We start from the raw sequence: 55,995 nt of genomic DNA, 5'->3' as shown, positions 1-55,995 counted from the left end.
AATCACTATCCCGCCCAAACGATTTTTCTTTTGTTACGGACAGTAACACCAATTGATCATTTTACATTAGCTTTTCACTGGTCGCGGGTAGCTTAGCTCGCCAGCCGTTGCAGTGGAGCAACAGAATGAATGGGTCACGGCGCTATGCTGTCACGTTTCTGGGGCTGAATACCAAGGCAATTTCAACTAGTTACTTGCCTGCGCCGGAGCAGGTAGAGACCTTCCCCTAGGGAAGGTCTTCACACAGCTTTGTGAACATAGAAGCGCCGTCCAGCGGTCGATCTTCACAGCCCGAATCCGCCTTCGAGGCCAGTCCGGCGTCGTCGGCGGCCAGAACGTGACCGTATGATTCGTGGTTGAAGCTGCCATGTCAGGAACGCCTACGTTTGACAAAGATGCGCTTCGGATCGAACCTGCCGGACGCATCCAGGTTTGAACCGGGGGGAAGTTCTTCATGCTTGCACGGACATTGTTTGTGGCGATGCTCGCGATGTTTGCCTGGCTGCCGCAAACATATGCCGGCAGCCAGACCGTTCCCGCAAACGCCGAGGGACAGATCGAGTTCAACACGCCGTCCGGCAATATTGGCTGCATCTACACGCCGAAGGGCGGCACCAGCACCTACGAGCCGCAGGATGGCGGACCGGAGCTGAGCTGTTCGCGCGTCGAGCCCAGCTACGTCACCGTCGTCCTCGGCCCGAAAGGCCAGGCGACGCTGATCAAGAATCCGGGCGAGCAAGGCTGCTGCGGCGACGTCGCCAAGCTGGCCTACGGCAACAGCTGGAGCAAGGGGCCGTTTTCCTGCCAGTCCTCCACCAAGGGATTGACCTGCACCGGCAAGCATGGCCATGGCTTTTTCGTCAGCAAGGCCAAGGTGACGGTGAAGTAGTCGAAAATAGTCCGGCTCAGTTCGCCGTCTCCAGTTCGCCGCGTGCCTTGGCCGCAGCCACCTGGCGCAGCGCATCGGCAAGCGTATCGGCGTCCTGGGCGCCCATCACCGCATATTTGCCTTCAAGCAGAAAGCACGGCACGCCCGATATGCCCATGCGCGAAGCAGTGGCGATTTCGGTGCGCACCGCCTCTACATCGGCGTCCGTCGACAGAAGCGTTTCGACGACGGAGGCATCCATGCCGGCCTCGCGGGCGGCTTCGATCAGCACGGCATGATCGCCGAGATTGGCGCCTTCTTCGAAATTCAGCTGGAACAGCCGGCGCACCAGCCGGTTCTGAACGGCCTCGCCGGCCGTCCCGGCCCAGCGAATGAGCCGGTGCGCATCCAGCGTATTGGGCGCGACCTTGATGGCGTCGAAGGCAAAGGAAATCCCCTCAGCCTCGCCCAACGGCTCGATCCGGGCATGGATCTCGCGGATGCGTTGCTCGCTGCCGAATTTCGCTACCATGTAGTCGCGGCGGTTCTTGCCTTCGGGCGGAATCGTCGGGTCGAGCTGGAAGGGCCGCCAACGTATGTGAACGTCGATGTCGACGGCGGCAATCGCCTTGTCGAGCCGTTTCTGGCCGATAAAGCACCAGGGGCACACGACGTCGGAGACCACATCGACGGTAATCGAGTTCTCGTCGTTCATCTTGATCTCCTGTTCTGAAGAGGTCACTTCGGTTTGCGCCACCAGGTCGGCAACTGATAACCGTATATGGGCGTCTTTTGCAGATGTTCCAGATAGTTCCAATAAGCGAGCCATTGCTGGTTGTTGTGCTGGGTCGGCACCATGTAATTGCCTGAGATCAGCAGCCGGTCGAGGACCCGGACAGCAGCGACATAGTCCTCCTTCGAGCGAGCTCTCAACATCGCCTCGATCGCCGCGTCCACTGCTGGGTCGGCGACACCCGCTAGGTTGAACGAGCCTTCGGCCTTGGCGGCAGCGGATCCCCAGCGCCCGGCTTGCTCGATACCGGGCGACAGCGAGTTGTTGAAACCGGTCGAGCCGACCAGCACCTCGAAATCGAAACGCTGCTTGCGCGACTGGATCTGATCGCCGTCGAGGCTGCGAATGCTGACATCGATGCCGAGCTTCTCAAGCGTGCGCTGATAGATAGCGGCAAGTCGCTCTTCGTCCTGCGAGGCGGTCAGGATCTCGAAACCGAACGGCTTTCCCTGGGGATCGAGCATCGCGCCGTCCTGCACCGTATAGCCCGCGCTCTTCAGCAGCTCGAATGCCGCCTTCAGCACCTTGCGGTCCTGGCCGGAGCCATCGGTAACGGGCGGCCTGTAGGTGCCGTCCATGACATCTGCGGGCACGCGGCCGGGGTAGGGGGCCAGCAGGGCCTTTTCCTTTTCGCTGGCCGGGTGGCCGAGCGCGGACAGCTCGGAATTCTGCCAAAAACTCATCGTGCGCGTGTATTTGCCGCCGAACAGATTCTTGTTGGCCCATTCGAAGTCGTAGAGCATGCCGAGCGCGCGCCGCACGATCGGATTGGAAAATTTCGGCAGCCGCGTGTTGAACAGGAAACCGTTGAACACCGGCGGAATGCCGGTATCGAAAGTTTCGGCGATGACCTCGCCCCTGTGGAAGGCCGGAAAGTCGAGATCGCGCTCGCGTTTGACCGGGTCGCTGTCGTCGTCGATGGCGCAGATGCCTTTCTTGAACGCTTCCTGCTTGGCGTTGGCGTTGAGGAAATACTCGATGGTGATCTGGTCGTAATTGTCGAAGCCGCGCTTGGACGGCACGTCCTTGCCCCAATAGTCCGGATTGCGCTTGAACACGATGCGCTGGCCGGGCACGACTTGCGCCACCGTGTAAGGCCCGCTGCCGATCACCGGCTTCAGCGTCGTCCTGTCGAAAGTGTCCTTGTTGAACGCGTGTTTCGGGATGATCGGCGTCAGCGCAATGATTAGGGGAAATTCGCGGTCCGCCTTTTCGTTGAAGGTGAAGCGCACACTGCGGTCGCCGGTCTTTTCGAGCTTGGCGATCGCTTTCATTCGCTGGCTGTAAGGTGGCCGACCCTTCTCGGTGAAGACATCATAGGTGAACAACACGTCTTCCGGCGTCACCGGCTCGCCGTCCGACCATTTGGCCCTGGGATCGAGGTGGAATTCGATGCTCTTGCGCTCGGGATCCATGTCGGCGGTATCGGCGAGCAGGCCGTAGAGACTGAAGGCCTCGTCGTAGTTGCGCTGCATCAACGGCTCGAAGACAAGATTGCCAAAAGCTTGATCCATCATGCCGCGCGCGGTGGTGCGCAGACTTCTCAGGATGAACGGATTGAGATTGTCGAAGCAGCCGACGACACAATAGGTAATGCTGCCGCCTTTCGGCGCGTCGGGATTGACGTAGTTGAAATGATCATAGTCGGCCGGCAGCGCCGGCTCGCCCTGCATGGCAAGCGCGTGCTTCGGTTCCGACAGGGCCGGCTGCAGGGAAAGGCCGACAAACAAGATTGTGGCGATCAGCCAAACGACAACGCGGCCCATGACCGTCTCCTTCCCGATTCGATGCGCAGCATACATGAGCCGGTCGTGCACCGGCCAATCCCTCAACCCAGTCCCTCGGCCAAGATTCGCGTGGCCCGGGCTGGATTCGGCGTCGCTTGCAGTGTAACACGCCGTCCGGAGTCATTCTGTTGCCTCATTTCGGCAACAGGTAGCTGGACCACACGGCATGAAAAAAGCCGGTCCCGGGATCATTTGAGAGGAATGCACGACATGACGAGCCTGAACAGCAACGCGTACCGCCTGTCGGTCATGGCCGCTGGCGTGGTCGGCATTCTGGGCGCCGGGATTCCCGCTGCTGTCGCGCAGCAGCAACAGCAGATTCCGCAAGGCTGGTTCAAGGCCTGCACCAAGCAGGAAGATGTCGACATTTGCAATGTCCAGAACATCACCACCGCCGGCAATGGTCAGCTCATCACCGGCGTCAGCCTGATCGAATTGAAGGGCAAGGTGAACCGCAAGGTGTTCCAGGTGACGGTTCCGACCGGCCGTTTGGTTCCTCCCGGCATCGGCCTCCAGATCGACGCCGGCAAGGCGCAGAAGCTCGAGTACGTGATCTGTTTCCCGGATCGCTGCGTGGCGGAAGTGCCGCTGACCGATCAGCTCGTCGCGTCCTTCAAGAAAGGTTCGAACCTGACGCTGACCTCGGTCAATTTCCAGAACCAGCCGAACCCGATCAAGATCGCGCTGACCGGCTTCAGCGGCGCCTTCGACGGCCCGCCGCTGCAGCAGTCGGACATCGAGGACCGACAGAAGAAGCTCCAGGAGTTCGTCGCCAAGAACAATCAGGATTTTGCCAAGAAGCTCAAGGAAGAACAGGAAAAGGCGAAGGCCGCCAACTGATCGACGGGTTTTCGAACAAAACAAAAAGCGGGGTTCATGCCCCGCTTTTTTATTGAATCGGCTGATTATCGGGTCCAGACTTGTCTCAAGCCTGTCCGAGCCCAGCCAGATCCCGACTAAGTCAATGTCTCAATTGGTGCTTCGGCTCGTAGCGCCCGTCGGGCTTCTTGTCGAACATTTCACCAATCTGCGGATGCCGGACCGGTTCGCCCGACCGGTCCTCGAGTAAATTCTGCTCGGACACATAGGCGATGTATTCCGTCTCCGAATTCTCGGCGAGCAGATGATAGAAGGGCTGGTCCTTGCGCGGCCGCACGTCAGCGGGGATCGCCTCGTACCATTCGTCGGTATTGGCGAATTGCGGATCGACGTCGAAAATGACGCCGCGGAACGGAAACAGCCGGTGGCGAACCACCTGTCCGATCGAGAATTTGGCTGTTTTCATCGCACTCACCACTTGAACTTCTTGAACGCCACGCATCCTGGAACACGCAAGGAAACGCTCCAGGATTTTAGATTCTTACACACCGGTCAGGCAAAGATCGGCCCAGGCCTTACGGTCGACATCGTCATTATTTGGCGCAGACGCCGCGTCAATTCAATCCCGATCAGCTTGATGCCGGGTTGAGCATCCCAAGATGCGGATCAAGGGCGGTGGCCAAGATCGCTATCGCTCAGCCGGTTTTCGCAATCCGCCAAAAAAAGTCGCAAAACCGCTGCCGGGTCGAAGACCCTCGCGCATGAAAAACGCCCGCAACGGCGCAAACCCCTCAAGCGCGCCAAGACCAGCGCTGCGCATCAGCTGGGCCGGCAGCATGTCGGAAAGCAACGACATGTTCAGTAGGTTGACCGCGCTGCTGCGCGCCAGAATGTCCGGCCGCCGCTTGAAATCATAGGCTGCAAGCGCCTGGGCGGCGCCCGGGTCCGAGCGGTTTCTGCTTGCGGTACCAATCAGGTCGTCAATGTCCCGGATGCCGAGATTAAGCCCTTGCGCGCCGATTGGGGGAAACACGTGGGCGGCTTCACCGACAAGTGCCACGCGGCGATGCGCAAACCGCCACGGGCTCACCGCTGAAAGTGGGTAGACCTGCCGGCCGGGCTCAACCGACACGCGGCCCAGCATCGATTGCATCCGCTGTTCGACCCGCGTCGAAAGCTCGGCCTCGTCGAGTGCTGCAAGATCCTTGGCGATTTCGGGTTCGAGCACCCAGACAAGGCTGGACCGGTTGCCGGGCAGGGGAACCTGTGTGAACGGACCGGTCTCGGTGTGGATTTCGGTCGAGGTGAATGCGTGGTCGCTGCGGTGACCGAAATTGAGCACCAGCGCCGCCTGCGGAAAGGATCGGACCGAGGTCCGGATGCCGGCTGCCTCGCGGGCCGGCGATTGACGGCCATCGGCGGCAACTGCCAACGATGCCTCGATCTCGCTACCGTCGGCGAGAACGGCATGGGCATGGTCGGCATCGAGGCGCCATGCCTCCACCATCGACTTTCGCCATTCGATGCCCGAATGCGCGACAGCCTCGGCTAGCGTGCGGTTGAGAACGCTGTTGGGCAAGTTCAGCCCGAATTGCTCTTCGTTGATCTCGCTGGCGCGAAAGGTCACTGTCGGGCTGCGGATCAGCCGGTTGGTTGCGTCAACGATACGCATCACCTTGAGCGGCGCTGCGTGCGGCCTGATTCCGTCGAAGATCCCTAGCCGTTCGAACATCTCTAGGGCAGGGTTCATCAAGGCTGTCGTCCGGCCGTCGGGGCCGGCTGCGTCGGGTCCGACGAGCGTCACGGGAAAGCCCGCCTTGGCAAAGCCAAGCGCCGCGATCAGCCCCGCAGGGCCGCTGCCGGCGACCAGTATCCGTGCTGTTTCCCGATGGTTCAAATTCGGCTTCCGGATTGCGAGGTGAGGCCTATCCGACCTGCTGGTCCATATAGGTCAGGTGATGCCGCTTGATCAACGCGGCGATTCGGCCCATTCGGTTGCCATGACCGGCCAACAAGACTATTTCAGCCACCTCGACGGTACCGGCCGCGCGATGGCGAGCGTTGCGCGCAACCCTCGACTGACCGTGAGCGTTGTTGCCGGCATGGGCATCGCCCTTGCCTGGCTCCTTCTCGGCGTAATGGCAGTTCGGGGGGCGGCAAGCCGGCTCCCGGGCGCCGATGTACCGGGCGACGCCGTGCTGGAATACCTGCCGCTACTGCCGTTGCCGGATTTCCTTGCGCGTTTCTTCGCCCTCTGCCTTGCGCCGGCGCCGCTTCGCGCAAGCCTAGGCGCGCAAGGCGGGGCACTCACCGCGATGTGGCTGTTGATGGTCATCGCGACCATGCTGCCCTCCGCGGCGCCGATGATCCGCACCTATTGCGAGATCGCGGATACCGCCCGGATCAAGAGGGAGCCGGCCGTCCATCCGCTGATCCTGGTCGCTGGATATTTGAGCGTCTGGCTTGTCGCCTCGGCAATGTTCGCTGCCCTGACGCTCGCAATCCATGCATTCGCCTCATCCGGGCAGATGCTCGATCCGCTGGTTGGAATTGCCGGGGCAGCCGCGCTGTCGATCGCTGGTCTCTATCAGTTCAGCCGGCTGAAGGAAGTCTGTCTGGACAAGTGCAGAAATCCGTTCTCGGTCCTGTTCGCCAACTGGAGCGCCAGGCCCATTCGTATTTTGCGGCTCGGCATGAAGCAGGGCCTGTGGTGCCTTGGATGCTGCTGGGCTCTAATGCTGGTAATGTTTGCCGTCGGTGTGATGAACGTGTTCTGGATGGCGATGATCGGCTTGTTCAGCCTGGTCGAAAAACGGACGGCAGGCAATCTGCCGACGCGGCTGGCCGGTGCGATACTGCTTGTCTGGGCAGCAGCGCTACTAGTAGTCTCGACATGAGGGGGACAATTCGATGACAGACCAAAACTGGGCAATGAAGGGAGAACTCGTCCTCTCCTGCAATTGCACGGTTTTTTGCCCTTGCGTTCTGTCGCTCGGCAACCATCCGCCTACGGAAGGCTATTGCCAAACCTGGGCGGGGTTCCGCATTGATGCCGGCCATTTCGGCGACGTCGACCTGTCCGGTCTCAATCTTGGGCTGATCATGGAAATCCCCGGCTATATGAGCCGCGGCAACTGGACGGCCGGCCTTTTCATCGACAAGCGCGCCTCGGTTTACGCTGTGAAGGGACTGACGAAGATATTCACCGGCAAGGCGGGTGGAACCACATCGCTGCTCTCCATCCTGGTCGGACAGTTCCTCGGCGTCGAGCAGGTGCCGATCACCTACGAGACGCGTGAGAAAACACGCATCTTCCAGATACCGAAGATCATCGATGGTGCGGTGACGCCGATCACCGGCAAGGATCGCGACAAGGATACAGTCATCAGCAATTCGGAATACTGGATTGCGCCGGAAATCATCGTCGCCAAATCCGACAAGAGCAAAATGCGGGCCTTTGGCCGCAACTGGAACTTTGCTGGCCGCTCGGCCGAAATCTGCAAGCTGGATTGGCGGGGCCCGTGAGCAAGAAGACGACGGCCAGGAAAATCGCCGACCGGATTCCGCGGCCGAAGAAGAAAGTCACCTGGCCGCAGGCGCGGGCGTTCTCGGTCCATCTCTTGACCGCGTCGGGCTCATTCCTGGCGTTTCTGTCGCTAGTGGCAGCAAGCGAGCAGCGCTGGACGGCGATGTTCTGGTGGCTGGGGCTGGCGCTTTTCGTCGACGGCATCGACGGGCCGATCGCCAGGAAGCTCGACGTCAAGGAAATCCTGCCGACATGGTCGGGCGAACTGCTCGACAACATCATCGACTACGTGACCTACGTGTTGATTCCGGCCTTCGCGCTCTATCAGCGCGGCTTCATGGGCGAGCGCCTGTCGTTCCTGTCTGCGGCGATAATCGTGGTGTCGAGCGCGATCTACTATGCCGATACCGGCATGAAGACGAAGGAGAATTTCTTCAAAGGCTTTCCGGTCGTCTGGAACATGGTGGTGTTCACGCTGTTCGTCATCGAACCAGGACAATGGGTTTCCTTCGCCGTGGTCGTGGTGGCCGGCATTCTCACCTTCGTGCCGATCAATTTCATCCATCCGGTGCGGGTGAAGCGGCTGCGGCGCGTTAATCTCGGCATGACGCTGCTTTGGTGCGCTTTCGGCGCGCTGGCGCTGGCGCAGGCCGCACTTGCCTCCTTCTACGACCAGATCGGCGTGCTGGGCGAGCAGGTCAGCGACTTCATCAAGATCGGGATCACGGTCACCGGGCTTTACCTCGCCTGCATCGGCGCTATCATGCAGTTCTTTCCAAATCTCGGCGCCAAGCCGGACAAGAAAGCCTGATCCCAAGAGAGTCTGAAAATGTCCAAAGCGATCCGCATCCATGCCCATGGCGGTCCGGAGGTCCTGACCTATGAGGATGCCGATCCCGGGCAGCCAGGCTCGGGACAGATCCTGGTCAAGCACAGCGCGATCGGTCTCAATTTCATCGACGTCTATTATCGCTCGGGCCTCTATCCGCCGCAGGGCGGATTTCCGCTGATCCCCGGCGGCGAGGCGGCCGGCGTGGTCTTGAAGGTCGGCTCGGATGTCGACTGGCTCAAACCCGGCGATCGCGTCGCCTATGCCGTGACCACCGGCGCCTATGCCGAGCAGCGCGTGATCGCTGCCGACCGCGTGGTGAAGGTGCCGGACGGCATCAGCGACGAACAGGCCGCGGCGATGATGCTAAAGGGCATGACGGCCGAATATCTGTTGCGCCGTACATTCAAGGTGAAAGCCGGCGACACGATCCTGTTTCATGCGGCGGCCGGCGGTGTCGGCCTGATCCTCGGCCAATGGGCCAAGCATCTCGGCGCGACGGTGATCGGCACCGCGAGCTCGACCGACAAGATCGAACTCGCCAAGGCGCATGGCTTCGACCACGTGATCAACTATCGCGAACAGGATTTCGTTGCCGGCGTCGCGGCTATCACCAGTGGCAAGAAATGCGACGTCGTCTATGATTCGGTCGGCAACGACACGTTTCCAGCCTCGCTCGATTGCCTGCGGCCGCTCGGCACGTTCGTCAGCTTCGGTCAATCGTCTGGGCCGATCCCGCCCTTCAGCATCTCGTTGCTGGCGCAGAAGGGCTCGCTGTTCGCAACGCGGCCGACGCTGTTCGTCTACAATGCCAGGCGCGAAGACCTCGAGGCTTCCGCCGCCGCATTGTTCGACGTGGTGCTCAGCGGCGCCGTCAAGATCAAGATTAACCAGCGTTACGCGCTCAGCGAGGCCGGCAAGGCGCATTCCGATCTCGAAGGGCGCAGGACCACCGGGACAACGATACTTATCCCTTGAGCGCCCGCAGTTTCGGCCCGCCGACGCCGCCGTTCTTGCGAACTGCTCTTTACCGCTTGAGTTTCCGCTGAAATTCTTGAAGCTCTTTCAAGTCGTGAGGCGCTTACCGTAGAGAGCAGGGCGCGCATACGATGCTTGCGGGAACACAGAACATGTCTGGCAAACCAGATGGAGGCACCGTGAGTGCAGATCAGGACGGCGCAAACCTGCTTGAGGTTCGCGGCCTCACAAAGATATTCGGCACGCTGACAGCCTGCGACCATGTCGATCTCAACATCGCCAAGGGCGAGATCCATGCATTGCTTGGCGAGAACGGCGCCGGCAAGTCGACGCTGGTGAAAATGCTTTTTGGATCGCTGGAACCGAATTCTGGCGAGATTTTCTGGAATGGCCAGGCGGTCAGGATCACCAGCCCAGGCACCGCAAAAAAGCTCGGCATCGGCATGGTTTTCCAGCATTTTTCCCTGTTCGAAGCGCTGACGGCGGCGGAGAACATCGCGCTGTCGCTGGATGACGGCTCGCCGATCAGCACGATCGCGGCCAAGGCGAGGGCGCTCTCCTACAGTTACGGCCTGCCTCTCGATCCGCTATCGCTGGTCGGTGATCTGTCGGTCGGCGAGCGCCAGCGTATCGAAATCATCCGCTGCCTTCTCCAGACGCCGCAACTAATCATCCTCGACGAGCCAACTTCGGTGCTGACGCCGCAGGAGGCCGATAAGTTGTTCGAGACGCTCGAACGGCTGCGTTCGGAAGGAAAGTCCATCCTCTACATTTCGCACCGGCTGGAAGAAGTCAAACGCATCTGCGACCGCGCCACCGTGCTGCGTCACGGCAAGGTGGTCGGCCATTGCAATCCGCGCCAGGAAACCGCGTCTTCGTTGGCGCGGATGATGGTCGGCAACGAGGTCCAGGCCGTGGTGCGGGCGCCGGCCGAGGGTATCGAGACCGCGCCGGTGCTGCTTCAAATCCGCGAACTCACCCGCAAGCCGGCGACCCCGTTCTCGATCCCGCTCAGGAACATCAATCTTGAAGTCCGGGCCGGCGAGGTGATCGGCATTGCCGGTGTGGCCGGCAACGGCCAGGGTGAATTCTTCGAATCCGTTTCCGGCGAGGTGCTGCAGGAGGATACCGGCTCGGTCCGCATCCGCGGCAAGGATGCCGGCGGCCTCGCCATCACCGGCAGGCGCCTGATGGGCGCTGCCTTCGTTCCGGAAGAGCGGCTCGGCCACGGCGCAGCACCGCGCATGAGGCTTTCGGAAAACCTGCTTCTGTCGCGCCACGCCACCGACGGCAAGATGTTTGTCGGCGCCGGTGGAATGGTCAAGAGCGATGCGATCTATACCGCTGCCCAGCGCATCATACAGGCAATGGACGTGCGCAAGAGCGCGCCGGATCCGGAGGCTGCGGCCCTTTCGGGCGGCAATCTGCAGAAATTCATCGTCGGCCGCGAACTCGATCGCCGGCCAAGCGTCTTGGTGGTCAATCAGCCGACCTGGGGGGTCGACGCGGGTGCGGCGGCCCACATCCGCCAGGCGCTGATCGAACTGGCGCGCAGCGGCTCGGCGGTGCTGGTGATCAGCCAGGACCTCGACGAGCTGTTCGAGATTTCCGATGCGATCACGGTCATGCACAATGGCGAACTGTCGAAGCCGCTGCCGATAGCTGAAGCGACATTCGAGAAAATCGGGCTGCTGATGGGCGGCGCCGAACCCGGTCATGCCGAACATACGCTGGAGACGGCTTGATGCGCCTCGAACTTGTAAAACGCCCGCAGCGCTCGATGCTGTTTTCGGCACTCTCGCCTTTCATCGCTTTCGTTTTGACGATCATAGCCGGTGCCATCATGTTCGCGCTGCTCGGCGTCAACCCGTTGACTGCGTTCCGCATCTACTTCATCGAACCGATCAGCCAGGTCTGGCAGTTGCATGAGCTGGCGATCAAGGCTGCCCCCCTGATCCTGATCGCGGTCGGACTGTCGGTCTGCTACAAAGCCAACATCTGGAACATCGGCGCCGAAGGCCAGTTCATCCTGGGCGGCATTGTCGGCTCGATCTTCCCTGTGCTGTTTCCGCAGTTCGAAGGCCCATTGGTGCTGCCGCTGATGCTTCTTTTCGGCATGGTCGGTGGGGCTGCCTATGCTGCAATCCCGGCACTGCTGAAGACGCGCTTCAACACCAACGAGATCCTGACCAGCCTGATGCTGGTCTATGTCGCCCAGCTCTTCCTCGATTGGCTCGTACGCGGGCCGTGGCGCGATCCGCAGGGCCACGGTTTCCCGCAAACCATCCAGTTCAACGACTCGGCCATACTGCCGGAACTCCTCCCGGAATCCGGCCGGGCAAACTGGGGATTTGTCTTCGCGTTGGTCGCGGCGATACTGATCTGGATCCTGATGAGCCGTATGCTGAAAGGCTTCGAGGTCCGCGTGCTCGGCTCAAGCCCGAGGGCAGGGCGCTTCGCCGGGTTTGGCCTTAACCGTATGGTCTTCTTTGCCTTCCTGCTGTCGGGCGCACTGGCCGGACTTGCCGGGATTTCGGAGGTCTCGGGAGCCATCGGACAATTGCAGCCGGTGATTTCGCCCGGCTACGGATTTACCGCTATCATCGTGGCATTCCTCGGCCGGCTCAATCCGCTCGGCATCGTCGCCGCAGGCCTTGTGCTGGCGCTGACTTATCTGGGCGGCGAGGCAGTGCAAAGCGCGCTCGGCATCTCCGACAAGGTGGCGCGCGTGTTCCAGGGCATGCTTTTGTTCTTCGTGCTCGGCTGCGACACGCTCATCCATTACCGCATTCGCCTGATCGGCTTTTCCGCGCCGAAGCTCGAGGCAGCGCCGAAGCTGGAGGGAGCCCGCTGATGGACGTCACTGTCAACATCCTCTTGACGATCGCGACGGCGGCGACGCCGCTGCTGATCGCGGCGATCGGCGAACTGGTGGTCGAACGTTCGGGTGTGCTCAATCTCGGCGTCGAAGGAATGATGATCATGGGTGCCGTCGGTGGTTTCGGCGCCGGCTATCTCACCGGCTCGCCTTGGATAGGGCTGTTGGCGGCAATCACCATGGGGGCAGTGTTCTCGCTTCTGTTCGCCGTCATGACGCTGTCGCTGGCCACCAATCAGGTGGCAACCGGCCTGTCGCTGACACTGCTCGGCCTCGGGCTTTCCGGCATGATGGGGACGAATTTTGTCGGCCAGCCTGGCGAGAGGCTGCCAAACCTCGACATTCCCGGCCTGACCGCAATCCCGGTCGTCGGCAGGCTGCTGTTCGGCCAGGATCCAATCTTCTACATCTCGATCGCGCTTACCGCTGCCGTGATGTGGTTCCTGTTCAAGACCCGCACCGGGCTCACGCTGCGCTCGATCGGCGACAGCCACGCATCCGCCCATGCGCTTGGTATCCATGTCATCCGCTACCGTTATCTCTCAGTGATTTTCGGCGGCGCTTGTGCCGGCCTCGCCGGCGGCCACCTATCGCTGGTCTACACGCCGCAATGGGTGGAGAACATGACCGCCGGCCGCGGCTGGATCGCGCTGGCTCTGGTCGTCTTCGCTTCCTGGCGGCCGTGGCGGGTGCTGGCCGGCGCCTATATTTTCGGCGCGATCTGGGTTGGCCAGCTTCACGTCCAAGCTATAAATCTGCAGGACTTCGTCGACGCGCCCTGGTTGCTCTACAAGTTAATTGCGTTCTTAAAATCGTTTCCCTCGCAACTGCTTTCTTCGCTGCCCTATCTGGCAACTGTCGTGGTTCTCGTTCTAATCTCGCGCAACAAACGTTTGACGATGATGAACACGCCGGCCTCCTTGGGCCAGCCATTCGTTCCGGATCGTTGACAACAAAAAGACGGAAGCTCCAAGGCTTAACTCAGAGAGGTAACAAAATGAAAAAACTGCTTATTGCCCTGCTGGCGACGACGGCCGCATTGACCCTGGCGGTCTCAGCCGAGGCGGCGGACAAGCTGAAGGCATGCTGGGTCTATACCGGCCCGATCGGCGATTTCGGCTACTCCTACCAGCACGACCAGGGCCGCCTCGAGGTGGAAAAGGCACTCGGCGACAAGGTCGAGACCGCCTATCTCGAAAACGTCTCCGAAGGCCCCGATGCCGACCGCGCCTTCGAGCGCCTGGCGCGCGAGGGATGCAAGATCATTTTCGGCACATCCTTCGGCTTCATGGACCCGGAAGTGAAGATCGCAAAAAAATTCCCCAAGGTGATGTTCGAGCACGCCACTGGCTACAAGACCGCCAAAAATCTCGGCATCTACAATGCGCGTTTCTATGAAGGCCGCTACGTACTTGGCCAGATCGCGGCCAAGCAATCGAAGTCGGGTGTCGCCGGCTACATCGTTTCCTTCCCGATCCCGGAAGTTGTGATGGGTATTAATTCCTTCATGCTAGGCGCACAGTCGATCAATCCGAACTTCAAAGCCAAAATCGTCTGGGTGAACTCCTGGTTCGATCCGGGCAAAGAAGCTGACGCCGCCAAGGCATTGTTCGACCAAGGTGCCGACATCATCGTCCAGCACACCGACTCGACCGCTGCGTTGCAGGTGGCGGAGGAGCGCAAGCTGCACGGCTTCGGCCAGTCCTCCGATATGATCAAGTTCGCACCGCACGCGCAGCTGACCGCACTGACCGACGAATGGGGCCCGTACTACATCAGCCGGGTCCAAGCGGCACTCGACGGCACCTGGAAGCCCGACAATGTATGGCTCGGCATCAAGGACGGCGCCGTCAAGCTGGCGCCGTTCACCAACATGCCCGACGACGTCAAGGCGATGGCCGAAGCCACCACCAAGAAGATCGCCGACGGCTGGAACCCCTTTACCGGGCCGATCGCCAAGCAGGACGGCACACCTTGGCTGAAGGAGGGCGAGGTCGCCGACGACGCCACGTTGCTCGGCATGAATTTCTACGTGAAAGGCGTCGACGACAAGCTGCCGCAGTAGGCAACCGGGAAGCACACCGAACGAAAGAGCGCCGCGAGGCGCCCTTTCATTTCGGACTGAGTGATCTCAGACCGCCGAGCCGTAGAGGTCGTAAGCGTCGGCGCGATCGATCTTGACCGTGACGATGTCGCCCGCGCGCAAGGGCCGCCGCGACTGGATATGGACCGAGCCGTCGATTTCGGGCGCGTCGTATTTGGTCCGGCCCTTGGCCGAATTGCCATGCGCCTCGTCGATCAGGACCGGCAGTCGCTTGCCAATTTTCCTGGTGAGCTGCGTTGCCGAAATCTTCTGCTGGCGCTGCATGAAGCGGTGCCAGCGGGCTTCCTTGATCTCCTGCGGCACCTGCTCGAGGCCGAGCTCGTTGGAGCGGGCGCCTCTGACCGGCTCGTATTTGAAACAGCCGGCGCGGTCGATCTTCGCCTCGTCCAGCCAGTCGAGCAGCATCTCGAAATCGTCGTCCGTCTCGCCGGGGAAACCGACGATGAAGGTGGAGCGGATGGCAAGGTCCGGGCAGACGTCGCGCCAGCTGCGAATGCGCTCGAGCGTCTTTTCGCCATGAGCGGGCCGGCGCATGTTCTTCAGCACCTGCGGCGAGGCATGCTGGAACGGAATGTCGAGATAGGGAAGAATCTTGCCTTCGGCCATCAGGGGGATGACGTCTGCGACATGCGGGTAGGGATAGACATAGTGCATGCGCACCCAGACACCGAGCTTGCCCAGTTCTTCCGATAGATCGAGGAACTTCGCCCGCACTTCGCGGTCGCCGAACATGCTGGTCCGGTATTTGATGTCGATGCCGTAGGCGCTGGTATCCTGCGAGATGACGAGGATCTCCTTGACCCCGGCCTTGGCCAGCTTCTCGGCTTCGCGCAACACGTCGGCGGCCGGCCGCGATACGAGGTCGCCACGCAGCGCCGGGATGATGCAGAAGGTGCAGCGGTTATTGCAGCCTTCCGAAATCTTGAGATACGCATAGTGGCGCGGCGTAAGCTTGACCCCTTGCGGCGGCAAAAGGTCGATGTAGGGATCGTGGCTCGGCGGTGCTGCCTCATGCACAGCCGCCATAACGCTTTCATAGGCTTGTGGACCAGTGATGGCGAGGACGTTGGGGTGTCTTTCACGAATGACGTCCGGCTCGGCGCCGAGGCACCCGGTAACGATAACCCTGCCGTTCTCTGAAAGTGCCGAGCCGATGGCATTGAGCGATTCATCGCGAGCCGAATCGAGGAAGCCACAGGTGTTGACGACGACCAGGTCGGCGCCGTCGTGCTTGCGGGCGATCTCGTAGCCTTCAGCGCGCAGGCGGGTGATAATGCGCTCCGAATCCACAAGGGCTTTCGGGCATCCAAGGCTGACGAAACTGACGCGAGGGGCGGACATCAAGCTTTTCCGGATTCAGGATTGGCGGCGCAGTACCACAGTTGTTGCCGCATTGGTATGGGCAGCGGCTGCGGCGAAACGCAACCGCCGGCATCGCCGAAGGCTCGCCGAAATCGAAGTCGCGGCCGATGCGAATTCGAGTCGATGCGTCAGCTCACCGCACTGCTGACATGCGGCAAGACTTCCACCGCGCCTCGATAGATCATATCGAGTGCGACATAGAAGATGATCAAAAGGCCGATATAGGCGATCCAGCGATGGCGGTGCAGCAGCTTGGCGATGAAGCTCGCGGCAAGGCCCATCAGCGCGATCGACAGGACGAGGCCGATCACCAGCACCTGGAAGTGATCGCGCGCTGCGCCGGCGACCGCCAGCACGTTGTCGAGCGACATCGACACGTCGGCGATGACGATCTGCAATGCCGCCTGACCCAAGGTCTTCTTACGCGCCTTGCCGGCCACCATATCATCGCTGTTGATATCGGAATTGGACAGCGCTTCCGTCGCCTCCACCTCGTCGGCATGCGACGTGCGCAGCTCGCGATACATCTTCCAGCACACCCACAGCAGCAAGATGCCGCCGGCCAGCAGCAGGCCGACAATCTGCAGCAGGGTGACGGTGATCGCGGCAAAACCGATGCGCAGCACCGTTGCCGCCACCACGCCGATGAGAATCGCTCTCTTGCGCTGCTCGACCGGCAAGCCCGCTGCGGCCAGGCCGATGACGATGGCGTTATCGCCTGCAAGCACGAGATCGATGGCGATGACCTGGAGCAGGGCAGAGAAGCCCGCGGCAGTGAAAATTTCCATCGACTGGAAGTCCCTTGCTGGTTGGCCGACCGTTTGCGTCGAATGCCTGGAGGGCCTAACGTGTATGGTTCCCGCACGTCAAGGGACTGGTTAGAACAAGGTCGGCAATATACAGAGTTTGCGACTATCGGCCCGAAACACCTGCAAAATGCGGCCACAGGTCGCGAATGCCTAGTTATAGAGATTGTATTTGGGCCAGTCGCTTTCCGGAATTTCATCACCGATCCGGTAGCGGAGCTGCAGGACTTCCATATGGTCCGGCGCTGTCTCGCATTTGAATTTCAGCCGGTACCATTGTCCCTTGCTGCGAAACGCAGCACCCGGGCTCCTGATCGCATCGGCGCCCATTTCGGGCGTCGCAAAAGCGTAGGCGACGACACGATCGGCTTTGTATTTGTGGTCGTCGCGGGTAATCCGGTCGAGAATTTCGGCGTCGCATCGCTGCTCCAGCCGGGTTTGCGGATCGAGTTTCAGCAGGCCGGCGCGCAATGCGCTGTCCATTGCGCTGGCCGGCCAAGGCAGCGCCATCCATGCGAGGACCGCAAAAAATAACCTATTCATGGGCGGGAGAAGCACCATCTTTCGTCGCAAAAATCAATCCGATCGGGGGCTCGCTCATGTCCCGGTCATCTCGATGCAAGCCCGGGAGATTGCGTTCGGGACAAAGAGCGTCACTGGCGGAGGGAGTGGGATTCGAACCCACGGTGGGCTTGCACCCACGCCGGTTTTCAAGACCGGTGCCTTAAACCGCTCGGCCATCCCTCCAGGGTGATTTTTCAATCACTTAGGATATCGCGAGAGGAGCGGGTTCGAGCTGTCGGTACCGGATTGGCACCAGGACGTTCCCCGATCGGTTCGCGCTCCATTCCTGTAAAGCTGCATTCGACGCCAAGTCAACCGTGGCGGCCGCACCTTTCGGCGCGATCCAGGACGGTGAGCAGCGTCATGGCGAGCTGTTTGTGCCGAGTGTGGAAAATCGTTTTTAAAACCCGCACGGACTATTAATCGTTGCGCGCTGATATGTTGGGCGCATTAGGCACATGTAAGTAAAATCGTCTTCTGGAGTTGAATTTTGGCCGTACTTGGCGCTCTCCCGCCCGGTCTTCGCTGTAGACCAATTCGCGAAACCGACTGGGAGGGAGTGGTTGATTGTCTGTGCAGGGGCTTTCCGGCGCGTAACCGAAGTTACTGGATCCGGGCTCTGACCCGTTTGTCGAAGCGGCCTGCGGTTGCCGAGTTCCCACAATATGGCTTTGCTTTGGAGCATGCCGATCGGATCGTCGGCGTTGTGCTCACCCTTTATGCGCGCTACCAGGGGTCGGAGAGCGAGGAAATCCGCTGCAATCTTTCGAGCTGGTCAGTCGACGCAGAATTCCGTTCCTATGGCGCCATGTTGGTTGCGGCGGTTCTCAAGCGGAAGGACGTGACCTACACGAACATTTCGCCGGCGCAAGCGACATTGAAAGCCAACCGGGCGCTCGGCTTTCGGCTCTTCTCCAGCGGACAATTTACCTTCTTGCCGGCTTTAAGTTCGGCGCCGCGGTCATGTCGCGTGGTCGAAGTGCGTCCCGATCTTCCGGAACTGGCGATGCTGTCCGAGAGTGAGAGATACATACTCTCGGAACACGCCGCGCTGGGGTGCCTGTCGTTGATCTGCATCTGCGATGGAGCAGCGTTCCCCCTGGTGTTGATGCCGCGCCGAATGTTGCACGGTCTTATCCGGTGCCATCAGGTCATCTATTGCCGCTCGCTCGCGGATTTGAGCCGCTGCGCCGGTGCCATGGGGCGCTTTCTCTTGCGAAGCGGAATCCTGGTTTGCTTTGTCGACGCCAAGGAGCCGATTCCAGGTTTGGTGGGATGGTACCGCCCCAACAAGGGGCTGAAATACTTCAAGGGTCCCAGACCACCCGCACCTGGAGATCTGACGTTCACCGAGCTCGTGATCTTCGGTCCCTGAGTCTGCGCTCGCAGACACGCCAGGCGAGGTTCAAAGCCCGCCACGAACGGCGTTTTGCTGATCTAAGCGATGACTTCATCCCGACCGGCGAGACGGTCCGCGCCACAATCTCGCCCGGTTCCGACCACAATCGGTTAATACGGTGATAAACAATTCCTGCGCACAAAAGCATTGGGGTAGGGCGTTGCCGGCGTTTCTGGAGTGGGTGCTTTGGCATCGCTGACGTTTATGCTGCGGTGCCTTCGTCGATGCTATAGGGGACAATCAAAATATGCAGACCACGGCGCGCCCGCGTCTTCGTCGCGCTTTCGCTTTCGCGCTGTTTGCCTTGTCGGCAGCGTTTCTTGCGGCATGTGCCGCGCCGCAGCAGAAGGCGATGGTCAACAAGAAACCTCGCTCCAAGGAATATTTTTCCGAAGCCGAATATGGCGTGAAAGCCAGCCCGCGCGTGATGTTCAAGACGTCTCGGGGGCGCAACCAGCTCGGCAAGCCCTATCAGGTGCGCGGCAAGTGGTATTATCCGAGGGAAGACAAACGTTACGCCAAGGTTGGCCTAGCGTCCTGGTATGGTGAGGCGTTCCACGGCCGGTTGACCGCCAATGGCGAAGTCTACGACATGGCAGATCTGACGGCGGCGCATCCGACTATGCCGCTCCCGAGCTATGCGCGGGTCACAAACATGAAGACCGGCAGCTCGGTGATCGTGCGCGTCAACGATCGCGGACCCTATCATGATGGACGCATCATCGATGTGTCGAAGCGCGCTGCTGAAATGCTCGATTATGCCAATATCGGTACGGCCGAGGTGAAGGTCGAATATGTCGGCCGTGCGCCGCTCGAAGGCAATGACGGGCAGTATCTTATGGCTTCGTATCGTCCAGGCAACAGGGCGCCGGATCCGTCGGACGGTCTGCCCAGCGGTGTCATGGTCGCCATGAATGGGCCGTCGCCAAGCCTGGCGGTGAGCGCTGCAGCCGTGCCGTTCCCCCGTCAGCTGACGAATACCGGGCAGGGATCCGATGCAGGGCCTGTCATAGCGGTGCAAGCGTCTGCTTCGGGAGACATTGTACTGCCCGATTTCGGCCCGATCGTGCCGGAGCGTCCGGAGATCAACCTGCCGGCGCAATCTCCATTCACCATGGCGTCGCTGTCTTACGCCGACGAGCGCGTGCAGCGCGCCTCCAACGCGTTTGCCGAGCTGGACGACACCGGCATGTCGCCCGCCGAGCTTCTTCAATCGTGGAAGCGGCAAGCTCCTCCAACCCGGTCGCCCACGGACTATGTCGCGGCGGGTTCGTTCGAGGATGCCGCCGAGGCCGAGCGTGTGGCTGCCCAGCTTTCCAGCTTCGGCAAGACCGAAATCCAGCGCTCGGAACTTGAAGGCAAGGACTGGTACTCGGTCAACCTCTATGCCGACGGCCGTGGCAGCCTGGACGAGATGCTGCAGGCATCGTGGTCGCATGGTGCGCCCGATGCGCTTGCTGTACGCGACTGAGCTCGGGGTTGCCTGGTTTTTCGTGCGCGATTGATCCGCCAGGCAAAAGCCTGATAGGTTCTGCCAACGTGCAAGAGCGCCGGCTCACTGGTCGAATCTGATGAAATTTTTTCGCCCTTTCACTGGGCTTATAGCGCTCGGCCTGCTGCTGCTCTCGCTTGCGCCGGCCTCGGCACAGCTTTTCGAGACCAAGGCCGCGCAGGCCTTCATGATCGATGCCGAAACCGGAACCGTGCTGTTTTCCAAGGACGCCGACAGGTTGATCCCGCCGGCCTCGTTGGCCAAGCTGATGACGATGGAAGTGGTCTTCAACGCCATCAAATCGGGGCGCATGACGCTCGACGATACCTTCGTGGTGAGCGAAAACGCCTGGCGCAAGGGCGGCGCTCCTTCGGGGACATCGACTATGTTCGCGAAACTCAAGTCGACGATCCGGCTTGAAGACCTGATCCAGGGCGTGACCGTGCAGGCGGCCAATGACGGCTGCATCGTCATCGCTGAAGGAATCGCGGGGTCCGAGGCAAACTTCGCGGCGCAGATGACCGAGCGTGCCCGCCAGATCGGCTTGCAGAAATCGACCTTCGTCAACTCCACCGGTCTGCCGGCAGATGGGCAGCAAACGAGCGTTCGCGAACTCGCGCTTCTGGCGCTGCATATCTGGCGCAACTACCCGGATCTCTATCGCTATTACGGCCAGAAGGATTTTACCTGGAACAAGATTTCCCAGAGAAACCGCAATCCGCTGCTGGCCATGGATATAGGCGCAGACGGGCTCGCGGTCGGCGCCAGCGAGCAATCCGGGTTCGGCATTGTCGGCTCGGCCAGCCACAACGGCACAAGGGTGATCGCGGCGATGAGCGGCCTGGCAAACGACCGCGAGCGTGCTGAGGAAGCGCGAAAGCTGCTCGACTGGGGCGTTCGCTCCTTCGAGAAGACTGAAGTATTCGCCAAGGACGAAGTGGTTGGCGAAGCCCAGGTCTTTGGCGGCGCCAAGTCCGGAGTCGCGTTAAAGGCAAAAGGACCGGTGCAGATCTTCCTGCCGATCACCAACCGCGACAAGCTCACCGCCAAGATCGTCTATGACGGACCGGTTGCCGCGCCGGTGGAGGAGGGGCAGCCGGTCGGTACGCTGCGCGTCTGGATCGGCGATACTCTGAGCCAGGAGACGCCGCTGTTTGCCGCCGAGTCGATCGGTGTCGGTTCGCTGCCGCAGCGCGCGCTCGACGCCGCCAAGGAACTGGCCGTCGGCTGGCTGCGTTAGCACCGTCGCGGTGGACCTTTTTTCCCGCCGGGACTATACGGTCCCCGAAGTATGGACAAAGGCTTTGGCGCGCGGATTTTTCATCACTTTTGAAGGCGGCGAAGGAGCAGGCAAGTCGACGCAGATCGAGCGGCTGGCAAAGAAGATGCGCGCCAAGAAATACGATGTGCTGGTAACGCGTGAGCCGGGTGGCTCGCCGGGCGCGGAGGCGGTCAGGCATGTCCTGCTTTCAGGCGCAGCCGAGCCGTTCGGCCCCAAGATGGAAGCGTTGCTTTTCGCCGCTGCGCGATCCGACCATGTCGAACAGGTCATCCGGCCGGCGGTCGAGCGCGGTTCGGTCGTGCTTTGCGATCGTTTCATGGATTCTTCCCGCGTCTACCAGGGCGTCACCGGCGGCCTGGACCCGGCATTCATGGACGCATTGGAGAAGGTCGCCATCAACGGCATGGTGCCGGACATGACGCTGATCTTCGATATCGATCCCGCCGAGGGCCTGAGGCGCGCTACCGCCCGGCGGGGGAGCAGTGACGGACCGGACCGCTTCGAGAAGGAAACATTAGCCATCCACCAACGCCGGCGCGAGGCGTTTCTCGCGATCGCCGCAGCTGAACCCGAACGCTGCGTCGTCGTCGATGCGTCAGCCGACCTCGACACCGTGGAGGATGTCGTTACCGCCATCGTCTTCGCGGCTCTTGAGAGGATGATGCCGGCGCAAAGAAGGCAGGCGGCGCCGGCATGATTTTCGAACGCATCGCGCCCGAACAGCACGACACGCTGGACGGGGTGCCCGAGCCATCCGAGACGCCGCGTCTTGTCGGTCACCCGCAGACGGCCAACATGCTCGCCACCGCTTACCGCTCGGGAAAACTGCCGCACGCACTGATCTTTGCCGGACCGGTGGGCATAGGCAAGGCGACGCTGGCCTTTCATCTGGCGCATCATCTGTTGAAGCACCCGGCCTTCGAGCAGGCGCCGGAAAGCCTTGCCGTTCCAGATCCGGCTTCGTCGCTGTTTCGCCAGATCGCCACCGGGGCACATCCTTCGGTGCTGCATCTTACACGCCCCGCGAATGACAAGACCAAGAGCTTCAAGACAGTGGTCACGGTCGACGAAATCCGCAAGGTCAGCCGTTTTCTGTCGCTGACGTCGCACGACGGCAGCTACCGGGTGGTTATCGTCGATCCCGCCGACGACATGAACACCAATGCTGCCAATGCCTTGCTGAAGAATCTTGAAGAGCCACCGGCGCGGACCTTGTTCATCCTCATCGTCCATGCGCCGGGCAGTTTGCTGCCGACGATCCGGTCGCGCTGCCAGATGGTGCGATTGGCCCCGCTCGATGCCAAGAGCTTGATGGCGGTTCTGGAGGGCATCGAGCCGCCGCCACCGGAGGATCCTGCGGCGCGCGCGGCGCTGGCGGAGCGGGCAGGGGGCAGCGCGCGCAACGCGATCCTGTTGACGCAGTATGGCGGGCTTGAAATCGCCGCCACCCTCGATGCCCTGGTGATGTCCAAAAAGATGGATGTCGCAGGCGCCTACCGTCTTGCCGAGGCGGTCGCCGGCCGCGACCAGGCAATCCCGTTCGAGATATTCAATCGCCGCGCGCTCGACCTGCTGTCGGCCGGCGCCAGCCAGGCCGCGCTCGCCGGCGATCTCGCGCGGGCCAAAACGCTGTCGGATACTTGGCACGAGGCTTTGAACGCTATATCTGAAACGGAGACCTACAATCTCGACAAAAAGCAGCACGCCCTGACCATGATCGACCGCCTGAATTCTGCAATGCGAATGTGACGGCCGCTGGCGTGGCTTTGGAAGCCCCTGAGCATTGATCCCAATCAATCGCAGGAACTTCGAAGCCACCACATTGGCGTCGGATGGCAATTGCCGTTTCGATGCGATATCTCACCGCGACATCTTTCATTCAGACATTCATGACGGCTCATCCATGTCACGCGAAAAATACTACGTCACGACGCCGATCTTCTATCCGAACGGAAAGCCGCATATCGGCCATGCCTACAATGTGATCGCCAGCGACACGCTTGCCCGCTTCCAGCGGCTCGACGGCAAGGACGTCTTCTTCGTCTCGGGGACCGACGAGCACGGCTTGAAGATGCAGCAGACGGCGGACGCCGAAGGCCTGACGCCGAAGGCGCTTGCTGATCGCAATTCGGCGATCTTCCGTTCGATGCTCGAAGCGACCGGCTGCTCGAACGACGTTTTTATCCGAACTACCGAGGAGCGGCACTACAAGGCTTGCCAGGCGATCTGGACACGCATGGCTGAGAATGGCGACATTTACCTCGACCGCTACAGCGGCTGGTATTCGGTTCGGCAGGAAGCCTATTTCGATGAGGCCGAAACCAAGGTCGGCGACGACGGCGTGCGCCGCGAACCGCTCGGCTCGCCTGTCGAATGGACCGAAGAAGAAAGCTACTTCTTTCGGCTTTCCGCCTATCAGGACAGGCTGCTCGCACTATACGAGAACAGCCCCGAATTCGTCGGGCCGGCGGAGCGGCGCAATGAAATCGTCAGCTTCGTCAAATCCGGCCTCAGGGATCTGTCCATCTCGCGCACCACGTTTAACTGGGGCGTGCCGGTCCCGGGCGACGACAAGCATGTGATGTATGTCTGGGTCGATGCACTGACCAACTACATCACCGCTGCCGGTTATCCGGATCCGGCCAGCGAGAGATGGTCTTTCTGGCCTGCAAACGTTCATGTCATCGGCAAGGATATCGTGCGCTTTCACGCGGTCTACTGGCCGGCTTTCCTGATGTCGGCTGGCATCGAATTGCCGAAGCGCGTGTTCGCGCATGGTTTTTTGTTCAACCGCGGCGAGAAAATGTCGAAGTCGGTCGGCAACGTCATCGACCCGTTCGCCATGATCGAGCACTACGGTCTCGACCAGGTGCGCTATTTCTTCCTGCGAGAAGTGCCGTTCGGTCAGGACGGTAGCTACAGCCATGATGCGATCGTCAACCGCACCAATGCCGACCTTGCCAACGATCTCGGCAATCTGGCGCAGCGCTCGCTGTCGATGATCGCCAAGAACTGCGGCGGCGTGGTGCCGAAGCGTGGCGAATTGAGCGACGCCGACAAGGCGATCCTCGATCAGGCAGATGCCGCCCTTGTCACGGCGCGCAGGACGATGGCCGACCAGGGCATCCATTTGGCGCTGGCGGCGATCTTTGGCGTGGTGGCCGAAGCCAACCGCTATTTCGCCGGGCAGGAGCCATGGGCGCTGAAGAAGACCGATCCGGCACGCATGGAAACGGTGCTGTGGACGACGGCTGAGGTGATCCGGCGTGTCGGATTGCTGTGCCAGCCCTTCATTCCAGGCTCGGCGGCAAAGCTGCTCGATCTTTTGGCGGTGCCGGCGGACAGCCGCGACTTCGCGCATGTCGCCGAAGCTCATGCGCTGGTGTCCGGTACGGCACTGCCGGCGCCGGAACCAGTATTTCCACGCTATGTCGAGCAAACGGATACAAGCGCCTGATGCTGGTCGACAGTCACTGCCATCTCGACTTTCCGGATTTCGCCGAAGAGCGGGCGACCATCGTCGCCCGCGCCCTCGCGGCCGGCGTCGGCCGTATGGTGACGATCTCGACGAGGGTGAAGCGATTTAGCCAAGCGCTTGAGATTGCAGAGACTTTCGATGAGGTCTATTGCTCGGTGGGCACCCATCCGCACAATGCGGCGGAAGAGCTTGACGTCACTGTCGATGATCTGGTGCGGCTCTCTGCTCATCGCAAAGTGGTGGCGATCGGCGAGGCGGGGCTCGACTATTTCTACGATCATGCGCCGCGCGACGCACAGGCTCAGGGCTTTCGCACCCACATCGCCGCGGCGCGCGTGACCGGTCTGCCGCTGGTCATCCATTCGCGCGACGCCGACGACGACATGGCTGACATCCTCGAAGAAGAAACAGGGAAGGGCGCCTTCCCCTTCATCCTGCACTGTTTTTCGTCTGGGCGCAGGCTAGCCGAGATCGGTGTCGCGCTCGGCGGCTACGTTTCGTTTTCCGGTATCCTGACCTTCAAGAACTCCGCCGAGCTGCGCGCCGTCGCCGCCGATGTGCCGCGCGACCGTCTGCTGGTCGAGACCGACGCGCCATACCTTGCGCCGATCCCGTTTCGCGGCAAGCGCAATGAGCCCGCCTATGTCGCGCATACAGCCAAGGTGCTGGCCGAGACGATCGGCTTCAGCGAGGCCGAGATCGCTGATATCACCACGGATAATTTCTTCCGGCTGTTCAGGAAAATGCCGCGCCCGAGCGCGCCGGGCGCCTGACGCATGAGCGACCGGTTACGTCTTACCGTCCTCGGCTGCGGCTCATCGCCGGGCACGCCACGCATCACCGGCGACTGGGGCAGTTGCGATCCCGCGAACCCCCGAAACCGGCGCACGCGCACCGCAGCGCTCGTCGAGCGGATCGCGGCGAATGGCGTCCGGACCACGGTCGTCATCGACACCGGCCCGGATTTCCGCGAGCAGATGCTGCTGGCATCGGTCAGGCGCATCGATGCGGTGGTCTATACACATCCGCATGCCGACCATATCCACGGCATCGACGATTTGCGCGGCTTCGTACTGGAGCAGCGCCACCGGATCGACATCCATGCCGATCAGGCCACCATGCTGCGCTTACGCGAGGCGTTCCGCTACTGTTTCGAAACACCGAAAGGCAGTTCGTATCCGCCGATCGTGAACGCCCATATCATCGACCACGACAGGCCGGTGGTGATCGAGGGCGAGGGCGGCGCCCTCACCCTCGAACCGCTGGTGCAGCTTCATGGCGACATCACCTCGCTGGGTTTCCGCATCGGCGGGCTGGCTTATTGCCCTGATGTCAGCGACTTTCCGGACGCGACCGCCGAGCGCTTGCGCGGGTTGGACGTGCTGGTCATCGACGCGCTGCAATACACCGTCCATCCGAGCCATCTGTCGCTTGGCCAGGCGCTTGGCTGGATCGAAAGGCTGGCGCCGAAGAACGCGGTGCTGACGCATATGCATGTGCCACTCGACTACGCCACGGTAATGGCCGAGACGCCGGCCAACGTCGAGCCTGCTTATGATGGCATGACGATCGAAATCCCTTACGAATCAGCGTGAAGGACCAAGTTTTTACGGCTGGGTTTCTGAGTGGGATCTCGCAAGGTGCGTGAAACCAATTTCTCGGCCCAGCGGCTCGCTGGTGCTACTTCCACGCCACATCCTTATCTGCCATTTCAGTTCCATAATCTATCTTATGCGACCAGGGGCGCGCGGGAGTTGGACAAGGTTTCCATCCCGCTGCTGCCGGCCAGGCGCGAAGATTCGCAACCGGCATGCTACGGTTGCGAATCATGAAGCGACTTGGGCTCTTCACAAGTTTCGTCCTCACCCTCGCCTGCGTGCTCACTGGCGCGCGAGCGCAGGACTTTGATCGTGCGCCAGGCGAGAACGACCTGGCTTTCGCCAAACGTGTTGTCGGGTTCGCCGACAATGCTGATCCGCACACCACAGCCGTGAGCTGGAGCGGCCTCCAGACACTCTTCGTCGATTACCAGACCGCTGAGGACTATCCGGAACGCCCGCTCGTCGCGCTGCAACGGCTAGCTGACAACAGATATCGCGCAATCCAGGTCACGATCGGTGAACAAGAGGGCGACACGCCGGACATAGCGCTCGGCCTCGCCAACGCCGACCACGACCCGGCAAAGGAACTGATCGTGATACTTTCCTGGGCTCAGATGCACTACGATGTCGAAGGGACGCTCTACGAAGTTCGCATCTTCGATGGCCCCAAGCCAGGCCAGAAGGCGCTGACTCAATTGAAAGCGAGCCGGAAGTTCGACGCCACATGCGACTGCCATTGGCGCGACGGCACAACGAAGCACTTCCGCTTCAAGACGATCGCAGCGGTCAAGACTGAACTGAAGCGCCTGGGTTATTAGCCGCCGGCGAGGGCTCGCTTCCCGGATGCTGCCCTCGCCATCTCGCCTATGCTGACCCGCAATCGTCACCAGCGCCGGCACAGGCACAGTCTGGGTCGCTCGTCAGAACTCCATATCACCGAAGTCACCGCCATTGTCGGAGCTGGCATCGCCTGCCTGATCGGCTTCGTCCGGCTGCGGCGTCGGCTGTTCAGCGGCCTTCGCTTCGCTGCCGCCAAACATGCCGGCGATCGCGTTGCCGAGCAGCACTCCGCCGGCCACGCCCATCGCGGTCTGCGCAGCGCCAGCAAGAAAACCGCCGCCTGCCCGCTGTGGCGTGTCCTGCGGCCCTTCAGTTGCGACGGAGGCGGCGCGCCCTACCCGCGGAACCGAGCCCGAGCGCCTGCCGCCGCTGCGGCCGAAGAAGCCGCTGAGCGGTCCACCGCCGGCGGGCTGCTGCGCCTGCTCTTCCAGTTCTTCGATGCGCGCCTGAGCTGCGTTCAGGGCCTGCTCCTGCACCACGATCGTCTGGGCCATGTAATATGGCGCGCCAGGCTGCTGGCCGATCTGATCCTGGATAAAGCGCTCTGCTTCCGCATCGCGCGGCGGCGCCTGGCGCTCGACATTTGCCAATTTCTCGAAGAGGTGTCCGATCGCCTGTTGATCGTTTCTGTCCATGGTATCCGCCTCCGGTCGTGGTCCGACGCCGGCTATTCGCGCTCGCCGGTGAAGTTCAACAGCAGTTGGAAGATGTTGATGAAGTTCAGATAGAGCGAGAATGCACCGAAGACAGCGAGCTTCTGCTGTGATTCCGCACCGAAGTTTTCCGCATACTGCTCCTTGATAGTCTGGGTATCCCAGGCGGTGAGGCCGATGAAGACGGCGATGCCGATCACCGAGATCGCGAACTGGAGCGCGGTCGAGCCCAGGAAGATATTGACGATGCTGGCGATCACCACGCCGATCAGGCCCATGATCAGGAACGACGAGAACTGCGTCAGGTCGCGTTTGGTCGTGTACCCGTAAAGGCTGGTCGCGCCGAACATGGTGGCGGCGATGAAGAAGGTGCGTGCGATGCTGGTGCCGGTAAAGACCAGGAACACGGAAGCCAGCGACAGCCCCATGACCGCGCAGAATGCCCAGAACATCGCCTGGGCGCCGGCCGCCGACATCGTCTGCATCCGGAACGAGAACAAGAGCACAAAGGCCAGTGGTGCCAACATAACCACCCATTTCAGCGGTGTGGAGAAGATCGGCACGTAAAGCGCGGGTGTGGAAGCCACCACGAAAGCGATCACGCCCGTAACGACGAGGCCAAGGCCCATGTAGTTGTAGACGCGCAGCATGTGCCGGCGCAGGCCTTCGTCGTAGACGGCTCCGGCTCGGGCTCCGGCCCCGATATATCCGAGATTGTTCATGTGGTTCTCCTTCTTGAAGGTCGATCAGTAAAGCGTCTTGGCGAGCGCTTCGGCCGTGAGATCTATGCCTTGGATGTCGCTACGTGCGACGACCGCGTAGGCGACCTCGCCGATCTGGAAATAAGCTGAGGAAACGTCGCCCGAGGGAACGACAGTCGGCTTGACGACGTCGAATGTCCCGGGCCTGATTGCGAACAACGAGACCAGCCCCATCTCTTTCGTCTCGACAGCCATCTCGACGCTCGGGCCGAACTGCGATGGGTAGATCTGCACGTCCCGGACCGTCCAGTCCGCTGGCAGCGATGGCATAATGATCGCCGTCGCGGCGCGAATTTCGTCGGCATTGTAGCCGGGCGCTTCGGGTTGCGACGACATCGCCTCGCGCACGAGCGTCGTGCGGTGCGCCCGGACCGCGTCCTCCACATAGGCGGGCGGATGGGTCGAAGCGACGACTTCCGTCACCGATATCGGTCCGATGAGCCCGTTCGCAAGCCAGCCGGCGGCGACGAAGACAGCGACTGCCGCCGCTCGCTGCAAAGCACCAAGGACGCGGCCGCGCGCCAATCCCCGCTCCAGCCGCCGTGCAGCATCGGCCGTCGCGGGCCGCGCCATGCCTTTCGATCCGGCAAGCGCTACGCGCAATTCGTCACGCATCCGCAGGTCGGACATCACCCGCGCGGCCGCCTCCGGCCGGGCCGAAAGGAACGCCTCGACCTCGATGCGACGCGCCACGTCCAGCTGATCGTCGACATAGGCGTCGAGATCGGTGTCGGTCACGGGATCGCGCAGTTGGTTCATCATCGACCTCCGACGATCTTCAGATGGCCTTTCGCCCGTGCCGGTGCCGCGTCCTCCATCTCGCGGAGTGCCGCACGTGCCCTGCCGATGCGCGACATCAGCGTGCCAAGCGGCACGCCGCTAACCTCGGCCGCCTCGCTGTAGCTGAGCCCCTCGATGGCGACGAGATGCAGCGCGCAACGTTGCTCTTCCGGCAATGTGAAAAAAGCGTCGCGCACCTGTGCCAGACGGACCGAATGTTCCTGCGCAGCCTGGACGCTGGCCTCGGCGAGATAGCCGGCCTGTTCGATGCGCATTGCTTCGGATTTGCGGGATCGCAAGCCGTCGATGAACGCGTTGTGGACGATCGACAGCAGCCATACGCGAAGGTTTCCGCCGGAGCGGAAGCTGCCGCGTCGCTCATAGGCACGCACCAGCGCATCATGCACCAGATCCTCTGCATCGGCGCTGTCGCGTGTCAGCGAGCGTGCATAGCGGCGCAGTGAACCGAGCTGTCCCAGAATGTCGAAGCGTGGCATCGGCCGTTTCATGTCCTGTTTACGGAGCAGGTCGGAATTTTAATCCCGCTCTCCCCGAATTTTCGGCTCGCCGCGCTCTCTCTGGGAGATATCGCGCCTGCCCTCGCCCGGCAGATAGGATCGGCCGCCCTCGAGGCAAACCGACGCCGAGTTGGCGCATATGAAACTGCTGGCAAAGCACGGCCGGTTTGCGTATCACTCCGCCGCCAACGGAAACTTATCGATGTTCGAAAATCTCCAGCCCGCGCCTGCCGACAAGATCCTGGCCTTGATCGGCCTCTATCGCGCCGACCCGCGTCCCGACAAGGTCGATCTCGGGGTCGGCGTCTATAAGGATCGCGACGGCAAGACGCCGGTGATGCGCGCGGTGCGCGAAGCCGAAAAGCGGTTGCTGCACAGCCAGGATACCAAGACCTATCTCGGCCTTGCCGGGGATACCGCCTTCAACGCGGCGATGGCCAGGTTGGTGTTCGGCCCAGCCGCCGACATGACGCGCATTCGTGCGGCACAGGCGCCCGGCGGCTCCGGCGCGCTGCGGCTGGTGGCAGAGCTGCTGAAAAGGACCCGCACAGACGCGATGGTCTGGCTGTCGGATCCGACATGGCCGAACCACACGCCGGTGATGCGCGCCGCTGGCCTGCAGACACGGGAATATCCCTATTTCGACGCTGCTTCTGGTGCGGTTCGCTTCGACGACATGCTGAATGCATTGAGAACCGCGAATCCTGGCGACGTCGTATTGTTGCATGGCTGTTGCCATAACCCGACGGGCGCCAATCTAGACATCCCGCAATGGGCTGCCATTGCCGATCTTGTCGTTGAGCGCGGCCTGCTGCCCTTTGTCGACATCGCCTATCAGGGCTTTGGCGACGGGCTTGATGCGGATGCCGCCGGCTTGCGCCTTCTGGCGGCAAAAGTTCCGGAAATGGTCGTTGCCTCGAGCTGCTCGAAGAACTTTGCCGTCTATCGCGACCGAGTCGGTGCAGCGCTGATCATGGCAAAAGACGGCGCGCAGGCGGATTTGGCGATGGGCCAGATGCTGTCGGCGGCACGTGCCATGTATTCGATGCCGCCGGACCACGGCGCGGCGGCGGTGCGCATCGTGCTCGAAGACCCCGCATTGCGTTCCGATTGGGAGGCAGAGCTTGAAGAGATGCGGCTGCGCATGCTGCGGCTGCGCGTCCAGTTCTCCGAGGCGCTGCGCCGGCAGTCCAACTCCGACCGTTTCGATTTCGTCGCCAGCCATCGCGGCATGTTTTCCCGGCTCGGCCTGTCGGAAGCGCAAGTCGAGCGGCTGCGCGCCGAGCATGGCATCTACATGGTCGGCGACAGCCGCATCAACGTTGCCGGGCTGCCCGAGGACGGCATGGATGCGCTCGCCAAGGCGATCGTCTCCGTGCTCGACTGATGCTTTTGCTAACTAGGATCTTCCGGAAACCGGCTTCCACTTTCGTATCATGGTCTGGCGGCCCATCTGTGGACAAGGCGCCCTCACCGGCTGAAGCCGTTGGCCGCACAGCCGTGTACAGGATAGCGTTTCCCAGATGAAACCCTCGAAAGACATTTCCCGGCTGATCGAGATCATGGCAGCGCTGCGGGCGCCGGAAACCGGTTGCCCGTGGGATATCGAGCAGGACTTTTCGACAATCGCGCCATACACGATCGAGGAAGCCTACGAAGTGGCGGACGCCATTGCGCGCGGCGACCTCGACGATCTGCGGGAAGAACTCGGCGATCTCCTTCTGCAAGTGATCTACCACGCGCAAATGGCCGAGGAGGCCGGCGAATTTTCATTCGGCGATGTGGTCCAGGCCATCACCACAAAAATGATCCGCCGCCATCCCCATGTCTTCGGCGACGACAAGGCGCGCAGCGCCGGCATGGCCAAGGGCATGTGGGAAAAGATCAAGGCAGAGGAAAAGGCGGAGAAGCGCAGTGCGCGCCTCACCCGTGGGCTCGACCCGGAAGACCATGGTAAGGGCTTTCTCGACAGCGTGCCGGTCGCGCTGCCCGCGCTGACCCGGGCGCTCAAGCTGCAGGAAAAGGCCGCCCGCGTCGGCTTCGACTGGAGCGAGGCGGCACCGATCCTCGAAAAGATAGAGGAGGAGATCGGCGAATTGCGCGAAGCGCTGGCCAAAGGCGACAGCGCGCCGATCAAGGATGAGTTCGGCGATATGCTGTTTGCGGTCGTCAATCTCGGCCGGCACCTCAAAATTGATTCCGAAGCGGCACTCAGCGGCACCAACGAAAAATTCCGATCGCGCTTCCACTATGTCGAGCGGACGCTGCAAGCGTCGGGAAACAGCCTCGAAGAAGCGACGCTGGACGAGATGGAAGCGCTCTGGCAGCAAGCGAAAAGCGCGAAGTAAGGCCCCTACCCGTTGTTTTGACGGCGCAATCGGCTTTCGATCTCCTGCCGGGCGCTGTGCGTGGCCTTGAGCGCGATGGTCACGCTGCCATCCTCATTGTCATCACGCAAGACGATGTCGCCGTTGCGGTAAAGCCAGTCGACGACGGCGAGTTGGTCGGGCTTGAGCGTGACGGTGAACGTCTCCAGTTCGCCCGACATCATCGTCTCGATGATCGCCTTCAGCGCTTCGATGCCCTCGCCGGTCACCGCCGATATGGCGATTGGCGGTGCCTTCTTGCCGTCAGCACCATCAGCAAGCAGCCGCGCCCGGTTGCCCTCGTCGAGCCGGTCGATCTTGTTCCATACTTCGATGACGCGCTTGCTATCGCGGGCATCGACGCCGAGATCGGCAAGGATGCGCTCGACATCTTCGGCTTGCGCGGCCGTATCGGGATCGGAGATGTCGCGCAGATGAATGACGAGGTCTGCCTCGACCACTTCCTCCAGCGTCGCCCTGAAGGCCGCGACCAGATGCGTTGGCAGGTCGGAAATGAAGCCGACCGTATCGGAAAGGATGATCGGCGTACCGTGCGGCAGGCGCACGCGGCGCAGCGTCGGGTCGAGCGTGGCAAACAGCATGTCTTCGGCCAACACCCCTGCTCCGGTCAGCCTGTTGAACAGCGTCGACTTGCCGGCATTGGTGTAGCCGACGATCGCCACCACCGGAAATGGCACCTTCTTGCGCTTGGCGCGGTGCAGGTCGCGGGTGCGGCGCACGGTTTCGAGCTCGTGCTTCAGCTTGGTGATCTTGTCCTGCAGCACACGCCGATCCGACTCGATCTGGGTCTCGCCAGGACCGCCGAGAAAGCCGGCGCCGCCGCGCTGGCGCTCGAGGTGGGTCCAGCTTCGGACAAGGCGGCCCTTCTGGTAGTTGAGATGGGCAAGGTCGACCTGCAGCGTGCCTTCCTTGGTGCGGGCGCGCTCGCCGAAAATCTCCAGGATCAGCCCGGTGCGGTCGAGCACCTTGGCGTTCAACTCTTTTTCGAGGTTGCGCTGCTGTACCGGGGTCAGCGGATGATCGACAATGACCACTTCCGCGTGGCCCTCTTTGACGATCTCGGCGAACTCCGCGACCTTGCCGCTGCCGAGCAGGGTCGCCGGACGTGGATCATTGACGGTCAACACCGCCGTGTGGACCAAGTCAAGGTCGATGGCGCTGGCGAGGCCGACCGCCTCGTCGCGACGGGCCTCGGCGGAACGGGTCAGGCGCGGACGATTGGTATCGTCGTCGCCACGCGGCTGCCGGGTAAGCACCGGCACGATGACCACCGCCCGGGTCCGACCGTTGGCCTCTGTCCCGGTCTGATGTGCTGGTTTTCCGCGAACGCTGCGGTCCGCGTCTTTCTCATGTGCCAATCAGGCGCCCTGGCTTTCCTCACCATCGAACATCTGAACCGGCTGGCTCGGCATGATCGTGGAAATAGCGTGCTTGTAGACAAGCTGGGAATGGCCGTCGCGACGCAGCAGAACACAGAAATTATCGAACGAAGTGACCACGCCGGTCAGCTTCACGCCGTTGATGAGAAAGATGGTGAGTGGGTTTTTGCTCTTGCGAACTGAATTCAGGAACAGGTCCTGGAGATTTTGCGATCGTTCCGCCATTGTTCTTGTCTTTCGCCGATCCCCTTCGGTTTGCAGGCCAATGCGCCAAATTAGCCGGCACATGTCAAGCACGCAAACACCATCTTGCCGTCAGTAACGACAAGCAGAACGAGATATATTGATGTTCATTCCATCTGTGCGGTTATCAGGCTGGACTTTTTTCCGCAACGTCAAAAAAGGCCTGCCGTAATGAAACTGTTATCGAGCCCGGGTGGCCGTTGGCGACGGGAGCGCCATCGATCGCCACCACCGGCATGGCAATCGTGGTTGCAGAGCTGATGAAAACCTCGCGCGCGGCCTTGGCTTCGGCAACCGAAAAGCCGCGCTCCTCAATCTTCAGGCCGAGCTTGGCGGCGACATCGAACAGCGTCGTGCGGGTGATGCCGCGCAGGATGCCGTGCTCGGCGGGCCGTGTCACCAGCACGCCGTCCCTGGTGATGATCCACGCGTTCGACGATCCACCTTCCTTGACGGTACCGTCAACATCAACGAACCAGGCCTCCTGAGCGCCGGCTTCCTTGGCTTTCTGCTTGGCCAGCACGTTCGGCAGCAGCCCGACCGACTTGATATCGACCCGATCCCATCGGTTCTCCGGCACCGTGATGACCCGGATCCCGCTCTCGGCCCGCTTCGCGGCAACTGCAGGATCGGCTTTTTTCGCGATCACCACCAGCGACGGCTTCGTGCCCGCCGGCGGGAAGAAAAACTCGCGGCTGGCGACGCCGCGTGTCACCTGGACGTAGACCAGACCGTCGACGACATGGTTGCGGCGCACCACCTCGCGCATGACGAGCGGCAGCACGCCGCGCGTGATCGGCCAATCGATCGAGAGTTCGGTAAGTGAGCGGTTCAATCGAGCGAGATGGCGCGACATGTCGACGATGAAGCCTCGTGCCACCTCGCAGACCTCGTAGACGCCATCGGCGAATTGATAGCCACGGTCTTCGATATGCACGGAAGCTTCGGCGTGAGCGACGTAGCGCCCGTTAACATAGGCAATGCGCGGCATGGCAAATCCCTGGAAGAAGTCCCAGCTTTCTTATGCGATTCCAAGGACCGCAGTAACCGATAATTGCGTGGGCCACGACTGGTTTGGCTGTCAGACGCCCAGCGACTTCAGCTTGCGGTGCAATGCAGAGCGTTCCATGCCGATAAACTCTGCCGTCTTCGAGATGTTGCCGCCAAAACGGTTGATCTGGGCGATCAGATAATCCTTTTCGAATTGTTCGCGTGCTTCACGCAGCGGCAGCGCCATTATGTGCTGATCGGACTTGTTTGGAGTGCGCGGCATGACGTCGCCGATCTCGGCAGGCAAAAGGTCGGCGGTGATCGGCGCATCGACATCGTCGCCACGCGCCAGGATCATCAGACGCTCGACATTGTTTCGCAACTGCCGAACGTTGCCCGGCCAGTTGTGCGCCTGCAGCACCGCCAGCGCGTCGTCGCCGATGCGACGCGGCTTGATGCCGGCCTGGCGAGCGATCTGCTTCATGAAATTGTCGACCAGATAAGGAATGTCCTCGCGACGCTCGGCCAGTCCCGGCACCATGACCGGAACCACGGCCAGGCGATGATAAAGGTCCTCACGGAAACGGCCGTCGGCGATCATGGCTTCGAGGTTCTGCGAGGTCGACGAGATGATGCGCACGTCGACCTTGACCCGCTTGGTGCCCCCTACCCGCTCGAACTGCTGTTCGACCAGCACGCGCAGGATCTTGTTTTGCGTCTCGCGCGGCATGTCGGCCACTTCATCGATGTAGAGAATGCCGCGATGGGCTTCCTCCAGCGCGCCGACCTTGCGTTCGACGCCGTTCGATTCGGTGCCGAACAGCTCGATCTCCATACGCTCAGGCGTGATGTTGGCGGCGCTCAGCGTCACAAAAGGTGCACTCTTGCGCGCCGACAATGCGTGGATGGCGCGCGCCGCCAGTTCCTTGCCCGAGCCGGAGGGGCCGATAATCATGACGCGGCTGTTGGTCGGCGCGACGCGCTCGATGGTCTGGCGCAATTGGCTCATTGCCGACGACATGCCGATGAGGTCGAAAGTCTCGCCGCTGCGCAACTTGAGATCCGAAACCTCGCGTCTCAATTTGGACGTTTCAAGCGCCCGTTCGGCAATAAGGATCAGCCTGTCGGCCTTGAACGGCTTTTCAATAAAATCATAGGCGCCGCGGCGGATGGCCGAGACCGCCGTTTCGATATTGCCGTGGCCCGAGATCATCACCACCGGCAGGTTCGGGTGCATCGTCTTGATCTCGTCCAGCAAAGCGAGGCCATCGAGCCGCGAACCCTGCAGCCAGATGTCGAGGAAGATCAGCCGGGGTGCTCGGTCGGCGACCGCCGCCAGCGCGCTGTCGGCGTCAAACGCCGTGCGTGTTTCGTGACCTTCGTCGCTCAGGATACCGGCGACGAGTTCGCGGATGTCTTCCTCGTCATCGACGATGAGAATATCAGACGCCATTACCGACCTTTTCAGTTTCTTTTTCGTGTTCCGTCTTGCCCTCGCCGCGTATCGGAACTGTGGCGGCAACCGGCAGGATGATGCTGATCATTGCACCCCGCCCATCGTGGAAGTCCGCTGGTGCATCATGCAATTCGAGTCGCCCGCCATGGTCCTCCACGATCTTCTTGACGATAGCGAGGCCAAGCCCGGTGCCTTTCTCGCGTGTCGTCATGTAAGGCTCGAGCAAGCGCTGCCGGTTTTCGCGCGGCAAGCCCCTGCCGTTGTCGATGACGTCGATTCGAATCGCGCCATTCTGACGCCCGGCTTGAATCCGGATTATGCCGTGCGGACGATCCTCTGCATCAAGTCCGTCGATGGCTTCGGCAGCATTCTTGATGACGTTGCCGAACGCCTGCGCCATCAGGCGGCTGTCGAACGTGCCTTTGAGCGGCTCATTGCCGAAGACGCGCTCGAAGGTGATGTCGGCGCGGCTTACTTCGACCAGGAACGAGGCCTCGCGCAACGAATCGCGCAGATCGATTGCCTTCATTTCCGGTTTCGGCATGCGGGCGAACGCCGAGAACTCGTCGACCATGCGGCCGATGTCCTCCACTTGCCGGATGATGGTGTCGGTGCATTGATCGAAAACCTCACGGTCCTCGGTGATGACCTTGCCGTAACGGCGCTTGATGCGCTCGGCCGAAAGCTGGATCGGCGTCAGCGGGTTCTTGATCTCGTGGGCGATGCGCCGCGCCACGTCGGCCCATGCAGAGGAACGCTGTGCCTGGACCAGATCGGTAATGTCGTCGACTGTCACGACGTAGGACTTATCCTCCGAACCGTCGTCGCCGGCTTCAATCGTGATCTGCACGTTGAAGGTCCGTTCGGTGCCGGCACGATAGAAGGTAACCTGTTCGCGATAGACCGGCTTGCCCGATTTGCGGCCGATCTCGAAGACGCGGCCGACATGCGGCAGCACCGCGGAAAGGTTCTGCCCAAGCGCTGCCGGCGCGGATATGGCCAGCATCGTTTCGGCCGAACGGTTGACGATGGTGACGATGCCATATGGATCGACGCCGATGACCCCGGCGGTGACGCCGGCAAGCACCGCCTCCGAAAAGCGCCGCCGCTCGTCGATCAAATCCTTGGCCGACAGGATCTCGTTGCGCTGCGATTTCAGCTCCATCAGCATCTTGTTGAAGGTGTCGCCGAGCGAGGCGACGTCACCGTCGGAGGGGCGGACAGGCACGGCTACGTCGAGATTGCCGGTAGCGACCTCGTCGGCCGCGCCGATGAGCTGACGAATCGGCCGCACCAGGCGGTCGGCCACCGCAATGCCGGTCCAGATGGCGGACAGGATAATGATCAGTGTCAACGACAGATAGGGAAGCGCGAAAGCCACTTGCGAGGTGCGGCGATTGTCTTCGAGACCGCGATATTCGGCTGTGTTGGATTTGACGATCTGCCGCGCCTTGATCACCTCGGGATCGACGAGGCGGATGGTGTAGAGATAGAGGCCGTCGATCTCGCGCAGCTTGACGATGGCACCCATGATGTTGCGGGTGCGCGGTTCTATCAGCACCGGCTTGCCGTCTGCAGCGCTTGCCACGGCGCCCTCAGGCGGCTCTGGCATGGCAAAGTCCGCGTCGGTCTTGGCGCTCATGACGAAGGAACCATCGGGCTTGATGAGTGCTGCGTGCGCCAGCGAGCGACCCACCGCCTCCTTGTTCATGAGGTCGAGGAAACCGGTACGATCGAGGCCATAAAGCGTGCGCGAAGCGTCGAGGTCGTAAGCCATCGACAACGTCGTGCCCTGAAGATTTCGCGCGTTTTCCTGCACATAGGCGTCAGCGATCGACAACGACGAATTGACGATCGTCTTGGTGCGGATCTCGAACCAGCGGTCGAGGCCGATGTCGAGCGTGATCGACGCGATGATCGCCACCATGATGGCGGGGATGGCGGCGACCAGCGCAAACATCGCCACGATGCGCACATGCAGGCGCGACGCAGCCTTGCCATGCCGTCGTGCCATCAGGATGCGGTGCACCTCGCGGCCGACCAGCAAAATCAGAAACAGGACGAACGCCGCATTAAGCGCAATCAGCGCCAGCGTCGTCCTCGCGTCGGGCGTGATCGGCGTCGCGCCGACCAGAATGGCGAAGGAGATCGCCGCCGTCACCAGCGCACCGGCAATGGCGATCACGCCCGGCAGCGCAAGCAGCCGGCGACCGTCTCGCGCGCCCGTATTGCTGAAAAGCGATTTGCTCAGTGTCGGTGCGTGCAGGGCCATGTCGCCGTCTAGAGCCAGTGATTACGTCGGATGTATGCAACGCATTGTGGCGATTATGCAACAAGTGTGGCCGAGACGGAAATCTTTCGGCAATCGATCCCCTGGAAAGCGCTCGTAAAGGGATTCGTCTAGACCTGCCTGGACGATTTGTAGACGTTGACGCCGAGTTCGCGAATCTTCTTGCGCAGCGTGTTGCGGTTGAGCCCCAGCAATTCGGCAGCCTTGATCTGGTTACCGCGCGTTGCGGTCATCGAGGCGAGGACCAGCGGATATTCGACCTCGGAGAGGATTCGCTGATAGAGCCCGGCCGGGGGCAGGTCGCCGGCAAACGAGGCAAAATAGCGTTGCAGGAAATGCTCCACCGCCTGGCCGATGGAAAGGTCATCGGGAATGAGGTTGCCGCCACCTGGAACGACAGGCCTTTCGCCGGTCTTCAACTCCGCCTCAATGATCTCGGCGGAAATCTCGTCCTGCGAATACAGTGCGGCCAGCCTGCGGATGAGGTTTTCGAGTTCGCGCACATTACCGGGCCATGGGTAGCGCTTCATCAGCTCGATGCCGCCGGTGGAAATGCGCTTGGTCTGCAAGCCTTCACTGACGCCGAGCTTGAAGAAGTGGCGGACGAGGTCCGGAATGTCCTCCGACCGCTCGCGCAGCGCCGGCAGCCTGAGCGGCACAACATTCAAGCGGTAGAACAGGTCCTCGCGGAAAAGCCCCTGATTGATCAGTGTGCGCAGGTCCTTGTTGGTGGCAGCGACGATGCGCACGTCGGTCTTGATCGGCGTGCGGCCGCCGACCGTGGTGTATTCGCCCTGCTGCAACACACGCAGCAGCCGCGTCTGCGCTTCCATCGGCATATCACCGATCTCGTCGAGGAAGAGCGTGCCGCCTTCGGCCTGCTCGAAACGGCCGGTGGAGCGATTCTGCGCGCCGGTAAAGGCGCCCTTCTCGTGCCCGAACAACTCCGATTCGATCAGGTCGCGCGGGATCGCCGCCATGTTGATAGCGACGAACGGACCGCCTCGGCGGCGGCCGTACTCATGCAGCGCGCGCGCCACCAGTTCCTTGCCGGTACCCGACTCGCCGCTGATCATGACCGTCAGGTCGGTCTGCATCATGCGCGCTAGCATGCGGTATATGTCCTGCATGGCCGCCGAGCGGCCGACCAGCGGCATCGTTTCCGGCGGCTCGTCGGCTCGCGTATCGATCTTCGGCCGCCGCGGCTCGGAAAGAGCGCGGTTGACGATGTTGAGCAGCTCGGTCAGGTCGAACGGTTTCGGCAGATACTCGTAGGCCCCGGTTTCGGAGGCACGGATCGCGGTCATGAACGTGTTCTGCGCACTCATGACGATGACCGGCAGTTCCGGTCGCGCCTTCTTGATGCGCGGCAGCATGTCGAAGGCGTTCTCGTCAGGCATGACGACGTCGGTGATTACGAGATCGCCCTCGCCCGCCGCCACCCAGCGCCACAGCGTCGAGGCGTTGGAGGTGACGCGCACGTCATGGCCGACGCGCGAAAGCGCCTGATTGAGGACAGTGCGGATGGCCGCATCGTCGTCGGCGACGAGAATATTGCCGCGAACGGTCATTTGCGGTCTCCTTCACCGTCGTCGTCGGTGCCAAACTGGGTTTCTTTCCACGCCGGCATCAGGATGCGGAAAGTGGTGCCGCGCGGGGTCGATTCGCATTCAATGATGCCGCCATGCTCGCCGACGATCTTTGCGACCAGCGCCAGACCGAGACCGGAGCCGTTCGGCTTGGTAGTGATGAAAGGATCGAATAGGATCGGCAGGATGTCTTCGGAAACACCCGAACCGTTGTCACGCACGCAGAATTCCAATGGCAGCGATACGCGGTCCTGGGTCCCGGGTACGGAAACACGGATGCCCGGACGGAAGGCGGTCGATAGCATGATCTCGCCCTGCGGATCACTGCCGATCGCCTCGGCGGCATTTTTTACCAGATTGAGAAACACCTGGATGAGCTGGTCGCGATTGGCAAAAACCGGAGGCAATGATGGATCATAGTCCTCCAATATCTTGATTCGCTTGGCAAAACCGTTCTTGGCGATTGCCTTGACATGGTCGAGCACGACATGGATGTTGACGGGGTAGCGGTCGATCGGCCGCTCGTCGGAAAACACCTCCATGCGGTCGACCAGCGAGACAATGCGGTCGGTCTCGTCGGTGATCAGCCTGGTCAGTGCGCGATCCTCGTCGGACGCCGACAGCTCTAGCAACTGCGCAGCACCACGAATGCCGGACAGCGGGTTCTTGATCTCATGGGCAAGCATCGCGGCGAGGCCGGTGACCGAGCGTGCCGCACCGCGATGCGTCATCTGCCGGTCGATCTTGTCGGCCATTGAGCGTTCCTGGAACATCACCACGACCGAGCCTGGAAATTCCGTCACTGGTGCGACGTAGAGGTCGACCACCTTCTCGATGCCGAGACGTGGCGACGACACGTCGACCCGATATTCGTTGACCGGCGCCCGGCGCTCGCGCACCTGGTCGACAAGCGTCAGCAGCGGGCTGCCGAAAGGAATGAGCTTGTGCAGCGTGTTGCGGGCGAGCATCGTGGCGCTCGACCGGAAAAAATCCTCGGCATCGGCATTGGCGAAGGTGATGAAACCTTGCGGATCGACCATGATTACCGGCCGGCGAATGGTGTTGAGCACAATATGCGCGGCGTCCGCCATATCCGTGCTCTGTGTGACGGTGGCGTTCATGCCGCACTCCGCAGGTTCGCCGCTTCGGGAGCGGTTGAAAACATGTCGCGCAGCAACGCAATGACACGCCCAGGCTCGAAAGACGTGAGTATGGTCTTGCGCCGGTGGTCGCTTGTGCCGCCGGCGTGGCGGTCGAGATACCAGCCGAGATGCTTGCGCGCCTGGCGCACTCCGCTTTCCACGCCATAGAGCGCCAGCATGTCTTCGTAATGGGCAATGACGTAGTCGGCCAGCGCTTGCGGGCTTTCCGGCATGCTGGATACCGGCTCGGCCAGCGCGGCCGCTACAATGCTGCCGGCCGTCCACGGCGCGCCATAGTGCGCGCGGCCGACCATCACCGCGTCGGCGCCAGACTGCTCGAGGATCGACGCGGCCTCTGCCGGCGAGCCGACATCGCCATTGGCAACGACCGGGATCGAGACCGCCTGCTTGACGCGTGCGATGGCACGCCAGTCGGCCTTGCCCTGATAGAACTGGCAACGCGTGCGGCCGTGCACCGTCACCATCTTCACCCCGGCCTGCTCGGCGCGTCGCGCCAGCATCGGCGCGTTGAGCGCGCCTTCGTCCCACCCGAGCCGCATCTTGACCGTGACTGGCACCGCGATCGCGCCGACTACCGCTTCGATCAGCGACAACGCGTGGTCGAGGTCTCGCATCAGTGCCGAACCGGCATAGCCGCCCGTCACCTTTTTGGCCGGACAGCCCATGTTGATGTCGATGATGTCGGCGCCTTCGCCGACCGCGATTCGCGCGCCTTCGGCCATGTGCATTGCCTCGTGGCCGGCAAGCTGGACCATGTGGACAGGCAGCCCGGAATGACGGATGCGCAGGCCGGAACCAGCCCTGCCCTTTGCAAGCTCACCGCTCGCCACCATTTCCGATACGACCAGCCCGGCGCCATGCGCATGCGCGCGTTGCCGGAACGGTTCGTCGGTGATGCCCGACATGGGCGCGAGAAATACGCGATTGCGGATTCTCACGCCACCCACATCCAGCGGCGAAGCTAATTTGGTCACATCAGGCATGCACAAAAACCAAGCACCTTCGGTTGCTGCACATTCTCTAGCCAGAACGACGGCAATGTGCAACGCGCAATGTCGTGACATTAAGGCGCATTTGGGAAAAAAACGGATCGCCGCACCGCATCAATCCTGGGCCTTTCAAAAGCGATACCACTTTTCGGGATCATGCGTTAAGCGTCTCGGCATGAGAGATGTGAGCGAAAAGCAAGCTGCGGACGACAAGGTCGCCGTGGTCATCGTTGCTGCCGGCCGCGGCGCGCGCGCCGGACAGGTCAATGGGCCGAAGCAGTACCAGCAAATTGGCGGCGGCGCCGTTGTTGCACGCACGCTCGGTGCCTTTCTGACGCATCCGAAGATTGGACCTGTCGTCGTTGCTATTCATGCCGACGACGGCGCGCTTTTCCGCCGTGCGGCCGGTGCGAACGCCGACCGTGTCGTCGCTGTGACCGGCGGTACGTCACGGCAGGAGTCCGTCCGCCTTGGATTGCTGGCGTTGAGAAGCAATGCGCCGGGCCGGGTCCTGATCCATGATGCGGCCCGGCCGTTTGTCGATGCGGAACTGATAGACCGCACGATCGCCGCTATTGGCGAGCGCCAGGGGGCACTGCCTGCTTTGCCGGTTGCCGATACGCTCAAGCGCGAAACGGCAGAAGGCATGATCGGCGAAACCGTGTCCAGGGCCGGGCTGTATGCCGCACAGACACCGCAAGGCTTTCCGTTCTGGCCGATTCTGGCTGCGCACGAAAAGGCTCATCATCTGGGCAAAGCGGATTTCACCGACGATGCGGCAATCGCCGAATGGGCGCATATTCCGGTGAAGATCGTTCCCGGCTCGCCGGAGAACGTCAAACTGACCTGGGCACGGGATATTGCAATGGCGGATCAGCGGCTTTCTAGCGCCCCACGTTTTCCCGACATCCGAACGGGCAATGGCTATGACGTCCATGCGTTCGAGCCCGGCGACCATGTCACCCTGTGCGGCGTCGCCATTCCACACGACAGGAAATTGTCCGGCCATTCGGATGCCGATGTCGGTCTCCACGCCTTGACCGACGCCCTGCTCGCCACCTGCGGCGCCGGTGACATCGGCACGCATTTCCCGCCCTCCGACCCACAGTGGAAAGGGGCCGCTTCACGCATCTTCGTCGAACACGCGGCCAAGCTGGTGCGCGCGCGCGGCGGGCGCATCGCCAACGTCGATATCACCCTGATCTGCGAGGCGCCGCGCGTCGGCCCGCATCGCGAGGCCATGACCGAAACGCTTTCCGCAATCCTGCGAATTTCGCGCGATCGCATTTCGATCAAGGCGACAACCAATGAGAAGCTCGGCTTCGTCGGCCGTGAGGAAGGCATAGCGGCCATCGCGACCGCCAGCGTCGTGTTTCCAGGGGATGTCCCCGAGTGAGCAATAGCGATCTCGCAGATGCCCTGCTTCAGGCCTGCCAGCAGCGCGGCATCACGCTGGCGACGGCCGAGAGCTGCACCGGCGGCATGATCATCGCCGCCCTGACCGACATCGCCGGCTCTTCCGCGGTGGTCGATCGCGGCTTCATCACCTATTCCAACCAGGCCAAGACCGAGATGCTCGGCATCTCGGCCGCTACGCTCGAGGCGCCCGGCGGGGGCGCCCGCGAGCCCGCGGTGGAGATGGCGGCCGGAGCCTTGGCCCATTCGCCGGCCGGGCTTGCGCTGGCGGTAACTGGCATCGCCGGTCCGGCCGGCGGCTCGGCGGAAAAACCTGTCGGCCTGGTCTGGTTCGGCGTTGCCCTGGCTGGCCGGCCGGTAGTCAGCGAATGCCAGCTGTTCGCCGACAAGGGCCGTGATTTCATCCGCCGGGAGACAGTCCGGCATGCGCTTGAGCTGGGTCTGCGCGCGCTCGCTGCGGATCAGGCTGCCGATGGCGCGCCGTAGATGATTTCGGCCCTTTTCTCGAACGCCTCGGAGAACATGCGGAAGGCGCGGTCGAACATGGTTCCCATCAACGCACCCAAAATGCGGCTCTTGAACTCGTAGTCGATAAAGAAGCAGACGTTGCAACCGCTGCCGTTCGCCGGGTCGAAGCGCCAGACATTGCTCAGATATTTGAAAGGGCCGTCAATGTATTTGACATCGATGGCGTTCTCATCCGGATTCAGCAGCACCTGCGTGGTAAAGGTCTCGCGGATCGCCTTGTAGCCGATGCTCATGTCGGCGATGAGCAAGGTGCGTCCGTCGCGTTCCTTGCGTGAGCGAACCGTCAGTGCCTCGCAAAGCGGCAGGAATTGCGGATAGGATTCGACATCGGCGACCAGAGCGAACATCTGATCCGGCGTATGCGCGACGCGGCGATGGGCTTCGAATTGTGGCATGAAACCAGTTTGTTAGGCGGACTTCCTGAGAAACGCTTCACGCGCCGCGCGTAGTCTGGCGAAATCGTCGCCGGCATGGTGCGACGAGCGCGTCAGCGGGCTCGACGCCACCAGCAGGAAGCCCTTGGTCCTGCCGATCGTCTCGAAGGACTTGAATTCCTCAGGCGTGACGAAGCGGATCACCGGATGGTGTTTCTTCGACGGCTGCAGATATTGGCCGATGGTCATGAAGTCGACATTGGCCGAACGCAGGTCGTCCATCAGTTGCAGGATTTCGTTCCGCTCCTCGCCAAGGCCAACCATGATGCCAGACTTGGTGAAGATCGAGGGGTCAAGCTCCTTGACCCGCTGCAAGAGCCTGATCGAGTGGAAATAGCGCGCGCCCGGCCGAACCGTCAGATAGTTAGACGGCACGGTCTCGAGATTATGGTTGAAAACATCCGGCTTGGCCGCCACGACGATCTCCAGCGCACCGTCCTTGCGCAGGAAATCGGGCGTCAGGATTTCGATCGTCGTCAACGGGGTTGCTGCCCTGATCGCACGGATGACATCGGCAAAATGCTGGGCCCCGCCATCCGCGAGATCGTCGCGATCGACGGAGGTGATGACGACATGGCTCAAGCCCATCTGCTTGACCGCATGCGCGACACGCGCCGGCTCGTCGGGATCGAGTGCGGTCGGGATGCCGGTGGCGACATTGCAAAAGGCGCAGGCCCGCGTGCAGATCTCGCCCATGATCATGAAGGTGGCGTGCTTCTTCTCCCAGCACTCGCCGATATTGGGGCAGCCCGCCTCTTCGCAAACCGTCACTAGCTTGTGAGACTTCACGATTTCGCGCGTCTCGGCATAGCCTTTCGACATCGGCGCCTTGACGCGGATCCAGTCGGGCTTGCGCAGTACGTCCTGATCCGGCTTGTGCGCCTTTTCGGGATGCCGCAGGCGCGGCGCATTGGCAATCGTGTCGAGGACGGTGACCATGTGAAACCCGGCTCATTGGCAAGCGCTTGTCCAGCGCTCGCTCTACCCACGTCATCTAGGACTTTTCGGCGAAAAGAAAAAGGCCGCGATCACGCATGCCGCGGTGGCCTTTTTCGCATAGCAAGTGCCGACAGAGGTTAGCGGCGCACCAGTCGTCCGACCGCAATCAGAATGCAGGCGCCGATGAAGCCGGTGATCAGATAGGCGATCCAGCCGACGCCGAAGATGCCGATGTTCAGGGCCTGCAAGATGGCATTCAACACGATTGCGCCGACAATGCCGAGAACGATGTTCATGAGGATGCCGGTATTGCTCTTCATGACCATCTCGGCGAGCCATCCCGCCAGGCCACCGATGATGATGGCTGCTACCCAGCCCACGCCGTTCATTTCCATATGCCCTCTCCTTGTATGATGGATGATGCCTGCGAAACGAATTGCTCTGCCGTCGAGTTCCTTTGTGTCTTCCCTGTGAGACTCGCCCAACTAATTTATCATGCATTCAGTGCGCGACCATAGGCGTCGAGTACACTCTCCTTCATCATCTCTGACAGCGTCGGGTGCGGGAAGATCGTGTGCATCAGCTCTTCCTCGGTGGTCTCCAGATTCATCGCCACGACGAAGCCCTGGATCAGTTCGGTTACTTCTGCGCCGACCATGTGGGCACCCAGCAACTGGCCGGTCTTCTTGTCGAAAATGGTCTTGACGAAGCCTTGGTCCTCGCCGAGCGCAATCGCTTTGCCGTTTGCCGCGAACTGAAAGCGGCCGACACGGATGTCCTTTCCGTCGGCTTTCGCTTTGGCTTCTGTCAGTCCGACCGAGGCGACTTGCGGATTGCAATAGGTGCAGCCCGGGATCTTCAGCTTGTCGGTGGCATGCACGCCGGGGAAATTGGCGATCTTTTCCACACAGACCACGCCCTCATGCTCGGCCTTGTGGGCGAGCATCGGCGGTCCGGCAACGTCGCCGATGGCGTAGATGCCCGGCACGTTGGTCTTGCCGTAGCCGTCGACGACGACGCAACCGCGGTCGGTCTTCACGCCGATCGTCTCGAGGCCGAGGTTTTCGATATTACCCTGTACGCCGACGGCCGAGATCAGACGATCGGCGGTGATCTTCTCGACCTTGCCGTCCTTCATCTCGACATGCGCGGTGACCGAACTGGCGCCCTTCTCGACCTTGGTTACCTTGGCTTCGAGGATGATCTTCATGCCCTGCTTCTCGAACTGCTTTTGCGCAAACTTCGACACTTCGGCGTCCTCGACCGGCATCACGGCTGGCAGCAGTTCGACCACCGTCACCTCGGCGCCCATGGTGCGGTAGAACGAGGCGAACTCGATGCCGATGGCGCCCGAGCCCATCACCAGCAGCGATTTTGGCATCTCTTTCGGCACCATCGCCTCGAAATAGGTCCAGATCAACTTGCCGTCAGGCTCGATGCCGGGCAGCGCGCGCGGCCTGGCGCCGGTCGCCAGAATGATGTGCTTGGCGCTATAGGTGCCCTCGCCCTTGACGCCCTTCGGCGCCGGCGGCTGCGGCTCCATCGGCTTCTTCGACGATTTCGACACGACGATCTCGCCAGGTTTGGTCAGTTTGGCTTCGCCCCAGATGACGTCGACCTTGTTCTTCTTCATCAGGAAACCGACGCCGCCGTTGAGCCGCAGCGAGACCTTTCGTGACCGATCGACGACGGCGGCTGTGTCGACGCTGACCTTGCCATCGTTCTTCAGGCCGTAGTCCTTCAGATGATCCGAATAGTGCATGATCTCGGCGGAGCGCAGCAGCGCTTTGGTTGGAATGCAGCCCCAGTTGAGGCAGATGCCACCCAAGTGCTCGCGCTCGACGATCGCCGTCTTGAAGCCAAGCTGCGCCGAACGCACTGCAGTGACATAGCCGCCGGGGCCGGAGCCGATGATGATGACGTCGTAGTTCTCAGCCACGGCTTTCTCCTTCACAATTCCAACATGAGGCGCACGAACGGCGCCAGCGCTTGCCCGACGTTCCGCGTGTTTTCTGCGTCGAGGTGGACGCCGTCGAGCGGCGTCGTTTTGGCCACCGTGCCGGCATCGAAGAAGCCGCAGCCGGCCTCGTCGGCAAGGGCGGAATATTGCGGCGCCAGCCGCTTTGACGCGTCATCGCCGCCGGCGAACATTTCCTTGAACTCGGCGTTTTCCGTGCGGCTGACTACGGGCGGCGCGACGATCAGGATCTGCGGCGCCGGCCAATTGAACGGGTAGTCGTGACCGCGCACGATATCGATCAGGCGTTGCATGCCTTGCTTTGCCGCGACAGGATTGCCGTGAATCCACGGCTTCATATCGTTGGCGCCGAGCATGATGACGATCAGATCGATCGGTGCGTGCGTCGTCAGGATTGTTGGCAACAGCCTTGCGCCATTGCGGTCCGCCCCGGCCAAGTGATCGTCGAAGGCGGTGGTTCGGCCATTCAGGCCTTCGGCGATGATCTCGACGCCGCTGCCCAATGCTGCCTGCAGCACGCTCGGCCAGCGATCCGCCGGCGGATGACGGCCAAGGCCTGCCGCGTCATAGCCCCAGGTCAGCGAATCGCCATAGCAGAGGACCGTTTTCATGCGTTTTCCCCGCTCCAACAAAGACCTATCCGCAATCGCTACCGCCCGAACAGCCAATGTACGATAATCGTTTACGAGCCGGATTGGATGGAGGCGAAAAGGCTGGTGTAGAATTTCCGCACCGCCCTGTTCCCTGCTTAGACCAGCATGCCCATCGGATTTTCGATCATGCGCTTGAAGGCGACGAGCAACTCGGCGCCGAGCGCACCGTCGACTGCGCGGTGATCGGTCGACAGCGTCACCGACATGATTGTTGCGATCTTGATCTCGCCGTTCTTCACCACCGCGCGTTGCTCGCCGGCGCCAACCGCCAGGATCGTCGCATGCGGCGGGTTGATGACGGCAGAAAAATCCTTGACGCCGAACATGCCGAGATTGGACAACGCCGTGGTGCCGCCCTGATATTCTTCCGGCTTCAGCTTGCGGCTGCGGGCGCGGCCGGCAAGGTCCTTCATCTCGTTGGAGATAACGGACATCGTCTTTTCGTCAGCACGCCGGATGATGGGGGTGATGAGGCCGCCGGGGATCGACACGGCAACGCCGACATCGGCGTGCTTGTGCTTGATCATGGCGTTTTCTGTCCACGACGCATTGGCGTCCGGAACCGCTATCAGCGCCATGGCAAGAGCCTTGATGACCATGTCGTTGACCGACAGCTTGTAGGCCGGCGTTTCGCCCTTCTCGGTCTTCTTCACCGGGGCGGCCGCATTGATCTGCGTGCGCAGGGCCAGAAGTGCGTCGAGTTCGCAGTCGAGCGTCAGATAGAAATGCGGGATGGTGGTCTTGGCCTCGACCAGCCGCCGCGCAATGGTCTTGCGCATATTGTCGTGGGGGGCCAACTCGTAGGAGCCTTCGGCAAACAGTTTGAGCACCTGCTCGTCCGGCATCGCCTTGGGTGCTGCGGCGGCAGGCGCCGCAGCGCCAGCGGGGGCCGCTTTTGCTGGTGCCGCCTTGGCGCCGCCACCAGAAATTGCGGCATCGACATCGGCCTTTACCACGCGGCCGTGGGGGCCGGAGCCGGTCAGCGCCGCGATATCTATACCGGCTTCGCTGGCGATGCGCCGGGCCAGCGGCGAGGCGAAGATGCGCTCACCGTTTGCATGGCCGTTGGCGGCCGGCGCCGCTTCCGCCTTAGCTGCAGCTGCGGCAGGCTCCTGCTTCGGCGCTTCGGGCTTTGGTGTTTCAGCTTTGGAGGCGTCCGCTTTCGGAGCCTCAGCCTTTGCCGGCGCAGCGCCGTCACCGCTTTTCGCGGCGGCCGCCGCATCCTCCCCCTCAGCCGCCAGCACCGCGATCAGCGCATTAACCTTGACGCCTTCAGTGCCCGCCGGAACCACCAGCTTGGCGACCGTGCCTTCGTCGACGGCTTCGACTTCCATCGTTGCCTTGTCGGTCTCGATCTCGGCAATCACGTCGCCGGGCGAAACCTTGTCGCCCTCCTTGACCAGCCACTTGGAAAGGTTGCCCTCTTCCATTGTGGGCGACAGCGCCGGCATGGTGATGTTGATAGGCATTTTGTCCTCCGCCCTGCTCAGCGATACGTCACGGCTTTGACCGCCTCGACGACCTCGCCGACATTGGGCAGCGCCAGCTTTTCGAGGTTCGCCGCATAGGGCATCGGCACGTCCTTGCCGGCAATGGTGATGACCGGTGCGTCGAGGAAATCGAAGGCGCGCTGCGAGACCTGATTGGCGATATGGTCGCCGACCGAGTTCTGCGGAAAGCCTTCCTCGACCACCACCAGGCGATTGGTCTTTTTGACCGAGGCGATGATCGTGTCGAAGTCGAGCGGGCGGATGGTGCGCAAGTCGATTATCTCGGCATCGATGCCCATGCCACGCAACTCCGCCTCGGCCTTAATCGCGTAGGTCATGCCGATGCCGAACGAGACGATGGTCACGTCCTTGCCGGATTTGTGAATGCGCGCCTTGCCGATCGGCAGCACGAAATCGTCCATCTTCGGCACGTCGAAGGAGTGGCCGTAAAGGATTTCGTTCTCGAGGAAGATGACCGGGTTCGGGTCGCGGATCGCCGCCTTGAGCAGACCCTTGGCGTCGGCGGCGGTATAAGGCATCACCACCTTCAAGCCGGGAACATGGCTGTACCAGGCGGCGTAGCATTGCGAATGCTGCGCAGCGACGCGGGCAGCCGCCCCGTTCGGGCCGCGAAAGACGATCGGGGCGCCCATCTGGCCGCCGGACATATAGAGCGTCTTGGCGGCTGAATTGATGATCTGGTCGATCGCCTGCATGGCGAAGTTGAAGGTCATGAATTCGACGATCGGCTTCAGGCCGGCCATCGCCGCGCCAACACCAACGCCGGCAAAGCCGTGCTCGGTGATCGGCGTGTCGACCACGCGCCGCGGACCGAATTCCTGCAACAGGCCTTGCGTGATCTTGTAGGCGCCCTGGTACTCGGCAACCTCCTCGCCCATGACAAAGACATCGCCGTCGCGGCGCATTTCCTCCGCCATTGCATCGCGCAAGGCTTCACGCACCGTGGTCGAGACCATTTCGGTGCCGGCCGGGATGTCGGGATCGGCGACAATTTCCAGCTTGGGCGCGGCGGCAACAGGTGCTGCAGCTTCGCTCTTGGCCGGAGCAGCCGCGGGCGCTTCCGCTTGCGACTCAATGGCCTCCTCGCCGATACCTTCGCCTGCCTCGTCGACGTCTTCGCCATCGACGGCCAGCACAGCGATCAGTGTGTTGACTTTGACACCCTCGGTGCCGGCAGGAACCACGATCTTGGCAAGGGTGCCGTCGTCCACGGCTTCGACTTCCATCGTTGCCTTGTCGGTCTCGATCTCGGCAATGGCGTCACCGGCTACGACCTTGTCGCCCTCTTTCTTCAACCACTTGGAAACATTACCCTCTTCCATGGTCGGCGAGAGGGCGGGCATGAGAATTTCGATCGGCATGTCCTTTCCCTCTCGTTAAAGTACGATGTCGGTCCAGAGCTCGGACGGATCCGGCTCCGCGTCGTTCTGGGCAAATTCTGCGGCGTCGGCGACGACGTCGCGGACTTCCTTGTCGATGGCCTTGAGTTCGTCCTCGCTTGCCCATTTCTTGTCGAGCAGCCGCGCCTTGACCTGCTCGATCGGGTCACGTTCGGAGCGCATTTTCTGCACTTCTTCCTTGGAGCGGTATTTTGCCGGATCCGACATCGAATGGCCGCGGTAACGATAGGTCTGCATTTCGAGAATGAGCGGCCCGTTGCCGGCGCGGCACCATTCGGCGGCGAGGTCGCCGGCGGCCTTAACGGCGCGCACATCCATGCCGTCGACCTGGATGCCTGGAATCTTGAAGGAGGCGCCGCGGTGCGAGAAATCTGTCTCGGCCGAAGAGCGCGAGACCGAGGTGCCCATGGCGTAGCGGTTGTTCTCGATGATGTAGATCACCGGAAGCTTCCACAGTGAGGCCATGTTGAAGCTTTCGTAGACCTGGCCCTGGTTCGCGGCGCCATCGCCGAAATAGGTCAGCGTCACATTGTTGTTGCCGCGATAGCGGTTGGCGAAGGCAATGCCGGTGCCGAGCGACACTTGCGCGCCGACGATGCCGTGGCCGCCGTAAAAATGCTTCTCCTTGGAGAACATGTGCATGGAGCCGCCTTTGCCTCTCGACAGGCCGCTACGGCGCCCGGTCAGTTCGGCCATGACGCCGCGCGGTGACAACTCCATCGCCAGCATATGACCATGGTCGCGATAGGCGGTGATCATCTGGTCGCCATCGATCAGCGCCATCTTCATGCCGGTAACGACCGCTTCCTGGCCGATGTAGAGGTGGCAGAAACCGCCGATGAAGCCCATGCCGTAAAGCTGGCCTGCCTTTTCCTCGAAGCGGCGGATGAGCAACATGTGCCGGTAGGCGGCAAGCTCCTGGTCTTTGGTGAATTCAACAGGCTTCGGGGTGGAAAGGCCCGGCATCTTGCCGTCTGATTTGGATTTGGCAGGCGCTTTTCTGGTGGCGGTGGCCATGCATCACTCCCTGTTGGCGTCTCTTGGCGGACAGCGAGGGAGATCAGTTCTCCCACCGATTTGAGGCAGGCTAACATGCAGGGAAGGCTTTCGCCATGCCGAAAACGCATGGCTGTCATGCATCTAAGCAATTAAAATCATTGCAAATATCGCCGATTAACTGAAATCGGGTTATCTTGCGACCGGCAACATGATGGTGATCTCGTCGGCGTGGGACAGATTAAGCGCCTTGCGCGCCTGCTCGTCCAGCATGTCCTTCTCCAGCGTGCCCTCATGCATCAGCTGAACGCGGCGCTCGAGATCGATCCGACGTGCCTTGACGGTATCGAGCCTGCCCTGCAATTCGGCAGTCTCGGCTTCGAGCCGATACTTGGAATATATCCCGAACTCGCCATGATAGGCATGGAAGCCGAAATAAGTCAGGAACACCACGCAGAGCGAGGGGATGATCAGCCGGCCGGTGTTTCTTTGCTTGTGCTGGCGTGTCCACATGGTCCGAATCCTCTACGCCGCCTTTGTCGCCCGATTGTGCTTAATGGACGGTTACAGCCTGTTGGATTCAGAGCCAGGAAGCAAAAAAGGGCGGGAATGTCCCCGCCCTCGCCGCCACGGATTTTCTCTCTCGAAATCAGCTTTTCACGATCGACTTGCCGGCATATTGCGCCTGCTTGCCGAGCTCCTCCTCAATCCGGATGAGCTGGTTGTACTTGGCCATGCGATCCGAGCGCGACAGCGAGCCCGTCTTGATCTGCCCGCAATTGGTGGCAACGGCGAGGTCGGCGATGGTCGAATCCTCGGTCTCGCCCGAGCGGTGCGACATCACCGCGGTATAGCCGGCCTTGTGCGCGGTCTCGACGGCGTCGAGCGTTTCGGTAAGCGAGCCGATCTGGTTGACCTTGACCAGGATCGAATTGGCGACACCCATGCGGATGCCGTCGCGCAGCCGCGCCGTGTTGGTGACGAACAGATCGTCGCCAACCAGCTGCGTTTGCTTGCCGATGAGATCGGTCAGTATTTTCCAACCGTCCCAGTCATCCTCCGCGAGGCCGTCCTCAATGGTGATGATCGGGTAGTCGGCAGCAAGTTTGGCCAGATATCTGGCCTGTGCCTTCGGGTCGCGGGTTTTCCTCTCGCCTTCATAGACGTAGTTACCATCCTTGAAAAATTCGGTCGCCGCGCAGTCGAGGCCTAGCGCAACCTCCTCGCCAGGCTTGAAGCCAGCCTGCTCGATCGATTCCATGATGAAGTCGAGCGCGGCCGGCGCGCTCTTCAGGTTGGGAGCAAAGCCGCCCTCGTCACCGACATTGGTGTTATGGCCGGCGTCCTTCAGCTTCTTTCGCAGCGTATGAAAGATCTCCGAGCCCCAGCGCACGCCGTCGCGCAGCGTCGGCGCGCCGATCGGCAGGATCATGAATTCCTGGAAATCGATCGGGTTGTCGGCATGCGCGCCGCCATTGATGATATTCATCATAGGCACCGGCAGCACATGGGCCTTGGTACCGCCGACATAACGGTAGAGCGGCAGGTCGGCCGCTTCGGCCGCGGCCTTGGCCACCGCCAGCGACACGCCGAGGACGGCGTTGGCGCCGAGCCGGCTCTTGTTGGCCGTACCATCGAGCTCGATCATGGTCTGGTCGATATGGATCTGATTCTCTGCCTCCATGCCGCCGATCGCCTCGAACAGCTCGCCGTTCACCGCCTCGACCGCCGTGAGCACGCCTTTGCCGAGATAGCGGGGGCCGCCATCGCGCAGTTCGACCGCCTCATGCGCGCCGGTAGAGGCACCGGACGGCACCGCGGCGCGACCCATCGAACCGTCTTCGAGCACGACGTCGACCTCGACGGTCGGATTTCCGCGGCTGTCCAGGATTTCACGCCCGACAATGTCGATGATGGCCGTCATTGCGATGTCCCCGATTGATCGATTGAAGCGTCGCGCACCTCTTAGCCAAAGCGCCGCAAAACGCAATCGGGGCAGTTGCAAATATTGCCCCGCGCCCATTGCCGCTCTTGGGACTCACGAAGCACAAAACACTGTCATCATTTGTCATAGGCCGCATGCCGGTTTCTGGTTTATGGCTGTTGTCGCGCGGGGCGAAACAGGAGGAGTTTCGCCATGTCCCAGTTGAGCGGTATTGTGAGTTTGTTCCTGATCGCGGCTGCGTTCCTGACGTCGTGCGACAATCAGCAACCCCCGCAGGGATCGTCGCCTTTGCCGGCCCTGCAGATTGCGCAGTAGCAACCCGCCACATCGAAAGGCCCCCGATTTCCCGGGGGCCTTTTTGATTCCAGGAGACTTAGTCAGTGCCAGTAAGGTCAATGCCAGTAAGGCTCGACCTTGTAGTAGTTGTATGAGGCGTCACGTGCGGCCTCGCCGTCGGCGCCGGTCAGCTCGTTGATCGAGTAAGAAGGAGCGGCCATCAGCTGGTCTTTGGTGAACGGCACGACATAGCCACCCTTGTCCTCGTCATAATCAAGGCTCGCCCACGGAATGGCGTGGTATTTCTCGCCAATGCCGAGAAATCCGCCAAAACCGATCACGGCAAACATGATTCCGTTCGACAATTTGTCGAGCATAACGTCCTCGATGTCGCCGATATGAGTGCCTTCCGTGTTGTAGACCGATGTGCCGATAACCCGCGAAGCGGCGATGGCTTCGGTGTGTCCCGTCTGGGTCGTCATGGTGTTCTCCTCGTCGTCGTTGACATTAGATTTTGACAATGAGGGCCGCGGGCTAAGGTTCCAGGCGGGTTCGAAATTCTTCAAAGTTTTCTTGACGACGCTGCTGTGGCGCAACTGCTGGTTCAACCCACGCTCTTGGCGATGCGATCGAAGGCCATCAGTCGTTCAAGCAATGCGGGAAGATCCTTTAGCGGCACCATGTTGGGACCGTCGGAAGGCGCGTTGTCGGGGTCCTGGTGCGTCTCGATGAAGACGCCGGCGACGCCAACCGCGACGGCCGCGCGCGCCAGCGTCTCGACAAAGCGCCGGTCGCCTCCAGACGAACCGCCCTGCCCACCCGGCTGCTGCACGGAATGGGTGGCATCGAAAATCACCGGCGCACCGATCTCGGCCATGATCGGCAGCGCCCGCATGTCGGACACCAGGGTGTTGTAACCAAAGGATGCGCCGCGCTCGGTCACCAAGACATTGGCGTTGCCGGAGCCGATGATCTTGGCGACGACGTTCTTCATGTCCCACGGCGCGAGGAATTGGCCCTTCTTCACATTGACCACCTTGCCGGTTCTTGCCGCAGCAATCAGCAAATCGGTCTGTCGGCTGAGGAAGGCAGGAATCTGCAGGATATCGGCATGCGGAGCGACGATCGCGCATTGTTCCTCAGTGTGGACGTCGGTCAGGATCGGCAGCGCAAAATTCTTGCGCAAGTCGTCGAAGATCGGCATTGCCGCTTCAAGTCCCGCGCCGCGCGTGCCGCCAAGCGAGGTGCGGTTGGCCTTGTCGTAGCTGGTCTTGTAGACGAGCCCAATGCCGAGCCTTTCAGTCAATTCCTTTAG

General features: G+C 61.5%; 55 protein-coding genes and 1 tRNA gene (1 of these 56 only partly in view). 24 read left to right on the top strand and 32 right to left on the bottom strand.

All coding sequences use genetic code 11. The features are described 5' to 3' along the window. Positions 1-454 precede the first annotated feature (454 nt). Positions 455-889 carry a hypothetical protein gene (locus NKJ72_RS18750; RefSeq protein WP_352478858.1) on the top strand — a complete coding sequence of 145 codons (435 nt, stop codon included), beginning with the start codon at positions 455-457 and terminating at the stop codon, positions 887-889. 16 nt (positions 890-905) lie between these two features. On the opposite strand, the gene NKJ72_RS18745 is transcribed toward NKJ72_RS18750, so the two are convergent. Together NKJ72_RS18745 and NKJ72_RS18740 are read right to left on the bottom strand one after the other, a co-directional pair. Then, the gene (locus NKJ72_RS18745) at positions 906-1,583 is read right to left on the bottom strand and encodes a DsbA family oxidoreductase (RefSeq protein WP_254817233.1); all 678 of its coding nucleotides are present in this window, start codon (positions 1,581-1,583) and stop codon (positions 906-908) included. A gap of 23 nt (positions 1,584-1,606) precedes the next feature. Beyond that, on the bottom strand, positions 1,607-3,427 hold the full coding sequence (locus NKJ72_RS18740; RefSeq protein ID WP_352478857.1) for an extracellular solute-binding protein: 1,821 nt from the start codon (positions 3,425-3,427) through the stop codon (positions 1,607-1,609). A gap of 231 nt (positions 3,428-3,658) precedes the next feature. On the opposite strand from NKJ72_RS18740, the gene NKJ72_RS18735 reads away from it, so the two are divergent. Beyond that, positions 3,659-4,288: an invasion associated locus B family protein gene (locus tag NKJ72_RS18735; protein ID WP_352478856.1), complete on the top strand. Its 630-nt coding sequence runs from the start codon at positions 3,659-3,661 to the stop codon at positions 4,286-4,288. Positions 4,289-4,409: 121 nt separating this feature from the next. On the opposite strand, the gene hspQ is transcribed toward NKJ72_RS18735, so the two are convergent. Next, positions 4,410-4,733: a heat shock protein HspQ gene (gene hspQ / locus NKJ72_RS18730; protein ID WP_023675043.1), complete on the bottom strand. Its 324-nt coding sequence runs from the start codon at positions 4,731-4,733 to the stop codon at positions 4,410-4,412. A gap of 222 nt (positions 4,734-4,955) precedes the next feature. Further along, positions 4,956-6,164, bottom strand: a complete 1,209-nt coding sequence (locus tag NKJ72_RS18725) for a UbiH/UbiF family hydroxylase (RefSeq protein ID WP_352478855.1) — start codon at positions 6,162-6,164, stop codon at positions 4,956-4,958. Positions 6,165-6,225: 61 nt separating this feature from the next. Here NKJ72_RS18725 and NKJ72_RS18720 point away from each other — a divergent pair, with 61 nt between their 5' ends. The 8 genes from NKJ72_RS18720 to NKJ72_RS18685 all read left to right on the top strand — a co-directional run bounded on the left by NKJ72_RS18720 (position 6,226) and on the right by NKJ72_RS18685 (position 14,543). Further along, a complete protein-coding gene (locus tag NKJ72_RS18720) occupies positions 6,226-7,164 on the top strand; it encodes a DUF2182 domain-containing protein (RefSeq protein ID WP_352478854.1) in 939 nt (312 codons plus the stop codon). 13 nt (positions 7,165-7,177) lie between these two features. Beyond that, positions 7,178-7,792 (top strand): DUF1326 domain-containing protein, encoded by a 615-nt coding sequence (locus NKJ72_RS18715; RefSeq protein WP_352478853.1) that lies wholly within the window; start codon positions 7,178-7,180, stop codon positions 7,790-7,792. Further along, on the top strand, positions 7,789-8,604 hold the full coding sequence (gene pcsA, locus NKJ72_RS18710; protein ID WP_254817227.1) for a phosphatidylcholine synthase: 816 nt from the start codon (positions 7,789-7,791) through the stop codon (positions 8,602-8,604). Before NKJ72_RS18715 ends, pcsA begins: the two co-directional genes overlap by 4 nt. An 18-nt stretch (positions 8,605-8,622) precedes the next feature. After that, positions 8,623-9,600 (top strand): quinone oxidoreductase family protein, encoded by a 978-nt coding sequence (locus NKJ72_RS18705; RefSeq protein ID WP_352478852.1) that lies wholly within the window; start codon positions 8,623-8,625, stop codon positions 9,598-9,600. Positions 9,601-9,752: 152 nt separating this feature from the next. Further along, positions 9,753-11,345, top strand: a complete 1,593-nt coding sequence (locus NKJ72_RS18700) for an ABC transporter ATP-binding protein (RefSeq protein WP_502901862.1) — start codon at positions 9,753-9,755, stop codon at positions 11,343-11,345. After that, positions 11,342-12,454: an ABC transporter permease gene (locus tag NKJ72_RS18695; RefSeq protein WP_352478850.1), complete on the top strand. Its 1,113-nt coding sequence runs from the start codon at positions 11,342-11,344 to the stop codon at positions 12,452-12,454. The genes NKJ72_RS18700 and NKJ72_RS18695 overlap by 4 nt, the downstream gene beginning before the upstream one ends. Next, positions 12,454-13,428 carry an ABC transporter permease gene (locus NKJ72_RS18690; RefSeq protein ID WP_352478849.1) on the top strand — a complete coding sequence of 325 codons (975 nt, stop codon included), beginning with the start codon at positions 12,454-12,456 and terminating at the stop codon, positions 13,426-13,428. The genes NKJ72_RS18695 and NKJ72_RS18690 overlap by 1 nt, the downstream gene beginning before the upstream one ends. Positions 13,429-13,475: 47 nt before the next feature. Beyond that, complete coding sequence (locus NKJ72_RS18685) at positions 13,476-14,543, top strand: BMP family ABC transporter substrate-binding protein (protein ID WP_254817222.1); 1,068 nt, start codon at positions 13,476-13,478, stop codon at positions 14,541-14,543. 66 nt (positions 14,544-14,609) lie between these two features. On the opposite strand, the gene rimO is transcribed toward NKJ72_RS18685, so the two are convergent. The 4 genes from rimO to NKJ72_RS18665 form a co-directional block, all read right to left on the bottom strand. Continuing rightward, positions 14,610-15,923 carry a 30S ribosomal protein S12 methylthiotransferase RimO gene (gene rimO / locus NKJ72_RS18680; RefSeq protein ID WP_254817221.1) on the bottom strand — a complete coding sequence of 438 codons (1,314 nt, stop codon included), beginning with the start codon at positions 15,921-15,923 and terminating at the stop codon, positions 14,610-14,612. 149 nt (positions 15,924-16,072) lie between these two features. Continuing rightward, complete coding sequence (locus NKJ72_RS18675) at positions 16,073-16,732, bottom strand: TerC family protein (RefSeq protein ID WP_254817220.1); 660 nt, start codon at positions 16,730-16,732, stop codon at positions 16,073-16,075. 171 nt (positions 16,733-16,903) lie between these two features. Further along, positions 16,904-17,311 (bottom strand): DUF930 domain-containing protein, encoded by a 408-nt coding sequence (locus NKJ72_RS18670; RefSeq protein ID WP_352478848.1) that lies wholly within the window; start codon positions 17,309-17,311, stop codon positions 16,904-16,906. A 96-nt stretch (positions 17,312-17,407) separates the two neighbouring features. Continuing rightward, positions 17,408-17,497, bottom strand: a tRNA-Ser gene (locus NKJ72_RS18665). Positions 17,498-17,942: 445 nt separating this feature from the next. Here NKJ72_RS18665 and NKJ72_RS18660 point away from each other — a divergent pair. The 9 genes from NKJ72_RS18660 (at position 17,943) to NKJ72_RS18620 (ending at position 27,384) form a co-directional block, all read left to right on the top strand. Continuing rightward, on the top strand, positions 17,943-18,689 hold the full coding sequence (locus NKJ72_RS18660) for a hypothetical protein (RefSeq protein ID WP_352478847.1): 747 nt from the start codon (positions 17,943-17,945) through the stop codon (positions 18,687-18,689). 271 nt (positions 18,690-18,960) lie between these two features. Next, a complete protein-coding gene (locus NKJ72_RS18655; RefSeq protein ID WP_352478846.1) occupies positions 18,961-20,184 on the top strand; it encodes a septal ring lytic transglycosylase RlpA family protein in 1,224 nt (407 codons plus the stop codon). A gap of 100 nt (positions 20,185-20,284) precedes the next feature. Beyond that, positions 20,285-21,445 (top strand): D-alanyl-D-alanine carboxypeptidase family protein, encoded by a 1,161-nt coding sequence (locus NKJ72_RS18650; protein ID WP_352478845.1) that lies wholly within the window; start codon positions 20,285-20,287, stop codon positions 21,443-21,445. A gap of 64 nt (positions 21,446-21,509) precedes the next feature. After that, the gene (tmk, locus tag NKJ72_RS18645) at positions 21,510-22,184 is read left to right on the top strand and encodes a dTMP kinase (RefSeq protein ID WP_352478844.1); all 675 of its coding nucleotides are present in this window, start codon (positions 21,510-21,512) and stop codon (positions 22,182-22,184) included. Continuing rightward, entirely contained in the window at positions 22,181-23,236 is a 1,056-nt protein-coding gene (locus NKJ72_RS18640) for a DNA polymerase III subunit delta' (protein ID WP_352478843.1), read from the top strand. Before tmk ends, NKJ72_RS18640 begins: the two co-directional genes overlap by 4 nt. Before the next feature lie 121 nt (positions 23,237-23,357). Beyond that, positions 23,358-24,944: a methionine--tRNA ligase gene (gene metG, locus NKJ72_RS18635; protein ID WP_352478913.1), complete on the top strand. Its 1,587-nt coding sequence runs from the start codon at positions 23,358-23,360 to the stop codon at positions 24,942-24,944. Then, positions 24,944-25,738, top strand: a complete 795-nt coding sequence (locus tag NKJ72_RS18630; protein WP_352478842.1) for a TatD family hydrolase — start codon at positions 24,944-24,946, stop codon at positions 25,736-25,738. Before metG ends, NKJ72_RS18630 begins: the two co-directional genes overlap by 1 nt. A 3-nt stretch (positions 25,739-25,741) precedes the next feature. After that, complete coding sequence (locus NKJ72_RS18625; protein ID WP_352478841.1) at positions 25,742-26,560, top strand: MBL fold metallo-hydrolase; 819 nt, start codon at positions 25,742-25,744, stop codon at positions 26,558-26,560. A 233-nt stretch (positions 26,561-26,793) separates the two neighbouring features. Next, positions 26,794-27,384 carry a hypothetical protein gene (locus NKJ72_RS18620; protein WP_352478840.1) on the top strand — a complete coding sequence of 197 codons (591 nt, stop codon included), beginning with the start codon at positions 26,794-26,796 and terminating at the stop codon, positions 27,382-27,384. A gap of 102 nt (positions 27,385-27,486) precedes the next feature. Here the strand turns inward: NKJ72_RS18620 and NKJ72_RS18615 are convergent, their stop codons facing one another. From NKJ72_RS18615 to NKJ72_RS18600, 4 genes are read right to left on the bottom strand one after another with little or no spacing between them, the layout of a single operon-like run. After that, positions 27,487-28,041 (bottom strand): DUF2076 domain-containing protein, encoded by a 555-nt coding sequence (locus NKJ72_RS18615; RefSeq protein ID WP_352478839.1) that lies wholly within the window; start codon positions 28,039-28,041, stop codon positions 27,487-27,489. A gap of 32 nt (positions 28,042-28,073) precedes the next feature. Further along, positions 28,074-28,781, bottom strand: a complete 708-nt coding sequence (locus NKJ72_RS18610) for a Bax inhibitor-1/YccA family protein (protein ID WP_254817208.1) — start codon at positions 28,779-28,781, stop codon at positions 28,074-28,076. A gap of 24 nt (positions 28,782-28,805) precedes the next feature. Continuing rightward, positions 28,806-29,579, bottom strand: coding sequence for an anti-sigma factor family protein (locus NKJ72_RS18605; protein WP_352478838.1), 774 nt, complete (start codon positions 29,577-29,579; stop codon positions 28,806-28,808). After that, on the bottom strand, positions 29,579-30,109 hold the full coding sequence (locus NKJ72_RS18600; protein WP_352876799.1) for a sigma-70 family RNA polymerase sigma factor: 531 nt from the start codon (positions 30,107-30,109) through the stop codon (positions 29,579-29,581). Before NKJ72_RS18600 ends, NKJ72_RS18605 begins: the two co-directional genes overlap by 1 nt. Positions 30,110-30,320: 211 nt before the next feature. Between NKJ72_RS18600 and NKJ72_RS18595 the strand changes: the two genes are divergently transcribed. Together NKJ72_RS18595 and mazG are read left to right on the top strand one after the other, a co-directional pair. Beyond that, positions 30,321-31,505: an amino acid aminotransferase gene (locus NKJ72_RS18595; RefSeq protein ID WP_352478836.1), complete on the top strand. Its 1,185-nt coding sequence runs from the start codon at positions 30,321-30,323 to the stop codon at positions 31,503-31,505. Positions 31,506-31,641: 136 nt separating this feature from the next. After that, on the top strand, positions 31,642-32,466 hold the full coding sequence (gene mazG / locus NKJ72_RS18590) for a nucleoside triphosphate pyrophosphohydrolase (RefSeq protein ID WP_352478835.1): 825 nt from the start codon (positions 31,642-31,644) through the stop codon (positions 32,464-32,466). Positions 32,467-32,471: 5 nt separating this feature from the next. On the opposite strand, the gene hflX is transcribed toward mazG, so the two are convergent. From hflX to dusB, 8 genes are all read right to left on the bottom strand, one after another. Further along, on the bottom strand, positions 32,472-33,863 hold the full coding sequence (gene hflX / locus NKJ72_RS18585) for a GTPase HflX (RefSeq protein WP_352478834.1): 1,392 nt from the start codon (positions 33,861-33,863) through the stop codon (positions 32,472-32,474). Continuing rightward, positions 33,864-34,109: an RNA chaperone Hfq gene (hfq, locus tag NKJ72_RS18580; RefSeq protein ID WP_006202172.1), complete on the bottom strand. Its 246-nt coding sequence runs from the start codon at positions 34,107-34,109 to the stop codon at positions 33,864-33,866. It abuts the gene before it with no gap. Between the two features lie 145 nt (positions 34,110-34,254). Further along, entirely contained in the window at positions 34,255-35,118 is an 864-nt protein-coding gene (locus NKJ72_RS18575; RefSeq protein ID WP_352478833.1) for a D-amino-acid transaminase, read from the bottom strand. Positions 35,119-35,208: 90 nt separating this feature from the next. Then, positions 35,209-36,570 (bottom strand): nitrogen assimilation response regulator NtrX, encoded by a 1,362-nt coding sequence (gene ntrX / locus NKJ72_RS18570; protein WP_254817201.1) that lies wholly within the window; start codon positions 36,568-36,570, stop codon positions 35,209-35,211. After that, entirely contained in the window at positions 36,560-38,845 is a 2,286-nt protein-coding gene (locus NKJ72_RS18565) for a sensor histidine kinase NtrY-like (protein ID WP_352478832.1), read from the bottom strand. Before NKJ72_RS18565 ends, ntrX begins: the two co-directional genes overlap by 11 nt. A gap of 128 nt (positions 38,846-38,973) precedes the next feature. Further along, positions 38,974-40,434: a nitrogen regulation protein NR(I) gene (gene ntrC / locus NKJ72_RS18560; RefSeq protein ID WP_254817199.1), complete on the bottom strand. Its 1,461-nt coding sequence runs from the start codon at positions 40,432-40,434 to the stop codon at positions 38,974-38,976. After that, positions 40,431-41,573, bottom strand: coding sequence for a two-component system sensor histidine kinase NtrB (locus tag NKJ72_RS18555; protein WP_023675075.1), 1,143 nt, complete (start codon positions 41,571-41,573; stop codon positions 40,431-40,433). The genes ntrC and NKJ72_RS18555 overlap by 4 nt, the downstream gene beginning before the upstream one ends. Next, positions 41,570-42,598, bottom strand: a complete 1,029-nt coding sequence (dusB, locus tag NKJ72_RS18550) for a tRNA dihydrouridine synthase DusB (RefSeq protein ID WP_352478831.1) — start codon at positions 42,596-42,598, stop codon at positions 41,570-41,572. Before dusB ends, NKJ72_RS18555 begins: the two co-directional genes overlap by 4 nt. 181 nt (positions 42,599-42,779) lie before the next feature. On the opposite strand from dusB, the gene NKJ72_RS18545 reads away from it, so the two are divergent. After that, complete coding sequence (locus tag NKJ72_RS18545; RefSeq protein WP_352478830.1) at positions 42,780-44,000, top strand: bifunctional 2-C-methyl-D-erythritol 4-phosphate cytidylyltransferase/2-C-methyl-D-erythritol 2,4-cyclodiphosphate synthase; 1,221 nt, start codon at positions 42,780-42,782, stop codon at positions 43,998-44,000. After that, complete coding sequence (locus tag NKJ72_RS18540) at positions 43,997-44,506, top strand: CinA family protein (protein WP_352478829.1); 510 nt, start codon at positions 43,997-43,999, stop codon at positions 44,504-44,506. The genes NKJ72_RS18545 and NKJ72_RS18540 overlap by 4 nt, the downstream gene beginning before the upstream one ends. Here the strand turns inward: NKJ72_RS18540 and NKJ72_RS18535 are convergent. From NKJ72_RS18535 to eno, 10 genes are all read right to left on the bottom strand, one after another. Continuing rightward, positions 44,482-44,943, bottom strand: coding sequence for a type II toxin-antitoxin system RatA family toxin (locus NKJ72_RS18535; protein ID WP_352478828.1), 462 nt, complete (start codon positions 44,941-44,943; stop codon positions 44,482-44,484). The two genes, NKJ72_RS18540 and NKJ72_RS18535, sit on opposite strands and share 25 nt — an antisense overlap. Positions 44,944-44,955: 12 nt before the next feature. Then, entirely contained in the window at positions 44,956-45,921 is a 966-nt protein-coding gene (gene lipA, locus NKJ72_RS18530) for a lipoyl synthase (protein ID WP_352478827.1), read from the bottom strand. A 137-nt stretch (positions 45,922-46,058) separates the two neighbouring features. Next, complete coding sequence (locus tag NKJ72_RS18525) at positions 46,059-46,316, bottom strand: GlsB/YeaQ/YmgE family stress response membrane protein (protein WP_023675081.1); 258 nt, start codon at positions 46,314-46,316, stop codon at positions 46,059-46,061. Positions 46,317-46,414: 98 nt separating this feature from the next. Further along, complete coding sequence (lpdA, locus tag NKJ72_RS18520) at positions 46,415-47,860, bottom strand: dihydrolipoyl dehydrogenase (protein WP_352478826.1); 1,446 nt, start codon at positions 47,858-47,860, stop codon at positions 46,415-46,417. An 11-nt stretch (positions 47,861-47,871) separates the two neighbouring features. Beyond that, complete coding sequence (locus NKJ72_RS18515; RefSeq protein ID WP_352478825.1) at positions 47,872-48,510, bottom strand: SGNH/GDSL hydrolase family protein; 639 nt, start codon at positions 48,508-48,510, stop codon at positions 47,872-47,874. Positions 48,511-48,647: 137 nt separating this feature from the next. Further along, entirely contained in the window at positions 48,648-50,021 is a 1,374-nt protein-coding gene (locus NKJ72_RS18510) for a pyruvate dehydrogenase complex dihydrolipoamide acetyltransferase (protein WP_352478824.1), read from the bottom strand. 17 nt (positions 50,022-50,038) lie between these two features. Further along, the gene (locus NKJ72_RS18505) at positions 50,039-51,424 is read right to left on the bottom strand and encodes a pyruvate dehydrogenase complex E1 component subunit beta (RefSeq protein WP_352478823.1); all 1,386 of its coding nucleotides are present in this window, start codon (positions 51,422-51,424) and stop codon (positions 50,039-50,041) included. Between the two features lie 15 nt (positions 51,425-51,439). Then, positions 51,440-52,429 carry a pyruvate dehydrogenase (acetyl-transferring) E1 component subunit alpha gene (pdhA, locus tag NKJ72_RS18500; RefSeq protein ID WP_245274631.1) on the bottom strand — a complete coding sequence of 330 codons (990 nt, stop codon included), beginning with the start codon at positions 52,427-52,429 and terminating at the stop codon, positions 51,440-51,442. 222 nt (positions 52,430-52,651) lie between these two features. After that, the gene (locus NKJ72_RS18495; RefSeq protein ID WP_352478822.1) at positions 52,652-52,972 is read right to left on the bottom strand and encodes an FtsB family cell division protein; all 321 of its coding nucleotides are present in this window, start codon (positions 52,970-52,972) and stop codon (positions 52,652-52,654) included. A 136-nt stretch (positions 52,973-53,108) separates the two neighbouring features. Next, positions 53,109-54,383, bottom strand: a complete 1,275-nt coding sequence (eno, locus tag NKJ72_RS18490; protein WP_352478821.1) for a phosphopyruvate hydratase — start codon at positions 54,381-54,383, stop codon at positions 53,109-53,111. 213 nt (positions 54,384-54,596) lie between these two features. Here eno and NKJ72_RS18485 point away from each other — a divergent pair, with 213 nt between their 5' ends. Continuing rightward, positions 54,597-54,719, top strand: a complete 123-nt coding sequence (locus tag NKJ72_RS18485) for a hypothetical protein (RefSeq protein WP_084642452.1) — start codon at positions 54,597-54,599, stop codon at positions 54,717-54,719. 77 nt (positions 54,720-54,796) lie between these two features. Here NKJ72_RS18485 and NKJ72_RS18480 read toward each other — a convergent pair whose 3' ends face one another. Both NKJ72_RS18480 and kdsA read right to left on the bottom strand, forming a co-directional pair. Further along, complete coding sequence (locus NKJ72_RS18480) at positions 54,797-55,162, bottom strand: PRC-barrel domain-containing protein (protein WP_352478820.1); 366 nt, start codon at positions 55,160-55,162, stop codon at positions 54,797-54,799. 122 nt (positions 55,163-55,284) lie between these two features. After that, positions 55,285-55,995: the 3' portion of a 3-deoxy-8-phosphooctulonate synthase gene (kdsA, locus tag NKJ72_RS18475; protein WP_254817187.1), read on the bottom strand. It continues 141 nt past the right edge of the window; the window shows 711 of its 852 coding nt (coding positions 142-852); the start codon falls outside the window, past its right edge; it ends in the stop codon at positions 55,285-55,287.

This window comes from Mesorhizobium sp. M0045, assembly GCF_040323385.1.
Classification (GTDB): Bacteria; Pseudomonadota; Alphaproteobacteria; order Rhizobiales; family Rhizobiaceae; genus Mesorhizobium.
Note: the sequence above shows the minus strand (reverse complement) of the source record. Positions and strands in the feature narration are given on the sequence as shown.

What these genes read in the sequence shown, in the direction of transcription:
- NKJ72_RS18750 (WP_352478858.1), top strand. Translation starts at nt 455, where the DNA reads ATGCTTGCACGGACATTGTTTGTGGCGATGCTCGCGATGTTTGCCTGG.
- NKJ72_RS18555 (WP_023675075.1), bottom strand. Translation starts at nt 41,573, where the DNA reads ATGAACGCCACCGTCACACAGAGCACGGATATGGCGGACGCCGCGCAT.
- NKJ72_RS18600 (WP_352876799.1), bottom strand. Translation starts at nt 30,109, where the DNA reads ATGAAACGGCCGATGCCACGCTTCGACATTCTGGGACAGCTCGGTTCA.
- hfq (WP_006202172.1), bottom strand. Translation starts at nt 34,109, where the DNA reads ATGGCGGAACGATCGCAAAATCTCCAGGACCTGTTCCTGAATTCAGTT.
- NKJ72_RS18535 (WP_352478828.1), bottom strand. Translation starts at nt 44,943, where the DNA reads ATGCCACAATTCGAAGCCCATCGCCGCGTCGCGCATACGCCGGATCAG.
- pdhA (WP_245274631.1), bottom strand. Translation starts at nt 52,429, where the DNA reads ATGCCGGGCCTTTCCACCCCGAAGCCTGTTGAATTCACCAAAGACCAG.
- eno (WP_352478821.1), bottom strand. Translation starts at nt 54,383, where the DNA reads ATGACGGCCATCATCGACATTGTCGGGCGTGAAATCCTGGACAGCCGC.
- dusB (WP_352478831.1), bottom strand. Translation starts at nt 42,598, where the DNA reads ATGCCTGATGTGACCAAATTAGCTTCGCCGCTGGATGTGGGTGGCGTG.
- NKJ72_RS18620 (WP_352478840.1), top strand. Translation starts at nt 26,794, where the DNA reads ATGAAGCGACTTGGGCTCTTCACAAGTTTCGTCCTCACCCTCGCCTGC.
- NKJ72_RS18505 (WP_352478823.1), bottom strand. Translation starts at nt 51,424, where the DNA reads ATGCCGATCGAAATTCTCATGCCCGCCCTCTCGCCGACCATGGAAGAG.
- ntrX (WP_254817201.1), bottom strand. Translation starts at nt 36,570, where the DNA reads ATGGCGTCTGATATTCTCATCGTCGATGACGAGGAAGACATCCGCGAA.
- lipA (WP_352478827.1), bottom strand. Translation starts at nt 45,921, where the DNA reads ATGGTCACCGTCCTCGACACGATTGCCAATGCGCCGCGCCTGCGGCAT.
- NKJ72_RS18575 (WP_352478833.1), bottom strand. Translation starts at nt 35,118, where the DNA reads ATGCCGCGCATTGCCTATGTTAACGGGCGCTACGTCGCTCACGCCGAA.
- NKJ72_RS18495 (WP_352478822.1), bottom strand. Translation starts at nt 52,972, where the DNA reads ATGTGGACACGCCAGCACAAGCAAAGAAACACCGGCCGGCTGATCATC.
- NKJ72_RS18650 (WP_352478845.1), top strand. Translation starts at nt 20,285, where the DNA reads ATGAAATTTTTTCGCCCTTTCACTGGGCTTATAGCGCTCGGCCTGCTG.
- NKJ72_RS18625 (WP_352478841.1), top strand. Translation starts at nt 25,742, where the DNA reads ATGAGCGACCGGTTACGTCTTACCGTCCTCGGCTGCGGCTCATCGCCG.
- hspQ (WP_023675043.1), bottom strand. Translation starts at nt 4,733, where the DNA reads ATGAAAACAGCCAAATTCTCGATCGGACAGGTGGTTCGCCACCGGCTG.
- NKJ72_RS18705 (WP_352478852.1), top strand. Translation starts at nt 8,623, where the DNA reads ATGTCCAAAGCGATCCGCATCCATGCCCATGGCGGTCCGGAGGTCCTG.
- NKJ72_RS18565 (WP_352478832.1), bottom strand. Translation starts at nt 38,845, where the DNA reads ATGGCCCTGCACGCACCGACACTGAGCAAATCGCTTTTCAGCAATACG.
- NKJ72_RS18610 (WP_254817208.1), bottom strand. Translation starts at nt 28,781, where the DNA reads ATGAACAATCTCGGATATATCGGGGCCGGAGCCCGAGCCGGAGCCGTC.
- NKJ72_RS18690 (WP_352478849.1), top strand. Translation starts at nt 12,454, where the DNA reads ATGGACGTCACTGTCAACATCCTCTTGACGATCGCGACGGCGGCGACG.
- ntrC (WP_254817199.1), bottom strand. Translation starts at nt 40,434, where the DNA reads ATGACCGTTCGCGGCAATATTCTCGTCGCCGACGACGATGCGGCCATC.
- NKJ72_RS18715 (WP_352478853.1), top strand. Translation starts at nt 7,178, where the DNA reads ATGACAGACCAAAACTGGGCAATGAAGGGAGAACTCGTCCTCTCCTGC.
- NKJ72_RS18525 (WP_023675081.1), bottom strand. Translation starts at nt 46,316, where the DNA reads ATGGAAATGAACGGCGTGGGCTGGGTAGCAGCCATCATCATCGGTGGC.
- NKJ72_RS18630 (WP_352478842.1), top strand. Translation starts at nt 24,944, where the DNA reads ATGCTGGTCGACAGTCACTGCCATCTCGACTTTCCGGATTTCGCCGAA.
- mazG (WP_352478835.1), top strand. Translation starts at nt 31,642, where the DNA reads ATGAAACCCTCGAAAGACATTTCCCGGCTGATCGAGATCATGGCAGCG.
- NKJ72_RS18515 (WP_352478825.1), bottom strand. Translation starts at nt 48,510, where the DNA reads ATGAAAACGGTCCTCTGCTATGGCGATTCGCTGACCTGGGGCTATGAC.
- NKJ72_RS18480 (WP_352478820.1), bottom strand. Translation starts at nt 55,162, where the DNA reads ATGACGACCCAGACGGGACACACCGAAGCCATCGCCGCTTCGCGGGTT.
- NKJ72_RS18700 (WP_502901862.1), top strand. Translation starts at nt 9,753, where the DNA reads ATGTCTGGCAAACCAGATGGAGGCACCGTGAGTGCAGATCAGGACGGC.
- NKJ72_RS18640 (WP_352478843.1), top strand. Translation starts at nt 22,181, where the DNA reads ATGATTTTCGAACGCATCGCGCCCGAACAGCACGACACGCTGGACGGG.
- NKJ72_RS18605 (WP_352478838.1), bottom strand. Translation starts at nt 29,579, where the DNA reads ATGAACCAACTGCGCGATCCCGTGACCGACACCGATCTCGACGCCTAT.
- NKJ72_RS18675 (WP_254817220.1), bottom strand. Translation starts at nt 16,732, where the DNA reads ATGGAAATTTTCACTGCCGCGGGCTTCTCTGCCCTGCTCCAGGTCATC.
- NKJ72_RS18685 (WP_254817222.1), top strand. Translation starts at nt 13,476, where the DNA reads ATGAAAAAACTGCTTATTGCCCTGCTGGCGACGACGGCCGCATTGACC.
- NKJ72_RS18670 (WP_352478848.1), bottom strand. Translation starts at nt 17,311, where the DNA reads ATGGTGCTTCTCCCGCCCATGAATAGGTTATTTTTTGCGGTCCTCGCA.
- NKJ72_RS18595 (WP_352478836.1), top strand. Translation starts at nt 30,321, where the DNA reads ATGTTCGAAAATCTCCAGCCCGCGCCTGCCGACAAGATCCTGGCCTTG.
- rimO (WP_254817221.1), bottom strand. Translation starts at nt 15,923, where the DNA reads ATGTCCGCCCCTCGCGTCAGTTTCGTCAGCCTTGGATGCCCGAAAGCC.
- NKJ72_RS18720 (WP_352478854.1), top strand. Translation starts at nt 6,226, where the DNA reads ATGCCGCTTGATCAACGCGGCGATTCGGCCCATTCGGTTGCCATGACC.
- NKJ72_RS18485 (WP_084642452.1), top strand. Translation starts at nt 54,597, where the DNA reads ATGTCCCAGTTGAGCGGTATTGTGAGTTTGTTCCTGATCGCGGCTGCG.
- NKJ72_RS18615 (WP_352478839.1), bottom strand. Translation starts at nt 28,041, where the DNA reads ATGGACAGAAACGATCAACAGGCGATCGGACACCTCTTCGAGAAATTG.
- NKJ72_RS18740 (WP_352478857.1), bottom strand. Translation starts at nt 3,427, where the DNA reads ATGGGCCGCGTTGTCGTTTGGCTGATCGCCACAATCTTGTTTGTCGGC.
- NKJ72_RS18735 (WP_352478856.1), top strand. Translation starts at nt 3,659, where the DNA reads ATGACGAGCCTGAACAGCAACGCGTACCGCCTGTCGGTCATGGCCGCT.
- NKJ72_RS18745 (WP_254817233.1), bottom strand. Translation starts at nt 1,583, where the DNA reads ATGAACGACGAGAACTCGATTACCGTCGATGTGGTCTCCGACGTCGTG.
- NKJ72_RS18510 (WP_352478824.1), bottom strand. Translation starts at nt 50,021, where the DNA reads ATGCCTATCAACATCACCATGCCGGCGCTGTCGCCCACAATGGAAGAG.
- NKJ72_RS18655 (WP_352478846.1), top strand. Translation starts at nt 18,961, where the DNA reads ATGCAGACCACGGCGCGCCCGCGTCTTCGTCGCGCTTTCGCTTTCGCG.
- NKJ72_RS18545 (WP_352478830.1), top strand. Translation starts at nt 42,780, where the DNA reads ATGAGAGATGTGAGCGAAAAGCAAGCTGCGGACGACAAGGTCGCCGTG.